The organism is Infirmifilum lucidum (assembly GCF_014876775.1).
Taxonomy (GTDB): domain Archaea; phylum Thermoproteota; class Thermoprotei; order Thermofilales; family Thermofilaceae; genus Thermofilum; species Thermofilum lucidum.
Genome location: NZ_CP062310.1, coordinates 506,930 through 562,715, shown reverse-complemented (window position 1 = coordinate 562,715; position 55,786 = coordinate 506,930). Strand labels below are relative to the sequence as shown.

The following is a 55,786-nucleotide window of genomic DNA, read 5'->3' as shown; positions in this document are numbered from 1 at the left end:
GATCTCGGTGAAAATATAGTTTGTTAGGCTCTCAGCTCAACACGGTTCCGCGAGCCGTGCTCCAGGGAGCAAGGGAAGGGGATCATTCCCGGGGGCCTGGGCGTTTGGGCCAGTCACCTCAGCAAAAAATATTATTCGTTTGACATGTTTTCCTATACTAGTACTAACATGTATAGCTTGCCTAAAGTTCAGGTACGGGATCGTCCCTCACTCAGGGAGGCCCTGTGGTGCCTAGCTAACAACACTCCACTGGAGTGCTCTCCGTGTGACGTCAGGGGGGTGGCACGCATACTGTTCCATGTGCAAGGGTGCAGGGATGGCAGGTTTAGGACAGTCCCCTCGGCGGGGGCCACTTACCCGCTAGAGGTATACCTGTACTCTAGGAATGAGCTCTTGCCCGTTGACTACGGGGTTTACAGGTACAGGCCGTGTAGATCGGTGCTTGAGCCTGTAAAGGGCGCCAGCGTGGGCTTCGAGGGCTTCGCCATAAACAGCGTGAGCGAGAGGACTACGAGCTTCTACGGCTCGAGAGGCTACAGGTACGTGAGGCAGGAGATCGGCCACGCCTTGCAGAACCTACTCCTCTCGCTGGTGAGCCATGGCTTCGCCTATAATGTCCGGGTCGTAAACATAGGACTTGAGGGCGTTGTCGGGGAGGCTAGAGTAGCCGAGGTAGAAGTACGAGAGGCCCGCGACCACTGCAAGGGGTTCCTGGTAGAGCGTGGCGCCCCCCTAGACGCGGTCATAGCTTCAAGGTCTAGCATAAGGACGTTTAAGAAGGAGGGCCTGTCAGAGGAACAGTTACTGACGCTACTCAAGTGGTCTACCGGGGATGTAATTGAGGGCGGGAGACCCTACCCCAAGATCTTCGGGAGCTACCTAGTAGAGACCTACGTGTTCACTAAGAGCGTTAAGGGGCTTGATCCGGGCGTCTACTACTTCGAGACAAGCACCGGTGAGCTTGAGCCAGTGAAACTGGGAGACGTCTCAGAAGACCTGTGGAGGCACTCGCTACGCCAGACGAGCGTGCTTAGAGCGCCAGCCGTTATTATCCTAGCCGGCAGAGGCTACGAGGCCGAGGTAGAGTGCGGAATAGTGGGACAGAACATATACTTAAACGCTACGCACGACGGCCTAGGCACGGTAGCCATAGGGGCGTTTAACGACGAGAACATCGCGAGGGTAACCGGCGTCGAAGACCCCCTGTACCTGATGCCGCTAGGCAGGCCAGCCCCCTGACGCGTATCCGTGCGGAGCCTTAAAATACACGTTCGGACATAGTACTCACGTGGAGTACTGGAAGTTGCCTCCGCGAGTTAAGGTTCTAGAGGCGCTCGGGTGCATAGGGGACGGTAGGATAGAGTTCACGGGCGAGCGAGAGGCGCGCGTAACGGGGTCTGACGGCCAGAGGGTCTACAGGGTTGTCTGGGACGGGGGGCTCGGTATAGCTTCCGACGACAACGGCTCCGTCTACCGCGGTTATCTCGGTTACCCGTCTATAGCGTTTCTCATGCTCAAAGGAGTGCTCCCATTTGACTCCAAGCTTTCCAAGGCCCTTAAAGGAATCCCCTGGCGGGAGTTGAACGAGAAGTTCAAGAGTTACAGGGAAACCGAGAACTATGTGAGGGAGCTGTTAAGCCAGAAGGGTGTAAGCTGGGCGTACGTCGAAGCCTTCATAAGGAAAGTGCTGGGAGAAATCGAGAAGCTCAAGCCGTATAAAATACCTCTGGAACGCTAGTTCTCCAAGCGTATTCTTCTCTCATGCTGTCTCTCCCCGTAATGGCTTAACTCTTTCTGCGCATGCGTTTTGTCGGACAGAAAAGAATATGAAATCTTTAGGCAGTGACATACAGCGTGGCGCGTGAAGCCTTCTACCCGCGCGAGGTTCAGGAGTTGACTCTTGCAACGTTAGCAGTATTTGCAGTTCTAGCCGGCCAGTGCTTCTATGCCTTAAACACTCTAAACATTCTACGGCTACTGACGCTGGCCTTCCTTATCTACGTCCCCCACGAGCTGGCACACAAATTCGTGGCGCAGTACTACGGCTACCCGGCCAGGTACTCTATCCTGTGGGAGTTCTTTCTCATCACGCTCTTATCCGCTATCCCGCTCATACCGATAAAGTTCATCGCGCCCGGAACAGTCTACATTTACACGGGTACGGGTATAACCAGGAGGGAGAACGGGATTATCTCAGCTGCAGGGCCTGCGACGAACATTCTCCTAGGTACAGTCGGCCTGTTTGCGGGAGGATCCTTTGCGAGGATAGTCGTAAACTATAGCGGCTGGATAGCCTTCTTCAACCTGCTCCCCATAGGCCCCCTTGACGGGAAGAAGGTTCTGGACTGGAATGCAGTTATATGGGGGGCGATGATTGTAATGGCACTCTTCATGGTGTTCTACTGACGTGTGCCGCCCGCATAGCGCCCCGCTCTTCCTACGGTGATCTTGGGTTGTCTGTCACTCCAGCTGCAGCTTCAGGAAGAGCCAAAGGGTAGCGAGTATGCGATTCCAGAGGTGGCGGGACAAGTAAAGGTAATGAGGGAAAACTTATATTCTGCGACCCCGTCGAGAGGGTGTGTCGTCTGAGAAAGAGCGCGAGCTCAAGTTACAGGCTCTGAGGAAGGCTCGAGAGCAGGAGGAGCAAGCTAGGAAGAGGCTAAGCCAGATAAAATACAAATTGATTGTACTCAGCGGGAAGGGAGGCGTTGGGAAGAGTTTTATAACAGCTAACCTGGCGGCGGCTCTAGCGAGTAAGGGGTTCGAGGTGGGGGTTCTCGACGCCGACGTCCACGGGCCGTCAATACCCAAAATGTTCGGGGTTCATGGCCAGGCGATGTACGCTGGGCCGGCCGGTCTACTGCCCATTGTGGGTGTTGGGGGTGTTCGGGTTGTATCGGCGGATCTAATGCTACCCGACGAGGAAACAGCCCTCATCTGGCGCGGCCCCCTCAAGACCGGTTTCATACGCGAGCTACTGTCAATGGTTGCTTGGAGCCCGCTCGACTTCCTTCTCGTAGACCTGCCCCCTGGAACAGGCGACGAGCCCCTCACGATTGCCCAGCTGATCAAGGATCTAAGCGGGGCTATCGTCGTAACTACACCAAGCGACCTCACGAGAATAATTGTTAAGAAGGCCATAACCTTCTGCAAACAGCTCAACGTCTCACTACTCGGCATCGTCAATAACATGAGCCACTTCACTTGCCCCGTCTGCGGCACCAGGCACTACATCTTCGGCCAGGCTGGCACGTCGCGCCTAGTAGAGGAAACGGGCGTGAGAGTCCTAGCAGACATCCCGATAGACCCCCGGATAAACGAGTCCGTGGAAAACGGTGTGCCGTTCGTCCTAGCATACCCGGAGAGCGAGGCTTCGCGTAGCCTGCTCGACCTGGCAGACAAAGTAGCCGAGATTCTCAAGGCTAGTCCTAGGCCTAAAGGAGAGACTTCAAGCTTATGACAAGGTCTCTAACTATATTGTATGCCCTTGGGGCCTCGTCGGAACCTAGGACAAATATAAGATCCCTATAGCTTGATACAACTTCCGTCAGATTAATCCCCCTAACTGAGAGAGCCATGGATACCACCGAGACTACACCCGGCGTCGTGAGTATCTCAGGGGAACCGGTCAATATGATCGCGGACTGCCTTCTCAAGAACTGCTTAACGTCTCTCCTCTCCAGGGAGTTATAGATTTCTCCGAGAAACTCCTCATCGCCGATTATAGTCGTAGCACTAACGCCCTGGACGAGCTGGAGGTACCTGTTCTTCGGCAACGTCTCTCGAAGCAAGTTTAGAACGCTGGAGGTTTTCCCAGGGTCTATCGATAGAACGCACAGGTTGTCTACGACCTTAATCTCGCTGCCGACGAGCGCGAGGGCGAGCTTCCTGGCGCCAGCGCCCTCGTCCATGAGCTCCTTCGAGGCCCTGAGCACCGCCATCTTCACTGCTGTCTGCGTGAGTTTTCTACCAGAGAGCCTCTCGACCTCCCCGTGTAGCATCCTTGCCAGCGCAGAGTAGTTCACGATGCCAAGCTTCATCGACTCAAGTATGTAAGGCTTCGAGATCAGAGCTAGCTTGACGTACTTTACCACATTATCTCTAGGCATCTGAGGTTAGCACTGGAAAGGCTTTTTATGCTTTTCTAGGAAAAGCTAAAATATCAATTATTTTAATAGATTGAAAAATAGTTACTAAATGAAAATGTTTTTAAAGGGGGTGTAGCAAAAAATGCTTATGCAGACCCAGGCAAATAAAATAAACAAAATAGCACTTGCCGCCGTCTTCATCATAGGACTTTTACTCGGCATCGGGCTAGGATACCCCCTATGGCATGGGGCTACAACGCAACAGGCAAGCTATATCGACAAGATAAAGGCTCGCGGAAAACTGGTAGTAGGGACATCAGCAGACTGGCCTCCGTTCGAGTACGTAGACAAGAACGGAAACTTCGCTGGGATAGACATCGAGATTGCAAAGAGGATTGCCAAGGCCCTAGGTGTCTCGCTAGAGATCAAAGACATGCAGTTCTCGGCATTGATAGAGGCCGTTAAAAACGGGAACATCGATATGGCCATAGCAGACATTACGCCGACCTCTGAGCGAGAGAAAGTCGTGGACTTCTCCTTCCCGTACTACTTCGCGAGCAAGGGTGTAGTAGTGACGCTGAAGAATGCCCAGATCTCCAAGCTGGAGGATCTCTACGGCAAGAAGGTTGGAGTGCAGCTCGGCACCATCCAGGAGGATTACGCTAACCAGAACCTTAAGGGGAAGGCCGAGATAAAGACTTACGACAAGGTCTACCCGGACATGGTCATGGTTCTTCAGCGGGGCGACGTTGACGCCATAATTATCGGCGAGAAGATAGCGGCTGCTCTCGTCACAAAGTACCCTGAATTTAAGATAGCATTCGTAGTGGGCAAGCCCACTGCCGGGGCGGCTGTAGCCCTACCAAAGGGGGCCGGTGACTTGAAGATTTTAGTAGACAAGGTAATAGAGGATCTCATAAACTCCGGAGAGATGGATCAAATATTCCTGAACGAGACCCTGAAGTGGCTTGGAGGCAGTTAAATCAAAGGGGTTTATTTAACAAGATTTTTAAATTTAGCCTTTCTGTGTGCAGGGGGTACAGAGCGTGGATTTTACAACATTCCTATTGGAATACACACCGTTCATAGCGTCAGGCCTGCTCACGACGCTCGAAATCTCCCTATTATCGTTCTCCATTGGGCTTGTCCTCGGGGCGTTCATGCTTAGCCTATCACTCTCCCCCCTACGACCAGTAGCTAGAGCATACGTCGAGCCTATAAGGGGGACGCCCCTGCTCGTCCAGCTCTTCGTACTATATTTCGGGCTCCCGTCGATTGGCGTCAAGTTGGACGCATTCACGGCCAGCGTGCTGGCGCTGGGACTGAACAGCGGAGCATACCAGGCCGAGATCTTCAGGTCGGCTGTGAAAGGGATCCCGGATAGCCAGATCCTCGCGGCAGAATCACTCGGGTTCTCGGGGTCTCAGGTTTTCCGGTATGTTATCCTGCCGCAGGCCTTGAGGATCTCGATACCCTCCCTTGTTAACGAGTTCGTCACGGTGGTCAAGGAGAGCTCGCTGGCGGCTGTCATAGGAATTGTGGAACTCACTCGGCGCGGGCAGTACGTTGCCGCCTACACGTACAGGGCCTTCGAGGCCTACATTATCGTAGCAGTACTGTACTTCGCGGTCTGCTACGCGTTCTCCCATGCTTCGAGAATTCTCGAGAAGAAGCTCAGAATACCCGGCTATACGGGTGCCTGAAATGGGGGAAGTAGTACTAGAGATGCTCGACGTCTGGGCGGGCTACGAGGGGACAGAGGTTGTAAAGGGGGTCTCCCTGAAAGTGCATAGTGGCGAGAAAGTCGTCATAATGGGTCCCAGCGGGAGTGGCAAAAGCACGCTTCTGAAGACGGCAGTTCTCCTGGTTAAGCCATCCCGCGGCAGGATATACCTCGACGGCGAAGAGATAACCTCGGGCCAGGTCGACGTTAGGGCTGCTAGAGCTAAAACAGGCTTCGTGTTCCAGAGCTATAACCTATTCCCCCACATGAAGGTTATAGATAACATCACCCTCCCCCTTAGAATAGTGAAGGGCTACAGCAGGGAGGATGCGGAGAAGAAGGCCCGGGAAATCCTAGCACAGCTCGGGCTAAGAGGGCTCGAGGAGAAGTACCCGCTCCAGCTAAGCGGCGGCCAGCAACAGCGCGTGGCCATAGCTAGAGCACTAGCCATGGATCCGATACTCTTGCTACTAGACGAGCCCACGTCTGCGCTCGACCCCGAGCTCAAGGCCGAAGTCCTAGACACGCTACGGGAGGTTGCCAAACGGGGCATAGCAATGCTCGTAGTCACGCACGAGCTCGACTTCACGCGGGACATAGCTGACCGCGTTATAATAATGGAGGACGGGAGGATAGTCGAGGAGGGCGACGCCAGAACCGTGTTGGAGAACCCCTCCACAGTGCGAACCCGCCAATTCCTGAAGCTCATAAGGAGAACAGCGTAGAGTACCTGTCGTAGAGCTCGCTACGCGACTCTATGCCCCAGTAGACGAGGAACCTCCTGTAGAACGACCACGAGTGCTCGACGAAGTGGTCGAGCTTTCTCCACATAGCTAATCTGGCCGCTTCAGCACCAGCAGGAGCTGTAACCGTCCTGAGCGCGTCTTCGAGGCTAACACCAACTAGAGCCGACACTGTCAGCGCGAGGATGAACTCTGGGCTTAACCCTACTGGTGCTCGCTCCCTGCAGAACTCCAAGTACTCCTCAACCGAAGCTCTACCCAGGCTAGGGTTCAGCATGCTTAGAACGCTCCTCTCTGCCTCGAAGCCTGCACTGTACAAGTCGAGGGGTATTACCACCTTTTGGGGCTTAATATACTGGAGGTTGTACACGGGGACGCTCGGGTCGTATACTACTGTGAGCGGCGTGACGTCTGTGCAAAAAGAGGGTTTCGTCGGGATGAGCACAAGCGGGCGAGAAGGGCTTGGGTTCTCGAAGAGGGATTGCTTGAGCCCTCCCTTTTTCAAGCGCCTTACTGAGAGCATCTTAGCCGCGTTCACGGCGTTGAACCCTCCCAGACCTACGACGCCCGTGTGTGGCTGATTATCTATCTCGCGGTGGATGCTGTCTAGCTCGAAGATGTTAATGCTCTTAGCCTCGTAGGACTCCCCGGGTAATTTCACGGGGAGATCTGCGTCCTTGACAACCACGTAGGATCCCTCCAACCCCAGCCGAGAAGATTCTACGTACTCTATACACTCCATACACCCCTGGCTACACGGTAGAAGTATTAAATTGTTCTCCTGTAAAACGGGGGAAAGCTTAAATATAGCCGCACAGAGGGAGTACGAATGGGTAAGAGACGCTAGTAGGCGGTGAAGGCGTATTGTGTTACAGGTATACAATACGTTGACTAGGAGCATTGAAGTATTCGAGCCAGTGACGCCTGGAAGAGTTCTCATGTATGTGTGCGGGCCGACGGTTTATGACTTCTCCCATGTTGGGCATGCCCGCACGTACGTCGCGTTCGACGTGATTAAGCGCTACTTGAGGCTTAGGGGGTACGACGTCGTCCACGTCCAGAACATTACTGACATCGACGACAAGATAATTAATAGAGCCAGGGAGGAAGGCAGGGATTGGAGGGAGATAGCGGACGAGTATACTAGGGACTACGTGGATTCCCTGAGGAAACTCCGCGTGTTCGTGGACGTGCACCCACGAGTAACCGAGCACATAGGCGAGATAATAGACTTCATACAGAAACTCATCGATAAGGGGCATGCATACGTAGCCCCGAGCGGCAGCGTGTACTTCGATGTCGGCACGTACGAGGACTACGGCAGGCTCAGCGGAAGGCTGGACAAGAGGATGTGGAGCCAGGAAGAGTTCGCCACAGAGAAGAAGAACCCCTACGACTTCGCGCTGTGGAAGGCCCGGAAGCCCGGAGAGCCTTACTGGGAGTCGCCCTGGGGCCCTGGAAGGCCGGGCTGGCACATAGAGTGTAGCGTTATGTCGTCCCGCTACCTTGGGAGCAGGTTCGACATACACGGTGGAGGATCCGACTTGATATTCCCACACCACGAGAATGAAAGGGCTCAGAGCGAGTCTCTTTTCGGTGAGAGGCCCTGGGTAAAGTACTGGATGCACACAGGGATGCTCCAGGTAGGCGGGGAGAAGATGAGTAAGAGCCTGAAGAACATTGTGCCCCTAAAGGACTTGTTCAACACGTACGACCCCCTGGCCGTCAGGCTGTGGCTTGCAAGTGCACACTACAGGACAGTGCTGAGTTTTAGTGACGAGGCCCTACAGCAGGCTCAAGCTAACCTCCAGAGGCTTCGCGGAGCGGCGCAACTCGTTTACAGGCTATCCCGCGAAGCCGAGCCCACTGGCCGCTTGACAGACAGCGAGTTGATGGTGCTGGAGGAGATGTCGAGGATAAGGAGGGACTTCTACGAGAGCATGGATCAAGACTTTAATGCGAGTGCGGCCTTTGCTTCCGTCATGAGGCTTGTGTCTCTGATCTACTCGCAGATTTCGACGAACCCGTCGTACACTACAGTCCTTAAGGCATATAAGCTCTTGGAGGAGTTTAATGCTGTTCTCGGGGTTCTCGACGACGTCCTCCACGAACCACCACAACAACTCGTGCCGGTAGACGAACTAATCAACCTCCTAGTAGAAGTAAGGAGCATCCTCCGGGGCCAGCGGAACTGGGAGCTCAGCGATTACATTAGGGCGAAGCTCGGCGAGCTCGGTGTAGTACTAATGGATGAGAAAGACAAGACGCGCTGGGTACTCAGGCCCCTCAGGAGTTGAGGCCCCAACTACGCGATTGCCCTCATCGGAGCGGGATCTTTTTTTCGAAGCCGAGCCCGAGGGCCAGAGCCCCCATCAACCCAACGTTGGCTCCGAGCCTCGTGAGTTTTATCCGTGGCACCCTGTTTATAGCGTACTGCCTCACGTCCCCCTCTAATCCGCTAAGAACTATGTCGGCGTTGTTCAAGGCTACAGAGCCACCAACAGTTATGAGCTCTGGGTCATAGTAGTTCGTGATCGCCGCAAACCCGTACGCATTGAACTTCTTCACCTCTAAAATGACGGCCCGGGCGAGCTTGTCGCCAGCCCTATAGGCCTCGAATACGTCGCGCGCCTCGATCCTGCTCTTTCTCGCGAGCTGTGACTCCTCAGCAAGACTGCTGTCTCTCTCTGCGAGGAACTTGGTGAACCTGGGTATCCCGCTCCCCGAACTGTAGGCTTCCCAGTGCCCTCTTCCTCCACAACCGCACACGAGCCTTTCCTGTGAATCGACGACAACGTGTCCTATCTCGTGGGCGTTCCCGTCCTTCCCCAGTAGCAGCGAGCCGTCAACGTACACACCTCCCCCTATACCCGTGCTAATAGTGACGTACACTAGATCCTCAACTCCAGCCCCATCGCCCCAGAACTTCTCGCCAACGGCAGCCGCTACAGCATCGTTTGCAAAGGCGACAGGCATGTCCACGAACTCCTTGAGAAGCCTCACGACCTCGAGCCTCTTGAAGGGCATGTTAGGTGACGCTAAGACCTCTCCTTTGGCCACGTCGAGGGGGCCCGGAGTACCCACGCCTATCCCGTAGATGTCCACTTTGAACTTCTCTCGGAGGCTGGAGATTATGCGGGCTATTTTCTCGATGTACTTGACGGGGTCGGGGAAGTCCCATGTCCTGAAAGTTTCAACCCCGAGGAGCTCTCCCTCGCTATTCCCAAGGGCGACGCGCGTGTTGGTCGCCCCTATGTCCACGGCTATGGCGTACTTCACACCTAGGAGGTTGGGTTAAAACTATTAAAGCGCCACGTCGTAACTACTGTGAATGATGACGGTAAAAAGCTGGGAACGGTGACCGGAAACCGTCGCATCTGACTGGCGTCACAACAGGAGGCGTGAGAGCATCACCACTGCATCGTAGTCTGCCAGGTTAATTTCACCCTCAATAACAAATACCCTGTCACTCGTCTTGAAAATAACTATACTCCTGGAGTCCCGCTTGAGAGCAAGCCAAGGCTCAGTCCCCCCTATTATCGCGAGAGCGGAACTAACAAGCGCCTTAAGATCCGTGACATCGGCGTGTTCGGGGTACCTGTATATAACGGCGTCAGAGTTTAAGATGGCCAGGCGAGTAACCCCGAACCTCTTCAAGGCCTCGAGGATGTCCTTGTCCTCAACTACAAACTCGATTACAGGCTCTCTATCCAAAAACACTCACACCTAAATCTCTTTTGGGGGATTCCTAATGAACTTTTCTCCTACCGATAGGAATAAATACAGGTTACTTGCGGTTGACGGTGACAGACCATGAACCCATACACTATAAACGAAGAAGAGGAGGAGTGGGAGGAAGAGTTCGAGGAAGAAGAGGAGGAGTGGGAGGACTTCGGCGAGGAGGAGGAATTCCTAGAAGAAGAGGAGGAAGAGGAGGGCTGGGAAGAAGAGGAAGAGGAAGAATTTTAAGCGTTTTATCGAGGCCTTTTTGCAGCTCCCTTTAGGCGTTTTTCCTGGAAGGCCTGATCTTTACCACTAGGAGGAGTGCAAGGCCGGCCCCTAGTATTGCGAGAACCCACGGTACGTACTCCGTGTACTCACCTCCACCAGGCTTCAAGTAATAGACGCTGAAGTATGCAACAGCGGGATCGGCATTATCCGAGATCAGAATCAAGGTAACGCTCGCATTCCTGGCGCTGTTCAGCCTGACGAAGAGCACCTGGACGACGTCTTTCCCCTGCGGCACCACCCCAACTTTCACCGTCAAGTTACTCCCCCAGTGAATCCCGTCGGCCGTCATGTTGACGTCCCTGCTTCCGTGGACATAGAGAGTAGAGTTGATAGCGGGCTGATCCCCGTAATTGCGAATCCAGACTCTTACAGTGCCAGTCCCGCCGACTCCCAGATTGAGCTCGGGAGGCACTGGGTATATCATTAGCAGGGGGCCTCTCTGGTGTTCTAGCTTGGTTTGAGGTTGTAGAACCACCATTGCCAAAACAGAAGGCAATACCAGTAATGTTAACAGCACTATCTCTCGACGCACAAGAGGCTAATCCCTACACTTCAAGATTAAAGTTTCTCCAGCGTAGATGGGGTCTAGAGGCGTTGTCATGCGGAAGGACGAGCCGGATATGGCCACTAGAGCCCAATTCCTGCAATCTGGGTATCCGGTTACAGAGACTATAGCCAGGGTGTTGTTCCTGAAGCCCACTGTGACGTCGCTAAACATAGAGACTGCTAGCAGGGCTGGCTCGCCCTCGTATATAGGGGTTGCGTTGAAGCAACTCCTTGAGTACCTGCTCTCCACGCAGAAGTTGATATAGGATATCGCGCCTATCTTTGTATTAATAGTGTCAGCGAGTAGCGCTAGGTCTCTCCTAATATTGTCGAGCTCGCTTTTAATTGAAAACAGTTTAAGGCTTAGCGCTGCTACAATAACTGTAGCGGCAATAGCCCAACTTAGGGCAAACACCGCGAATGCCTCCCCCCGCTTCACGGGGGAATAAAGATGGCTAAACTATAAAAACATGTGTCCTGTATGGGTAGGGAGGGTGTATGAGACTCACGCTCATGGTTCAATACCTCCTGGGGCTTGTACTAATGGTGCTCTTCGCGTATATGAACGCCAACTACCCTGACAAGACCTGGCTATTCTTCATGCTCTACTTCTTAGCTTTCATGGGTATAATATTCTTGGTAACTGGACGCCAAGCGAGGAGCATGCTCAGGGATCTAGAGGAAGTTAAAGGCGGCGAGAAAGTGTTTGAAGCCGACCCCCAAGAGGTTCTGAAGCTGAGGGAGAGAGACATGGAAAGAACCCGGAGCGAGCTCGCCGCTCAGGCAAAGGTAAGCCTAGTTCCCCTCGCCTCTATGATAGTGTTCATACTCATAGTTTCCGTACCGTCCCTGCGTGGCTTTTTCGACAGCGTAGGCCACATGCTGGCACAAGACCAGAAGACAGCCACTTTCTATTCCTTCCTCGCAATGTACGGAACGTTCTACGCCTTCTCGCTGGTAACAGGGCTGTACACGCGGCGCCTTCAGGCAAAGACAGGAGCGCTCAGGATAGCCACCAAGTACCTTGTCACCACCAAGGGGATCGTAGTCGACGACAGCATCCCGGTGAAATTCCCAATCAAGGGGACCGTAGTGACCGACAGCAGGAGGAAGTTCGTGGAAGTGCACCTAGTGCAGACATACATGGGTACAACTGTAAAGCAGAGAATCAGGCTCTACACCGAAGAGCCCTCAAAGCTAGCAGGCATGCTGAAGCAAGGGCTACAGGCGAAGTAGAAGGCCTTTGCCTACAAGGGAAAAATTTAAAGCCCCCGGGGCGAGTATACCTGTAGCGGCCGTAGTCTAGTCTGGTAGGATGGCGGCCTGCCACGCCGCAGATCCCGGGTTCAAATCCCGGCGGCCGCATATTTTTCGGCGGTGAAAACTCTCCGGCGTTTTCCTCCCCTGCGGGAGACTTTTCTAACCAAAAAGTAGTGAGTTCTTACGGAGAGTTTATCTACATGTTTTACCTTATAAGCCGTCGAGATACATGCCCGACAAGGTGCTGACGTTGCGGGAGGCCCTAGAACACCCACTGCGTAGGAGGATAGTGGCCCACCTACTTGAAAAGCCGGGGCTTAGTGTGCGCCAGCTCGCAAGAGAGCTCGGAATAAGCATAGGCTCGCTGACGGGGCACCTCGTCATCCTAGAGCGCGTCGGGTTAGTCGTGGAGGTTAGGCACTCTAGGAAGCTACAGTTATACGTGAACAGTGAAGTACTTGCAAACAAAGCTCTGGATCATTCTCAAGCACGAAAATAACAGGGTCAGGATTGAGGATTCTCTGGGCAGACGCTGAGTCAGGACAGCTCCGAGGAGAAGCTCTTCTTTCCTGGCCCCCGGGCCTGGCTCACGGTGCCGTGGTAGCCAGGAAGGGTTTCCGGCGGTCAGTAGCCAGGCAAGCTCTCTAGCAGGTCTCAAGGAAATGCTTTAATTCTATGAGCGGTCAGTACCTAGAGGTTGGCAACATGGAGAGCTGGGATGAGAGGTTTATTTTCGCCACGTTTGACGAGGTCTCAGCCGGGCTCACGACAGACGTTTACTTCACGCGGACTAGGCGCATCCTGCAGAAGTACGGCCTCATAGACGCCGTAGTACACGCAGAGATAACTGCGAGCAAGCTCCCAGACGGCTACAAGTGGGCAGTTTTCGCGGGCCTCCGCGAAGCCCTAAAGCTCCTGAAGGGCAGGAAAGTCACCGTGCGGTCAATGCCCGAGGGCGAAATCTTCACGCCCTCGGACTTCCACGGGAATAGAGTCCCCGTAATGACCATAGAAGGCCCCTACGGCGAGTTCCTCGAGCTAGAGACGCCGATCCTGGGCTTCCTTGCCTCGGCCTCGGGCATCGCGACGAAAGCCGCCCGAGTGAAGAAAGCTGCCGGGGACAAGATTGTCCTCTCCTTCGGGGCCAGGCGGCAACATCCCGCCCTAGCACCGTTCATAGAGTACTACGCGTACATCGGCGGGGCTGACGGTGTCTCGGCAGTCCTGGGGGCTCAGGCTCTAGGCATAAGAGCAACGGGCACAATGCCCCACAGCTTAATGGTACTCTTCAAGGCGCTTAAGGGGGATCACACGCTCGCCTGGAGAGCTTTCGACGAGACTGTCGAGGAAGATGTACTTCGAATAGTCCTCGCTGACACGTTCCTCGACGAGGTAGAGGAGTCCCTCCTAGCCGCCGAGGTATTGGGCTCTAGGCTGTGGGGCGTCAGGTTGGACACTCCCGGCTCGAGGAGGGGGAGCCTCGAGGAGATAGTGAGAGAGGTCAAGTGGAAGCTCAGGGCTAGGGGCTTTGGAGGCGTGAAGGTCGTTGTGTCTGGGGGCATCGACGAGTACAAGATACCTTCGCTCATAAAGGCCGGTGCAGACGCGTTTGGTGTGGGAGCCGCGATTTCCACGGCGCCGCCAATAGACTTTGCAATGGACATAACCGCGGTCTACAAGGACGGAGAGTGGGTGTCTATAGCGAAGAGGGGGAAGCTCTCCGGGAGAAAGCAGGTCTACAGGTGCAGTAAATGCCTGGTAGACGTCGTGACGCTGCTGGAGGAAGCCCCGCCTAAGTGTCCAGTGTGTGGCGGCGACATGGAGTCACTCCTGGAGACGTACATCGAGGGCGGTGAGTTGCTAAGAAAGCCGCCTGAGCCTAAGGAGGTGCGGCGGAAAGTTCTAGGAATGCTGAGCAGGCTCGAGCTCTAGGCTTAGAGGCTCTAAGCCTGCCTCCCGAAAAACTTCTAGGAGTGCGTCGCTACACTTCCCTACTCCCTCGTACCGCAGGAAGTGGGAAGCACATCCTCTCTTGCAGTCACTCGCACCAAAGCCCTTTATCACGTGGCTAAATCCCGCCTCCTCTAGCAGGGGTACCAGGATGCACTCCGGCTCTGCTGTTTTGGCACACACGGCACCCGAGACGCGTGCATGGGGTGATACCGTGACAAGGTCGACGTGCCACCTGACTTTCTTGTCCTTTCTCCGGTGCCTTGCGACTCTAGCTCTTATGCCCCCAGCCCCCTTGGCGGAACCGACGTAGACGTACAAGCCTGGAGCAAGCACGACTTCTCTTTTCCTAAACTCGAATCTCAGGGGGAACTTAATTTCTATCAACATAGCGTAGATACCCCTCACCCTGCGGCAATGTTTCCCGCTCATGGACACTATTATAAAACATTGCAACAAATTTATAGGGTTTTTTACATAGTTAAACCCTGGTGTGTCGTGAGTAGAGGATGGCCTATCTCGGTGCTCGTCGCAGGACCCGCTGGCGCCGGAGTTTTCGCCACGAGCATGGTTATAGGGAAGACATTACTCCGGCACGGGCACAACGTCTTCATAACGAACGAGTACCCCTCCCTTATTCGCGGCGGCCATCAGTGGGCTCTCGTGAGGAGCTCCCCCGACGAGTACATCTACTCCCACAGGAGGAGCATCGACATAGTAGTAGCCCTTGACAAGAGCTCTGTCGGAGTACATCTGAATGAGCTGAGCGCCCGCGGCCTTGTGATATGCGACGAAGCCGACTGCGGGGCTATTAGTGACCACCGTGTCAAGTCCCTTCCCCTCAGACAAATCCTGAAGGAGCTAGGAGGCCCACCTGTGGCTCTCAACACCCTCGCGTCTGGCGTCGTGTTCGGGATTCTCAGAGCATCCCATGAAGTCTTGGCCGGCGTCATACGCGACCAGTTCGCGGCCAAGGAAGAGATTGCTAGACTCAACATCGACTTAGCCAGGAGGGGATACGATCTCGGCGTAAAGCTCAAGGGGGGAGAGTTCCCACACTTGGAGCGCCGCGAGGATAACAGGGGGAAACTGCTAATTGACGGCAACTCCGCTACGGCTCTGGGCGCGCTCGCTGGAGGCATGACGTTCTTCACGGCGTACCCCATGACTCCCGCCTCCCCAATACTCCACTTCCTGGCAGAGATCCAGCGCGAGTACAACCTAGTAGTTTTCCAGCCCGAGAGCGAGCTGGCGGCGATAAACATGGCTATAGGCGCGGCGTACGCCGGCGCGCGCTCTATGGTGGCGACGAGTGGGGGAGGCTTCTCACTCATGGTGGAGGCGCTGGGGCAAGCCGCTATGACGGAGACACCAATAGTCATTGTCAATGTCCAGAGGCCCGGCCCAAGCACTGGGCTACCCACTCATACTGCGCAGGGCGATCTGAGGTTTGTTATACACGCATCTCAGGGCGAGTTCCCCAGGGTCGTGCTAGCCCCCGGTGACCCCTACGAGGCGTTTCTGCTAAGTTTCAAGGCCATGGAGATAGCGTGGATCTTCCAGATACCTGTCATAATCCTCTCCGACAAGTTCCTCGGGGAGAGCTACTGGACTGTAGAAGAATTTCCGAAGTTAACTCCAAGTAGCGGTTCTGTCATTCTCGGCGAGGTTGATGCAGGATACGCGCGGTACAAGATAACAGAGGATGGTGTCTCGCCGATGGCCCTGCCAGGCACTAGGGGGGCTTTAGTCTATGCAAACACGAGCGAACACGACGAGTACGGGCAGGGCAGTATTGATCCAAGAGTCGTCAAGGCCATGCAGGAGAAGAGGTTCAGGAAGCTCTCCAAGCTTAGAGCCTTGGCAGAGGCTGAAGGCGTTAAAACGTACGGCAGCGGTGACCGGGTAGTTGTGACATGGGGGTCTACCAAGATGCCTGTGCTAGAGGCCTTAAAGAATGTTCGGGACGTGGAGGTTGTGCAGGTACTGTGGCTAGAGCCCTTCCCTGTTGAAAGCCTGCGCCGGGAGCTCTCGGGGAAGCAATTCGTGGTTGTCGAGAACAATATGACAGGACAGCTGGTTTCTCTCATTCGTGAGAAACTCCTGATCGAGCCAGACGGTTTCCTCGGCAAGTACGACGGCAGGCAGTTTGTGGCAGAGGAAATTGAAAACTTCCTTCGGGAGAAGGGGTGGGCTAAGTGAGTATAGAGGTCTATGATACCGGTAGGAGGCCTGTCTGGTGCCCTGGGTGCGGCAACTTCGGGATACTACTCGCTCTGAGGAAGGCCCTGGCAGAGCTGAAACTAAAGCCGGAGGAGGTGGTGATCGTGACTGGGATAGGCTGCCACGGCCGCATGAGCGACTACATGCGTACGAACGCCTTCCACACCATACACGGTAGAGTTCTCCCGCTCGCCACGGGGATAAAGCTCGCAAACCCAGAATTAACTGTGATAGGGCACGCGGGTGACGGAGATGCGTACGCTATAGGCTTGGGACACCTGCCGCACGCGGCTAGGCGGAACGTAGACCTGACATTTATAGTTCACAACAACATGGTCTTCGGCCTGACTACAGGCCAGGTTACCCCTACAACGCCTAGAGGCGTAAAGACAAAGTCAACCCCCTTCGGCAACCCCGAGCAACCGCTGAACCCTGTATTACTAGCCCTCGCCAGCGGGGCGACGTTTGTAGCCAGGGGCTTCAGCGGGGACGTAGAGCACCTGAAGGAGCTGATAAAGGCCGGCATACAGCACAAGGGCTTTGCCTTTATAGACGTCCTACAGCCGTGCGTAACTTTCTTTAACACTTACCAGATGCTACGCGAAAAAGTGTATAAACTCGAGGAAGCCGGGCACGACCCCTCAGATCTGGAGAGTGCGCTCAGGCTTGCCATGCTCCAGGACGGCAGAATACCTATAGGCATCTTCTACAAAACCCAGGCACCCACGTTCGAGGAGGCGTTCAGCCACGCCATGAACCCCCCGCCTGCCCGGAGAACCCCGAAGCCCGTTGACCTGTCAAGAGCGCTCAAGAGGTTCAAGTAGCTTAGCTTGCCCCTCTCCTGAAAAGGCTACACTGGCACAGGCTCGACTACTGGCAGTATCTTCTCAACAATATAATTTCTAAACTCTTCGTCGTCGATCCTCGAAAAGGCGATGACGAGGCCGCCTGCTGAGACCCCGAAGAGCCCCTTCTCATTCCGATAGACGGCATACCTCTCCTGCCCTACTTGCATGTACCTCCTAAGTAGCGAGCTCTGCGAGAGAGGTTTTCCGTAGAGGACGACAGTGTCTACTCCTGCAACCTCCCGTAAACCAGTGAAGACGACCTGCCTTGGCTCGGCGTTTTCGCTATATAACTCGCGGAGCCTCTGGGGAGGGATGTAAACAGGCGATATCATGTCCGGCTTGCCGAAAATGGCCTCAGAGAGCGTAGAGGAGACTCTAAGACTTCTCTTCTTGCCGGAAGCCACGAGCAGAAATATCCCGCGCTTAACCCACACGAAGTGGAAGGCTACCCGCAAGAGCCTCGGAACCCTTATCGTCTCCTCGTTTGTGGTAAGCGTGTAAGGGGTAGCCTCCTCGTATGTCCCACTGACGCATCTCCCAGAGCTCTCAAGGTCGGTTATCCTAACCCCCAAGGCGTAACTGCGCCCCAGGATCTCCAAATTGCCCTTCATTAAGTAGAAGCCACTAAGCCTCTCGAAAACTTCTTCTGCCAAGATATTCTCCCTCACGTCAAAAATAGTGTAAGCTAGAGGCAATTAAACCCCCATATTACCTGCCAACACCTTTTTTATTACAGTAACGTGCAAGAATTAGCAGGATATGTCCCTCACGGCTCAAGACGTCGAGAGGATAGTCTACAGGTCTCTCCGCACGGCATACGAGAAGGACAGGGGCCCGTGGACTGCACCCCCAGACGTAATTTATGTAACTGAGCTCACAGGATGCCTTAGGAGGTCTTGGTATATTCGCGCCATGGGCGGCCCACTACCAGACGAGAAAGTGGTCATACTCCTCCTCGGCGACGACGTCCACTTCCTCATAAACAGCCAGTTCCCGCTCGGGGAGGGCGAGAAGAGCTTCGAGAAAGAATTTCAGGGCGTGAAGATTAGGGGGAGAGTGGACAGGATAGCCGGTGAAACTATTTTTGAATTTAAAACAGCAAGTTCGATACCCAAGGAGCCCAGAGACCACCACGTCGACCAAATGCAGTTATATTTCTGGCTCGCAGATCGCGCAAGGGGTTTCATTGTCTACGTCTCCAAAACGACTGGGCAAGTGAGAGCCTTCCCGGTGTCGAGAGACGAGGACAGGATAAAGCGTCTCCTAGAGCGTGCAATAAGGCTGAGCGGCTCTCTAAAACAGGGTACTCCACCGAATCCAGAGAAAGGGTGGCTCTGTGACTACTGTGAGTTCCGCGACTCGTGCCCTGCCATCAAAGAAAGCCAGTAAGCCCTCCTTTTAAAACTTCGTAGACCTTCCTCATGTTAATACGTCTAAACTCCAAGCCCTCCTTCTCCAATGCTACTGCAGCAGACCTAGTTATGCCCTGGGCTACAAGAATGCCCCGTACTCTGGGATTGATCTCCCTCCGTAGCCTATCGACATACCTTTTGAGCTGATAGACTGCGTCCACGCTTGCAGTCTCCCTCTTAACCTCCACTACAACGTAATTCCCACTACTATCTACTAATATTAAGTCGGCATACCCAGCTGTACTAATGCGCATTTCCTCCTCTAGTGGATTCAAGTCCTCGCCCAGGAGTTCCTTCGGGTTAACCATTATCGCCTTCTTAATATCCTCCTCGTCGCCCCACATCTCGAACTGTGCATTGTCCTCAATTCTGTACGTGTGTAGCCCCAAGATCCGGTACACCTTTATAGTCAGTTCTTCTCCGGGCCTGGGCCTTAGAGATCTTATAACGAGCCTATCTTCCTCGGAGTAGACGTTTACTAGACTGCTTTCAGGCTGATAGTTTACAGGGTTAACGCCTGTAGGCCTGTGAACCAAGAGGGAGCCATCCCTCTTTATAATGACTATCCTTTCACCGCGTCCAAGCTTTGAAGAAGCCCTACCCTTATACTCTATTTCACACTCTCCGACAAGAATTACAGTCTCTCTCCGTTTAATAGACTCGCGTAAAGCTTCTGCTATATCCTCCACAAGACTAGGAGGAAAAAGGGATAAGTTTAAAGTTTCTCGTAGCGCCCAAGCTCCTCTAATCTCCTCAACCTCTCTACGATGTTCGGGTGAGTGGAGAACAGTTCCAGTATTCTGTCGGCAAGGGTCACCTTCCCCTCAGCAATCTTCTTGGCAAGCCGGTAGCCCTCTAGCGCCTCCATGTCCTCCACGGCGCTGTCTGGGTCAGCGATGAAGAGCTCCTTGAATCCCGCGACGCGAACTTCAGCGCCTTCCGCCTTCAGCCTCCCGGTGTAGTTCACGATCTTGGCCAGCGCGGACATGAGCCGAGCAGCCCCGGCGCGCGGCGACGGTGCCGTCTTCACGCTGTGGTAGTCTGCGTAGTACTCCCGTATCCTGCTTAGGTGGAGGTTCGCCAGGCTGAGGATGAAATATATCAACAGGCTCAGGAAGCCCAGCGCGATAGCGCCGCTCCTGTCTCTATCCCCACCATCTTTGGAGTAGAGGAACATCCTGCCAAGGATGTAAAAGAATGCCGGCAAGACAGACACGAGAGTCATTACCTGAACGTCTCTGTGGACAATGTGCCCGACCTCGTGCCCCAGTACGCCCGCTATCTCGTCTTTGTTCAAGGCCTCTAGGAGCCCGCGGGTCACGGCAACCCTGTTGCCCGTCAGCGGAGACCCGTAGGCAAAGGCGTTAGGGTATGGGACTTCTGCGATCATTAGCTTGGGCTTCTCGCGCAAGCCGCTTTTGGACACGACCTCTTCCAGTGCTTGGTGGACGTGAGGCGCCTCGTGGTACGGTAGCTCCCTGACGTGGTAGAAGAACTCAACGAGGTAAGGCGAGACAAGCCACTGCCCGACGTTAAATATTAGTGCCAGAATGAGTGCAACAAGGGGCGAGGCTAGGCCTAGGGCGTCAAGCAGGAACACGAAAGCTAGAGTCGTTAACCCGAAGATGAAGGCTAGAGTCAGTATCATTGAGAGCTTAAGATCCTCGAGCGCCAAGCTCTACCACCAGAGACTTCTGTTATACAGGGGCTTAAAAACAATACTCTTGCTCGGCATAGTTTCCTCTTTTCTGGCTGCCTCTGGGCAGAGCCTTCGTCACTGCCGGTACCGTCCGTCTTCAACGCCACGTGCAGGGGCTACGGGCCCAGGGCGGCCGGCGCCCCTCTTCCCCACTTCTCCCCCTCCTAGGCATACTAGCGAGATCATATCGCAGCACCTATTCCAAGGTTCCGGCCTTGCTATCGACAACCGTGTCGACACCGGACTCCTTTCAGTACCCGGTTTGCCAGGGCCACTGCCAGACTGCAGGCCCTCCTGCTATGGTCTTGAGGCTCCGCTGAAAGTGGGGATCGCTAGGGTAGATTAATAGACTAGCATCCTGTAGCCGTGTTCCTCCATCGCGAAGTCCTGGACTTTCTTCTTCCACTGCTCGTCGAGCTTTTCAACGGTCTTGAACCACTCCTCTCTCATCTTGAGGTTCCTCTCCCAAGCGTCTTCGTCCCTGACGAGTAGGACTACTCGGCTCTTCTCGTCGGTTAGCTTAACCTGGTAGCCCGTCAGCTTCGAGATTTCTCCCGCGAATTTGAGGATCTCTTCTTGCGTCGGCATGGCTGTGATCGGTAGTCTCTTCTGGCTCTCGCCAACCCACGTGTAGCCCTTCAGCTCGACGAACATGGGGTTCCCGAGCTTGACGAGGGAAGCGTACCCCTCTGGGTCGACCATATTCAGCCCTTTAACCATCGTGAACCTTATGACAGTCCTGCTCTCGTTGAACTTATCCAGTAGCTCTAGGCTACGCTGAACCATCTCCCAAGCCCGCGGGACTCTGGGGTCAGCCGTGTAGTTGAAAACCTCCTCGCTGGGGCCATAAACGCTGACGTAAAGGTTCGTGGGTTGGGCGTCCTTCTTGACGAGCTGTTCCAGCCTAACGGGTATGGAGCCATTTGTGACTAGGAATGCTGTCATGTTCCTCTCCTTGACCCTCTTGATGAGCTCGGGGAGCAAGGGGTATAGCGTTGGCTCGCCGTCTAGGCTCATAGTAAAGTGCCTTGGAAACATCGCTTCCAGGAAGCGCTCGCGAGATACCTGGGGATTGCCCTTGAAGCCTACTAACAGGAGCCTCTGGGCAATTATGGAGCCGTCTATGATCTCGTCCGGCCCGTCCCAACGCCAGCCGACAGGGATCTTAAACCTGCCGGGCTGGTGCATCCTCCAGCAGAACCTACAGGAGAAGTCGCAGAAATTTAGGACAGGCGTCATCTGCACGCACCTATGGCTCTGGATGCCGTACCAGCTTTTATAGCAGAGGCGCTCGCCCCTTAAGGCCGCCCTCGTCCACCTACATATCGCGACTGCGCTATGCTTCCCGACGAGCCTGTATCCTGCCCTGAGGTAGCGTTGCACATCAAGCCTCTCCTGGACAGCCACTATTCCACCGGTTTATCCAGCTTTTTCCGAGTTAAAAAAGTTCCCCCGTATATATCTGTGGCCCAAAATAAATAGCTATATAGAACCTAAATAAAAATAATTTTATATAGTTCCCTCTAGGAGTAAGACTAGGTGCTGTTCTTGCGCAAGGAGACCCTCGCCCTCGTGCTAATACTCACTGTGGAAGTGCTCGTTGGTAGCGCCACAGGAGTCCAGCGTACAATACTCACTGTTGCCACGCGCGAAGCCTTGGGTAGCCTGCCGGCACTGCTTCCAATACTTTCTTTCGGCGTCTTCAAGGCAACATTCGACCTGGCCGCCGGCTTTATCTCGCACAGGAGCGGCAGGAGGGCATCTCTAATAGCAGGTACTCTGGCATATTTCTCAGGCACGTTGGTGATACTCCTGCTCAAGCCCCCACTGAATTTTGTCTTGGGGAACGTCCTCGTCGGCGTGGGGGAGGGCATAGTTTTCGCAACGTCGGCGATAGCTATAGGAGACATCCTCGGCCTAGAGAGATCCTCGCTGACGTTCGGTTACATTGAGAGCGCCTGCTACTTTGGCTACGCGCTGGGGGCCTATGTCGGCGGCTGGGTGTGGAACGCTTTTGGGCCCTACGAGACACTAGTATATATAGCCCTGTCCTCAGGCCTAGCCGTGCTCGTGGCTCTCTCGTCTCTCGAAACTAAGGCTTACTCCGAGGCTGACCGCAGGAGGTTCTCTGCGGCTCCAAAGCCGAAGGGTGCCCTCAGAATCATCGTTACGAACCCGAGCACTCTTTCTGCACTCATAGCCGCACACATGTCCAAAGTAGCCGACAGCATAGTGTGGGGTGTGATGCCGCTCTATGTTCTCAGTAGGGGACTCGACGTCTATTACGCGGGCTATGCACAGTCACTCCTGCTTGTCGTGTGGTCTGCAACTATGCCCTTCTGGTCTTCGTACTCTGACAGGGCTGGAAGGAGGCTCGTGTCAACACTAGGTCTCATGGTCATGGCTTTCATGCTGATAGCGCTACCCAGCACCAGGTCATTTCCCGAAATTCTCCTGGTAGCGCTTGCCCTAGGGATAAGCTACGCAATGTACTACCCTGTACTTCCAGCGCCCATCTCGGATATGAGCCCCCCTGCTGTGCGGGATATCGCGGTAGGCTTCTATAGGCTTGCGAGGGACTCCGGATACGCGACTGGAGCTATCCTTGGGAGCCTAATGCTACAACAGTCCCAGGGTAGCTACTCGTCAGTATTTGTAAACACCGGGACGCTACTAGCTGTAACAGCAGCATTCTACTCTGTGTTCTTCAGGGAGACAAGGCCAACATGGCCCTTCTTCGACTTGGTGATTAAACACCTCGAGACGATAGGCGAAATCCTGTCTATCCAAAAAGAACTCATCAAGGACATATTCGAGGGAAGGGTCGAGGAGGTTCAGACTAAGGCGGCCAAGATAAAGGATCTCGAGAGGAAGGCGGACAGAATAAAAAGGGAGCTCATGTGGCGGATATGGTCCGGTTTGCTGCCTGTCTCGAGCAGGATGGACTTTGAACGTCTAGTAGAGGAGATCGATAGGGTTGCCGGGGCTGTGATAGAGTGTAACGAGAGACTGCTGTGGGTCAAGTATGGATCAGAGCTTAGGAGGCTTGAGCCAGTGATAGTAGAGATGGTCGAAGAGACGGAGAGGCTCTCGAAGAAGCTGATAGACAATCTGCACATGCTCCGGCTCTCGCCAGCCTACGCCGTAAACATAACTACGGAGATCGACGCCGGCGAGAGGAGAGTCGATGCGCTAAGGTCTGAGGTCTTACAAGAGGTTAAGAGGCTGGTCGAGGAAGGGAAAGTCGACCTCATGTCCGCGCTCAACGTTATGGAGGCTGTAAACTTGATAGAACTGTCCTCGGACGATTTCCAGGACGCCGCCGACATAATAAGGATTATTGCTTACAAGCATGCCGCAATCCCACCGGAAAGGATTAAGGCGATGTAGCCGTAGTGGAGATGGAATTCGACTAAAGCCAGTAAATGTTCTAGAACTGGGCAGCCGGTCGCTGCCTTGTTAAGAGTTATCCCCGCTCTCCTGACCCTGGGAGCCCTGCTTATGTAAATGACGACGTCGCTATAGAAGAATGCATAACAGACTCTTCTAGTCCCTCTCTTTCTAGTCTCCCGTGCTGTGATAAGAGCCCCGCCCGGAAGGCAGCTAGAAAGGAAGGGGAGTAATATATCTTCCTATATCCTCCGGCTACCGTCCTCTATCGTTCTGTAGTAGACTTCGGAGAAGCCTTTAAGTTCTTCTGCTGCTAGTCTAGCAGCCATAATTACCTGTTCACGTGGGGTCTTTGGCGTTTTTCTGTATTCCGAAGGAACGCCTTCATACGGTATGAACTGCTGGACAACATACACAATACGGGGTGCTGAACCGAGATCCATCCCCCGTATTTCCCGGGCAATCTGAACTATGTCCTCAACCCCCAGAAGGCCGGGAACCATTAGCGTCCTGAGCTCTAGGAAGTCTCTCACGTCAGTCGAAGCTTTTATCCCTTCCTTTACTCTCTCAACGATACTCCTCCCGAACCTCTCCTGTAGCCCTACTACTCTAGCATAGAGTTCGGGCTTCGAGAGGGGAGCCTTTATGTCTACTGCAATGTGGTCAACGTCAACACCACTCGTGATGTATCTGATGGCCTCTGGGATGCTCGCGTTAGTATCAAAGCTGAGCTTTAGACCGGTCTCCTCCCTAACGCGTGATAAGAGTCTCGTCAGGACGCGATACTGCAGTGTCGGCTCGCCACCTGTCACGTGGAAATAGTCTGCGAAGGGTGCTGCCTTCTTCACTTCTTCGATAATGTCGTCGAAGGCAACGGCCCTCTTCTCGAGTCCCCGCGCCAGTCTGGAGTTTGCACACCAAGGGCAGCGGAAGTTGCAGAAGGAGAACCATACTGTGAAGCTCACGTTTTCCAAGACATCCACTAGGCTATTCTCCTTCCAGCCACCAATCCAGACAGTGTCCATCAGAATCCCATTAGGTTAAGTGCCTGATAAACGATTACTGCGGAGACTGTAGCTATTGCAAATTCGTATGCGATTAGCAGTATGGTTAGCTTGTACCTGCGGAACTGCGTGTGGAAAGTAGCCACTGTTGCCAGGCACGGGGTGTAGAGTGTAATGAAAATTATCAAGCTGGCAATCTGTGCCGGCGTTAAAGCTAGTTTCTGAACGGCCTCGACAGGGTCTACCGTCCCGGTAATAACTGTTAGCGTCGAGGCGACGGTCTCCTTTGCGACAAACCCCGTGAGGAGAGCTAGTGCAACCTGCCAGTGGGGGATTCCCATCACTGCAGTTAAGGGGGTCAGGGCCTCGCCTATTGCTTTAGCGATCGAGGAAGAGATGTCCTCGGTGAATCCGTCTGGCCCCAAGTGTAGTAACAGCCACACCACTACGGAGAGCCCTAATATGATGCCCCCCGCTTTTTTAAGGAAGTGGAGCGTGCTGTCCCAGGCGAACCACCATATTACTCTCAGGCTTGGCCTATGGTAAGGAGGTAGCTCCAGCACGAGCTCCGGCTTTTCCCCGTGGGAGAGGAACGTTGAGGCTACTCTGGCGACAACAGCTACTAGGAGGAGCGAGTAGGCGTAGGTGGATACCAGGGCCACTACTTTCGCCATCGGTGTAGCCGGGAGGGCTGAGATAAGTATCAAGAGCACTACGAGTCTAGCCTGGCATGGTATCAGCGGCGCGATGAGCGAGGCTATTAGTTTCTCGCGATCTGTTTCGAGGATTTTCGTACCCATTATTGCGGGTACGTTGCAACCAAAGCCGAGGAGGAGGGGCATTAGGGATTTTCCCGAGAGCCCCACCCTGCGCATAATACTGTGGTTTGCTGTGGCTATGCGCGCCATCACACCAGTGTCTTCTAAGAAGCCGAAAGCCGCGGAGACTATGAAGACTAACGGGAGGAAAGTGAGTACAGCCCCCACCCCTCCTATAACTCCGTCTACTATCAGGGATACGAGAAACGCCGGGAGCCTAATCCCTGAGAGATACTCCGCGAGGACGTTGCTGAGCGAGTCGAATAGGGACGAGAATAGTCCCGAGATCGTGTATTTCTCGAAAACCTGTGCTAGCTCTGAATTACCAGTTAACTCGAGCAGTTGTTTTATAGGGAATCCCGTGTTCACCGTGAGCGTCACTATGAGAACAGACAGTATTATCCCGAGGTTCGTCAGGGGGCCGGCGACAGGGTGCAGTAAGATCTTGTCTAGCCTCTCGGTGACTTCGCGTTTAACAACCCCTGTAGTCGTCACGCTCTCAGCGACGACTCCATCTATGAAGGAGTACCTCACACTCGCGGCTAGTAGTGACGGCGGCGAGCCGAGCCCCTCCTCGACTCTTCTCCGAGTGGCCTCTACAAGCCCTAAGGCATCGGCACAGTAGTGTTGCAGAGTGCGCTCCAGCTCTGCGTCTCCCTCTAGGAGCCTCATCGAGCTCCACTCTAGCGGGTACTCACTTATCTTCGGGCATCCCTTGATGGCATGCTCTATCTCGCGTGCGTAGTAGTCGAGCCCCTTGTAGTCCAGCTTAAGCCTCCTGACAGTCTCTAGCCCCTCGGCTACGCGGATTATTGTGTCGACGAGGTCGTGGAGCCCCTCCCTCCTGAGAGCAGAAATCCCAACGACAGGTACTCCAAGCTTTCTGCTAAGCTTTTCAGTGCTGATATGAATACCTCTCTTCAGCGCGGCATCTATCTTGTTTACTGCAATAACAACTCTGTCGTAAAGCTCCAGCACCTGCACAGCTAAGTAGAGCGTCGTCTCGAGGGAGACAGCATCCACGAGAACAACTACGACGTCCGGCTTCTCAGTTATAATATAGTCGCGTGCTATGGCCTCCTCCTCAGTCTGTGCGTTGAGGCTATAAGTTCCGGGCAGATCAACGACCCTTATACTATACTCCATGTGCTCGAAGAAACCCTCGTACTTGTCTACAGTCTTGCCGGGCCAGTTCCCCACAAATCTGTTAGCTCCCACGAGCATATTGAACAGAGTGCTCTTCCCAACATTAGGAGGTCCCGCCAGCGCGACTCTAATTTCCTTCATCCAACCACCTCTACGAGGATCTTAGCCGCGAGCCCCCTCCCTATGGCGAAGCGAGTACCCCCTCTCTCAACGACAACAGGACCAGCGTCGTTGAACACTACTCTTACTGTCTCGCCAGGTATTATTCCGAGCTCGAAAAGGCGCTTAAAAGCTCCTCTACCGCCCTGTACGTGGATAATCCGGACTAGAGAACCTGGCCTCGCAAGGGATAGAGGTATAATGTTTGACGCCGTCATATCATGACACTGAAGTGAGCACCACGGCGCTGTTTAAATTACTTTCTTGCAGGTTGCAGGCTAGGGGTATGTTCTCGCTACAGTTCGCGGGAATGGGAGGGAATCTACAATGTGCTCAAGCCCAGCAATCCACATCACAAGCCTATCCATTCCGAGCCCAAACCCAGCGTGAGGCACAGTACCATACTTCCTCAAGTCCAGGTACCACCTGTAGTCCTCGGGGTTAAGCCCAAACCTCTTAATCTTGGCTACAAGCTCGTCCAGCCTCTCTATCCTCTCGCCCCCGCCGATTATCTCCCCGTAGCCCTCAGGAGCGAGTAAGTCGGCTGAGAGCGTGACCTCCGGCCGCGAGGGGTCGTTCTTGTGGTAGAACGCCTTGACCTTCTCCGGGAAGCCGTAGAGGAAGAAGGGCTTGTCAAACTCCATCGTCAGGACTCTCTCCTCGTCGGCTCCCAGGTCGTCGCCCCACGAGATGTTCAGGCCTCTACTCTGGAGTATTTCAATCGCCTTGTCATAGCTGATACGCGGAAAGGGGGGCTCGACGAGCTCCAGCTTCTCTGTGTCGCGACCCAGCAGTGCCAGCTCCTCCCGGTTTCTCTCGAGAACCCCCCTGACGATGTGCGAGACGAGCTCCTCCTCTACCCTAAGTATCCCGTCGAGGCCAACCCACGCCGCCTCCGCCTCGGCATGCCAGAACTCCGTCAAGTGCCTCCTCGTCCTCGACTTCTCAGCCCTGAAGGACGGGGCCACAGTGTATACTTTCTCGAGGCTGTAGATAAGCGCCTCCAGGTAGAACTGGGACGACTGGGTCAAGTACACTGTCGACTCGTCAACGTACTTCACTGGGAAGAGGGTGGCCCCTCCCTCAACGGCCGCAGAGACGAACATCGGGCACTGAACCTCATAGTAACCGTTCTCGCGGAACCACTCGTGGAGAGCGCCGAAAGCAGTGTGCCTGATCTTCAGCACGGCTGTCATTTTCCTAGACCTCACCGCGAGGTGGCGCACGTCCAGGAGGAATTCTCTCGAGACATCCCTCCTTATCGGGAAGTTCTCAGCTAGCCCGACGATCACTAATTCCTCTCCCTGGATTTCCTTGCCGCCGGGGGCACGCGGATCCTCCCTGAGCTTACCAGAGACGATAACTGAGCTCTCCACGGTGACGCGTCTGGCCTCGCTGTGGCTCTTTGACTCCGGCGTGAAGACTGACTGTATTATGCCCGTCGAGTCTCTAACGACGACGAAGGCCTTGTCCCCGAGATCCCTCCTGCGGTAGACCCAGCCCCTGACCTTGACCTCCTGGCCGGGCTGAAGCTTTAAAGCCTCTCTTATGGGTATGGGGTTCGTGGCCGTCATGAGCCTTATCAGGGAAAGCCTATTCACTCTAATTACAAAAACTTTGCTAAGACTATACATGACACGCGGAAAGAGCCAAATCTTCGAGGGCCTCAGAGTGCTCGTGCCCCCAGCGTGCTTTCCGCCTTCGGGAACAGTCAGCACTCGGCTCTTGGCAGAAGTACTCAGGAGACAGACTATTGTTGGGCGTGCTGCTGAGATAGGTTGCGGTGCAGGAGCCCTTACACTGTTCCTGGCGCGGATGGGGGTATATGCTGTCGCCACGGACATCTCACTCAACTGCCTCAAGGCAGCCAGGCTCAACGCGCTCGCCAACGGCCTCTATGGGCTCGTAGACTTCGTTAACTGCGACTCCGGGAGCTGCATTAGGGAGGAAGCCGTCGATGTTTGTGTTACGAACCCGCCTTTCCTGCGCTACGGCCCAGGAGACCCTAGAGACCTTGCAATAGCAGGAGGGTCAGGTCTCGAAGTCTTAACGAAAATGGTTAGGGACTGCTACAGGGCGACTCGGAGGGGGCGTGCCGTCCTGTATACAATGAGCGATCTAGCCTCTGGGAGAAGGCCCAATCCACCAGGAGTAGTGCTTGCTAGGGGCAGGGGTCTCGGTGACACTGTATACGTCTTCTCCGTCACACGAGGGGCCTACCGCTCCTCTCTAGGCGAGCGGCTTTGAGTTTTAGAGCCATGACTTCTCCCAGCACTCTTTCGGCTCTCCTTCTCGAGAGGATTTTGTTGTTGTTTCCACAGTACGGGGAGAATATGCACCTCGGACACCCGTCTTCGCATGTGCAACGGGACACGATGTCGAAGGCTTTCCTCAAGGCATGCTCAAGCTTGTAGTAGAGAGCTTTCGTGACTCCAGACCCGCCGGGGAAGCTATCGTATATGAAGATGTGGCCCGACGGGAAACTTATGCCGCCCATGTCTGTTGGCGACGCTCCGAGGACGAGTTGCCCTGCGTATATCAGGGCGTGCTCGACTGCGTGGAATGCCTCGGCGTTTTGCACCTCGCTCCACTCGGCTCTAGGCTGGAATTCCAGGAGCAGGCCCCTAGTCTTGAACTTGTACTGCAACCCTGACTCGAGGAGCCTCTGGTTTATCACCTGCCCCTCGGGGAACGTCTTTGTGACATAGCCGTAGACGACGTCTGTGACCGTCAAGTCGAGATATGAAACTCTGACGCCCATGACCTCTCGCTCGAAGTGGACGCTGCCCTCCTCCGGAACCGTGTAGAACAGCGGAGAGGTGGTTACGGGTGGCGTCCTAGAGGGTAAAGGCTTAACTACAGCTCTCTCCCCCTCAAACCTTAAGGAGAGGTAACTCCTACCTCCATGGAGATAGATTGCTCCCGGGAATAGCTCCTTGATAGCCATCTGCTTCTCTCTGTACCCTATGACTCTACCTCCCTCGTTGACAATCTTGACTTGGTCGCCAACACCCCTTAGGTTATCGTGCTCTCTGAGGAACCTCATGCCGAGCCTTGTCGGCACGAGGAGCCCCGAGCCGGAGACCCTGAGGTAGCCCTGCCGTAGGAGCTCCTCCGCTTGTAGGCGTTCCCACTGAGACAGCTCCGAGAGCCGGAGGGGAGCGTCAGCTGCCATTGCTACCAAGTGGATCTTCACTACCTCGTAGTTCTCTGGCTCCAGGAACACGGGATCCGGGGCCTGCCCAAAGAAGTCTTCCGGGTTTCTCTCGTAGTAAGCGCTTATGGGATCATTTCCCAGAACCAGGAACACGTAGCCAGTCCTGTGCCTCCTGCCGACCCGCCCAGCCCGCTGCAGGTACTTAGAGAAGGTAGGCGGTACCCCGTAGAGTATAGCGGCGTCAAGATCCCCGATGTCTATTCCGAGCTCGAGGGTAGGGGTGGCTATTACGGCGTCGAGCTCGCCAGCTTTAACAGTCCTCTCGATGCGCTTTCTCTCTTCTGGTAGTAGCCCGGCCCTGTGGACTGCAGCCCTCACGCCCACGTTGTAGGCCTGTATGGCCAAGCTCTCAGCTAACCGATGGCTGTCGACAAACACTATGGTCTTTAGACCCCTCTCTGACAGCTTCTTCAAGAGCCAGAGAACCTCGGAGGAGCGCGACCGGGTTCTCGGGGACAGCATGACGTGGAAGACAGGAGCCTTCCTGGTTCTGCCAGCATCGATCACCTCTGCCTCCTCTCCGAAGAGCTTCTCAGCGAACTCCGAGGGATTGCCGACGGTGGCAGAGGCGCCTATAAACAGTGGCTTCTCGCGCAGGAGGCGCTTAAACCTCCTCAGGACGTAGTAGACGTGCGACCCGAAGACCCCACTGTAAACGTGCGCGTCGTCAAGGACGACGTATTTGGCCCTAGCGAATAGATCCTTGTAACCCGTGCTAGAGTGCATAGATAAGTGGAGCATGTCTGGGTTCGTCACCAGTACACGTGGGGGGTAGAGTAGTATCCTCCTGCGCTCCTCCTCAGGCGTATCGCCGTCGAAGACTCCAACTCTGAAGCCAAAAACTCTCCCAATGTACCAGTCTATCCTGTCCAACTGATCCCGGGCGAGTGCCTTGGTAGGGTAGATGAGGACGGCTACCTCCGAAGCGTTCGTCAGGAGTCTCTCGAGTATTGGGAGCATGAATGCCTCTGTTTTCCCGACACCTGTTCCGGCAACAATGAAGACATTTCTCCCGTCCCTCACCTTCCTGATGGCCTCGGCCTGGAACTTGTAGAGCCTAGCTATCCCCCGGCTCTTTAAGGCCTCCACAAGCACTCCTTCCCTGATAACCTCCTCGACGAGAGGGCCTGGCTCCGGCTCGCGCGCCTCCTCGTAGTAGACGTAAACGACCTTGTGGCCGCCGTCGTTACGCACCGCTTCAAGTATCTCGTCCCTATACGCCACAATTGTTTTTAAGGTCTTGAAGTCTGATAAGCTTTAGCGGCGGTCATGTGATAGCCCGCGTACACATAGACGTGCTGGTAGACGATATTCCAGCCGTAGAGGGTGTCTTACCGCTACACGGGCTCTCGATCCTTCTCTCGCTAGAATACGAGGGGGGCGTTACCAAGAAGATCCTCTTCGACACGGGACCATACAGCTCTGTGCTACTGAAGAACTCCGAGACACTGGGGGTCGAGCTAGAACCCGACATCATATTCGGGAGCCTCCACCACTTCCACCATATTGGAGCCCTCCGGAACAGCTTCCCCACAACCCCACGGGTACTCCCCCCGCCTCCCGTAGCGCGCGCAGGTAGGCCAATGTCCCAGCTACAGGGCCTCTCAGACGTTTACGTGCTTGTGGGCGACTCGTACTGGAACGAGCAAGGGCTCGCCTTGAAGACCCCCAAGGGGTGGCTGGTTGTGGTGGGGTGCAGCGTACACGGATTGAAGAGGACTTTCGGCGCTAGACTACTCGGCCTCGGTAGGGTGTGGGGGCTCATCGGGGGCCTCAATATCTCCACTAGAGACGTCTTCAACCTTGCCTTCGTGAGGAGGCTCGCCCAACGCGGCTTAAAACTCGCACTCCCGCTCCACTCCACGAGCATGGAGGCCAGGAAAACAATATTAGAGAGGTTTAATAGCTACGATTTCGGCTACGAGGTAAGCGGCTGTGGAGTACAGGCAGATATCGAGTTTTGACGGCAACTTGCTCCTTATCATGTCAATCCTAGCAGTCTATACCGTTGCCTTACTGGTACAACGGCGGAAGCCGAAAACCGCGGAGAGGCTTGGCCTGAAGCTCGAGGGAGGCGTTCTAATATTCAGAACCGAGAAATTCAATGACACCATTAGAGGCTTCGCCAGCAAGCACCTGAGAGCAGTAAAGCTCTTCGGGGATCTATCGGCCTTCGCGGGCTTCGCTCTAATGGTGTATGGCCTCTACTTCTTCCACGCAAACCTCCTGAGCTTCTTCTCAGAACCTGAGGCCGCTTCCCCCGTGTCTCCAATAGTCCCCGGATTAAACGTTGGAGTAGACGTGCTACCCTACTTCCTCCTTGCCGTCTTCCTCGCAATAGTACCCCACGAGCTCGCGCACGCCCTGACCGCTAGCGCGGAGGGCATACCGCTGAAGTCGACGGGGCTTTTCCTGGCCGTGGTATTTCCGGGTGGGTTTGCGGAGATAGACGAGGAGCATCTCGAGAAGGCTGGGCTGAAGACGAAGCTGAGAGTCCTCTCGTCCGGGAGCGTGGCCAACATACTAACCTTCCTTTTTCTCCTGCTCTTAGCACTCCTCCTCGTCCAGCCGCTAGGGGTACGTGTAACAGGCACACTGCCAGGGTACCCTGCTGAGGGCGTGTTAAAGCCAGGGGACGTTATTCTGAGCGTTAACGGTGTCAGGGCTCCCACACTAGAAGACTTCTCAAGGCTCATGGCGAAGCACCGACCCGGCGATACAGTTACTCTCACTATCCTGCGAAACAGCGTAAAACTGAACGTCTCCATCACCCTGGCTCCCAGGCCTGAAAACAGTTCCAGAGGATTCCTCGGGATCCAAATACAGCAGTCAGTGAGCAACGAGGATGTCTATAACATCGTGTCGTGGGGTCTCATCGTCACATCGAGTGTGGCGGTGATAAACATGCTGCCAATAGTCCCCCTAGACGGCGGGAGGATTTTCAGAGCGATCGTAGAGAAGCTTCTAGGCCAGTCAAAAGCTAGGACTGTGACCGTAGCTACGACAGCCTACACTATTTTCCTAGTAGCGCTGAACATCTTCCTCTCGACAAACATATATGGTTTGCTGCGCTTTCCTTAGGCTGTGAGTACGATGAGAGACTTCCTGAAGGACTTTACCCTAGTAGTAGCACCGGCGCTTATAGCCTCACTGCTGACGGCATTTCCGCTTGAAAACTTTCTCAGCGCCTACCTCGTGCCGCCAGCATTCGTGTGGTACGTGCCGTGGCGGGGGGCTATAGTCTCGATAATACTGTGGCTCCTGAGCGGGGCCTTCTACAGCGACAAGCGGTACTGGCTCAAAGAGGTCTTCCTGGGCTCTGCAGTTTCCTTCATAACCTTTCACTACTGGTTCCTCTATATACTCTCGCTCCGCACTCGCGTATCTCTCATACCCCTGGCCTACACCGTGGGCAACAGCCCGCCAACGCTAGATCTAGGTCAACTCGTAGCTTTGCTGACACTAGCAGCGTTCAGAAAGGAAATCCTGAGCGTTGTTGCCTCCCTGAAACAGAAGGCTACTTGAGCAGTTTTTCCTCGAGTTCTCTCAGGTAGCTTGAGGATTCCTTTGTGCTTATAAAGAGTTGTGAGACCTCTGCTACGTCCTCTTTAGTGACCCTGCTGCGGCTTCTCTGCATTGCCAGGAGCCTGGCCGGAGCCAGCAACTGCGTCGCGTAGCGCAGGCTCTTCTCGCTCCCGAGCTTAACGAGCTCCTCCAAGGCTTCTGGCTCGAGCTCCACGCCTTCTTCATGAGCCCTAATCTTAACGATCTCGCGTATCTCGTCCGGCGTGTACGGCCTAGTCCTAATTATCAGTAGCCTGTCCAGGAGGTCTAGCGGCATTCCATGCGGCGCCTCTACGTCAGTCCCCCTGATCTTCGTGAAGCCTCTGTTTGTGGCGAGGATTATTATAGGGCTCAGCTCGCTCTCCATAGCCCTCGAGAGGAAGCTATACGCCTCTATATCCAGCATGTGCGCATCGTCGATGAAGAGAACCCCGGGGATGAGCTCCGCTCTCTTCGTCTCAACCCACTCCTTAACCGTCTTGTCGACTCTTGCTCTGACATCGGGAGGAATCTCCTTCGCTGAGGGAGCCCCAAAGAATATTGACAGAATGCTCTCGCTCTTGCTCTCCATCTCGTCGAGGTCGTGTAGAGTCAGTGTATAGACGAACTCCTTCTCCTTGTATATCGGCCCCGTCGGGATCTCGACTAGGTCGCGAGGCCTGACGTCGTAATCCCCGTAGCCCTTAGCCCTGCCTGCGCGCGAGACGCGGCCTGTCTCCTCGTCGATCCATATAACGTCCCCCTCGCTAATGCCCTTCGAGAGAATCTGGTATATGATGTTGGAGTCGACCCGTAATGTCCGTGTCTCCCTATCTGTCTTGAGCGTTATCGTACCGCCAACGGGCACTTGTGTGTACGGGTTTAGCGGGTGTCTGTCGTAGCGCACGTCCATCTTCTCCAGAACCCCCTCGTACACCCATCTTCTCTCCCTTATCCTCACGCCTATAGACTTCCTCATGGCCTGCATTAGAACCTCCGTCTTCTTGAGCTCGGCAGAGTAGATCTCGCTACCCGACAGGGCCATGAACGGCGTCTCAGCCCCCAGCTCACGGGCTATAGCGACGGCGATCGCTGTCTTGCCGGTACCAGGTGGCCCGACGAGCAAAATCGCCCGCCCAGCCATCTTCCCGGCTTTTATCAGCTGGACGACAAGCCACGCGGCTTTCCTGGCCTCCACCTGTCCTACGAGCCCGTCCCCTACGGGCAGAACCTCTCCGTTCCTGACGCCCAGCCCCTTTATGTGGCTGTGGGTTCCAACGCGCTCAGTAACCGCGCTCATCGAAAAGTTTTTTTAGAAGCGATAATTTAAGCTTTTCTTCTCATCTTCACGTTCGGCTCCCAGTCGCTCGCGTCATCCGCGCGGACGACCATGTCCTCGCTGAACAAGCCGTCCACCCTCTTGAAGACCCACTTTTGCTCCCTGGAGAACCATACGGCTAGGACAGCCTCCCTCTTCGAGTACTTCTTGAAGGCCTCTAGGAAGCGGTAGAGCTTCGAGACCTGGAACCCCTTAACCTTAATCTTCTTACCCGACGTTACTTTAACCTCGAAGGCTACAATCCTGTCCTCTAGGTTGTTCACCATGAAGACGTCCGGGAAGTTCTCGCCTACGCCGCTGACGGGGACGCGGAAGACGTGGTTTTCTTTGTTCGCCGAGAGTAGCTTCACGAGCCTACGCTCGACGTTAAACGCGTTCCTGCGCCGTGCTACGACACTGCTAGCCATACTCCCTAGTGTTACACCGCGAAACCTTTTAAAAATACCCATGCAGACGTATTCACTGGATGATGAGAGTCATGCAAGCGCGACTGGTGGCCGCTATCCTGGGGTAGCTGACTCTCCTGGCCCCCTCTAGACCTTGTAGTTCCTACCTTTTCCCAAACCTGAACAATTGTTTTTAAGGTGGGTTTTTCTAAGAGGTCTACAGTGTCTGGTAGAGAGGGCTTAGTCTACGCCACTAGGGAGTACACTAAGGAGGAGGTACTCAGGGTACTGAACTCTCTCGTCGCTGAGTGGTTTGACAGGAAGTTCAGAGACCTAACGCCCCCGCAGAGGCTGGCGCTAATCCCCATACACGAGGGGAGGAACGTTCTGGTCTCGAGCCCTACAGGCACGGGGAAGACTCTGACGGCCTTCCTAATAGCCTTGAGCGAACTATTCGACATGGCACAGAGGGGCGAGCTCGAAGACACAGTCTACGTCCTCTACGTCTCCCCTTTGAGGGCGCTCAACAACGATATTTACAGGAACCTGGAGGAGCCGCTCAGTGAGATACGGGAGCTTGCGGAGTCTAAGGGCCTCGAGATCCCGGAGATAAGGCACGTCGTCAGGACTGGAGACACGACAACGACGCAGAGGCAGAACATGCTGAGGAAGCCTCCGCACATCCTCATCACGACGCCGGAGACGCTCGCGATAATCCTGGTCGCACCCAAGTTCAGGGAGAAGCTCAGAACCGTCAGGTGGGTCATAGTAGACGAGGTGCACAGCCTGGCCGAGAGCAAGCGCGGATCCCACCTCTCTCTGTCGCTCGAGAGACTGCGCGAGCTTACAGGTAGGGAGTTCGTGAGGATAGGCCTTTCAGCCACGATCAACCCCCTTGAGGAAGTCGCGCGCTTCCTCGTTGGTTACAATGACGATGGAACGCCCAGGGAGTGCGTGATCGTGGACGCCAGGTACGCCAAGAGGAAGAGCATCAGGGTCGTTTCGCCAGTGTCGGACTTGATACACACCCCCGCGCAGGAAGTGACGCAGGCGATGTACGACCTTCTCTTCGACGTTGTGAAGAAGCACAGGACAACCCTGATATTCACGAACACGCGTAGCGGGACAGAGAGAGTAGTCTTCCACCTTAAAATGCTCGCCAGGAAGAAGGGCGGCATACCTGAGGACTCCATAGCAGCACACCACAGTAGCCTGTCGCGCGGCGTTAGGCTGGACGTGGAGGAGAAGCTGAAGGGAGGCGAGCTCAAGGCCATCGTGAGTAGCACGAGCCTGGAACTGGGCATAGACATTGGCTACATAGACGTCGTAGCACAAGTGGGGTCGCCGAAGTCAGTGACCAGGTGCCTACAGAGGATTGGGCGTAGCGGGCACAGGCTCCACGAGACAAGCAAGGGGGTCATGGTCTGCGTTGATCGCGACGACCTCGTGGAGGTCGCGATAATGGTTAGAGAGGCCTACAGGCACCACTTGGACAAGATTCACATACCGCGCAACCCGCTAGACGTGCTGGCACAGCACGTCGTGGGGATGGCCATTGAGAGCAAGATGAGAGTCGAAGACGCCTACAGGATCATAAGGAGGAGCTACAGCTTCCACGAGCTACCCTACGAGGACTTTATCAACGTGCTGAAGTACCTCTCGGGGGGCTACAGCGAGCTTGAGAGCTACAAGGTGTACGGGAAGATATGGTTCGACCCAGAGGAGGGGGTCTTTGGGAGGAGGGGGAAATACGCGAGGGTTATCTATGCCCTCAACGTCGGAACAATCCCCGATGAAGTCAGCGTTAAGGTGCTCACCCTTGACAGGAAGTACGTGGGCAACATCGAGGAGGAGTTCCTGGAGAGGCTGTTCCCGGGCGACAGGTTCGTACTCGGGGGCAAGGTCTACGAGTTCGTGAAGAGCGACGGGATGGTGGCGTTCGTGAAGCCCGCCTTCGAGCAGAAGCCGACGATACCCGCGTGGTTCAGCGAAATGCTACCCCTCAGCTACGACCTTGCGCTCAAGATAGCAGAGTTCAGGGGGCAGATGTTCCGCTGGATAGAATCGGGAAAGGATCCCGAGGAGATTAGGGAGTACCTGAAGCGCGAGTGCAAAGTCGACGACAACTCGGCCGAGGCGATAATAGGGTACTTCCTGGAGATGTTCTACTTCCTCCGGTCACTGGGGATAAGAGAGTACCCGAGCGACAGGGTTATTCTCGTCGAGAAGTGGCTGGACGAGCAGGGCAGAATACACCACGTGTTCCACACGCTCGTGGGCAGGAGGACTAATGACGCCCTGAGCCACGCTCTCGCCTACCTCGCCACCAAGAAGGCGGGGGCGAACATAGGCATAGCGCTCCACGACAACGGCTTCGCCCTGGTATACCCGCGTGGTGTCGAGCCGCAAGTGACGCTGAAAGACGTGAAGCCCGAAGAGCTCGAAGAGATACTCAAGAAGGCGATCTTCAACACGGAGCTCATGAGGAGGCGCTTCCGCCACGTCGCGACACGGGGCCTCATGGTTCTGAGGAATTACAAGGGCCACGAGATAAGCGTCGAGAAGCAGCAGATGAGTGCCTCAACGCTACTCAAGGTGGTCAAGAGGTGGGAGGACTTCCCGATACTCAAGGAGACGTACAGGGAAATCCTAGAGGACTACATGGACGTACACCATGCCCGCGAGGTGCTCGAGAAAATCCACAGAGGCGAGGTGAGAGTCGTGGAGACACCCCTACTGGACACGCCGAGCCCCTTTGCGTACAATATAGTACTAGAGGGGCTTAGCGACGTTGTACTCATGGAGGACAAGCGCGCTCTCATCGCAAGGTTCCACGAGCAGGTAATGAGACGCGTAGCAGATCTCATGAAGCGCGAGTCGACAAGAGCAGCGACTTAGGAGCCCCTTCTACTTAACCGTCTCAAGGCCCTCAAGGCGGCGGGCACTCCTGTAGAACAGCCTCCACTTAACTCTATACCCGTGGCTCGTTTCGAGCTCCTTAAGAACTCTCTTGAGCTCGCCGAGAGCACGCTTGATGTCTTCCCGCCTGGAGGCGAACTCGCCTACGAGAGGGCATTCTGGGTCGAAGGCCACGCCTCTCTCCTCGTCGAAGACTAGGGGGTAGACACGGCAACCGGAAGGCCTGTAGTTATAGACTGTACACCTGCCAGTGCGCCTGTCGTAAAAGACGCAGTAGCCGTTCACGTTTCTCAAGCGTGGCAGCCTGCCTCTAAGCTCTACGAATGCCTCCCTGCTGAAGCCTAGCCTCTCGAGCCTCTCGATGTCGCCGGCGGTCAAGACCATCTCTGTATTGCGGCAACACAAGCCACAGGAGAGGCACTTGGCATGTTCGAACAAGCTGCCTCCGAAGAGTTTAAACCTCGGGACAAATATATGCATCACGTGTCACTGGCAATACTGGTCATCTTACTCGGAATTGTTGTCCTGATTGTTGGCTTCCTGTTCATACTAGGCTCGGCTATTGCAAGGGGTAAAGGCGAGGTGAGGGGTGGGGTCGTATTACTCATAGGGCCTATCCCCATAATTGTCGGCTCCGACGTCCAGGTAACAAAGTGGCTCATTGTCTTAGCACTAGTACTCACAATCCTCACGTTCGCTCTCTACTTCGTTACAGCGGGGTGGTTTAGGTGAGAGCGGAGGAGATTGGAGCTCTAGTGGTGCTTCTCGGGGTCATGCTTATCATGGCCGGAATAGTCCTGGCAATACTCGGGTCAGCTACACAGCTGGTGGGAATAGGGGGGTGCGTCTTTATAGGCCCGTTTCCTCTGTGCTTCGGGTATGGCCAGAACCCCCTCCTAGTAGTCCTAGCTAGTATCGCAATGGCGCTCGCGATGATTATAGCAACGTACATCCTTTTTTCGGGCTCGGTTAAGAGTGAGAAAAACACTCAAGGTTAATTGTTCCTCTACTCCCCTGACGAGTACTCCCTCTCAAGTATGCTGTTCAAGGCCTCTCCTGCCTCCTCAAGGTAGTATATCGTGTCCTCTAAGGCTGCGGCGAGTCTCTTGTCCTCCCTGGCGGCTTCGCGGAGCAGGCTGATAGCGTCGTCAATGTTATCAAGTGCTGCCCTCAATTTGTCGGCTATGCTCTTCATCAGAGAACAATAGTGAAGGGAGGGATATTAGGTTAGCCTATGAGGCGCTAGAGCCCCAACACGTTTATCACAGATACCTCGCTTCTACCTTTGTGAGCAGCGTCAAAAGAGTAGCACAGCTTGTTTCAGATATACCACTGAACGATGTGGTGGCCGGCTCGCCCGGCGAGAAAATGCTTGCGGAGAGACTCCGCGGCTTTCTTGAGTCGCTCGGCCTGGAGACTGGGGTGTACGAGTTCGAGGCCCTCTCATGGGAGGAGCGCTACGTAGAAGTCAGTTCCGGGAACTTGAAGTTCAGGGGTGTAGCCCTCCCCTACACCCTCTCCGGAGAGGCTGAGGGCGAAGTCGTATACATGGATGAGAAAATCCTCGAGGAGGAATGGGCTCCAAGCAAAGTCTCTGGTAAAATCGTCCTAGCTAGGTTCTACGAGAAAGTCGACGAGGCCGTATGGCAGTACGTACAGGCAGTCAGGTTTGGCGCTGAAGCAGTCATATTCATGGACATCTACCCAAGCCGCGTGCGGAGGATGGTTCTGACTCTAAACACTGACTACCGCTTCGAGGAGGGGACTCCTCCTCCAATCCCGGCAGTGGCCGTGAGCCTCGAAGACGGCATGAGGATCTCGAAGCTGAGCCGGGAGGGCAAGAAGGTATCAGTGAAAGTGGAGACGATCGCTAATCACTTCTCAAAGAGCAGAGTGGTCTATGCAGGCCCCCTAGATGGCCCTGTCTTCTCCGCACACATAGACAAGTGGCTTGCCGGCTTCACAGATGACGTGCTCGGCGTGGGCATAGTCATGCTACTAGCGGAACGGCTCCGCGAGAGTGCAGGTTATATCTTCTTCGGCTCCGAGGAGTCCGGAGCTCCGGGGTACAGCCCCTGGTACTGGATATGGGGGTCGAGGAGCTTTGCAGACTACTTGGAGAGGAGCGGGCTCCTCGAGAGCTTCGGTGCGCTCTTCAACGTTGATACGCTGGGCGGAGCAGAAATACGCGTGTCCGCGTCGACACCCGACGTGCAAGCAGGCATAGCGGAGGTTCTGGGTGGTGAAGCGAGGGTATGCCCCGACCAGGTGATATTCGACAGCTTCAGCTTCACGTTGAAGGGCGTCCCCTCATCAACTACGCATACATTCCCCGAAATACTGCCCGTGTACCACACAGACCTCGACACGCCCTCTATTGTCAACTGGGAGGGAGTTGGGAAAGCCACGAGTGCTCTGGAGAGAGTCGCGCTGGAGTTCAAGGCAAGGAGGTGGCATATGTTCAAGTACAGCGAGCTGACCAGGAGTATAGTGGCAAAGCTCGAGAGAGTCGCCCACCTCCCCTCTGCTCAGCGGGCGATAGACGTAGTCTCGGGCCTCAGGGTGGAGGACGAGGGGGACGCCAGGTTCCTCAGGCGTGCCCTTACGGGCCCAATGTTCTGGGGCAGGTACGACAGAGTATTCAGGGACAGCGAGGTATACTACCCGCTCTTCACGGACGCGATCGACGACATCGTGCTTCTTTCCGAGATCCTGGCTGGGGCTAGGAGCGTTTCAGAGATTCGAAGAATGAAGGGTCTTAGGAGAATAGCGGGGCTCGAGGCAACACTACCGTCGGTGGAACCCGTCTTCTACGGTAGAGTGCTGGACTCGCCTGCTTTCCTAAAAGAACTATACCACACGCTGGAGAGGATAGTAGAAAAGGATATAAACACCCTTTTGGAGAGAATACAAGCTCTAAAGAAATGAGCGTGTAAGCATGGAGGCTCTGGAGGAAGATAGTAGTAGTCTTTTACAAGTTAGAGTACGCCCCGCAACGCTTAACGACAGATCGGCCGTCGTAAAGATACTTAGAGAGTCCTTCACGGGCTCTTACAGGTACTGGGCTATAAGAGACATGGACGAGACGCTAGTCCTCGTAGCCGAGGTGAACGGGAGGATGGCCGGAGTCGCTGAGGTCTACACCACTCGCGTGGACGGCTACGGGAAAGTGGGCGTCGTGTACTTCCTTGCGGTGAAGAAGGAGTACAGGGGCATGGGCATCGGCAAGAGGCTCGTGCTGGAAGCCGAGGAGTTCTTCCGGCGCGAGAGGTGCATGTACAGTGCCGCCAGCACTGTGGAAAGCAACAAGGCTTCACAGGGTCTTTTCAGTAGCTTGGGCTATAGCCTCTTCAGAGAGAGGGACAGGGTCTACTGGGATCTTGTGGAAGCTCTCTCGGCCTACGAGGACGACGTAATTATGGTTAAGAAACTCTAGCCACCAGGCTTGACGTTTTTCTCTACCAAGTAATCCGTTATTTTTTGCTCTAACTCGCTATTTTTCTCAACAGCGCTCTCTAGGCTCTCGCCGGGCAGCGGCGGTGTGAACTTCACGACGTCAAACGGCGATACGAGGCTCAGTACTGCTCTAAACCTCTCGTAGGCCGCCCCGTGCGACACTACTTCGAGTGCACGGGCAACCTTTACGCCGTCAAAGAGTGCGGCTTGGCCCCTGTACACGGCTACCACGAGCTCGCACTTGAGGCCCGCGAAGAGCCAGTCCGAGACCCCCTCTAGCACCTGAGCTACACTTTTCCTCTTGAGATTTTTGAGAGCAAGTTCCACGGAATCCCTCATCGCGCCAACAATAATCCCCCTGAACGTCTCCAGGCTCTCCGTCTCGAGAATCCTCCCTGAGTGGCTGGAAGCTCTTTTAATGAGCCGGTCATTCACGAGCAGAACCCTCCGTTTAAGGGCCCACGCGTTCAACACCACGTCCATCGAGTAGCTCTCGCCAGCGGGTCTGTAAGCCCGCGCCAGGGCAGTCCTCCTCGCCAGATCCTCCTCGTAGGCAAGCAGCGCGGAGGGGACGCTCTCGCGGAAAAACAGGCTTATGTCGAAGGGGGCGGTGAGCAGGAGCAGCGGGTTAACGTCCTCGAGCCTCCACTTGAACCCTGCCTCCCTAGCTACAACCCACTCTCTAGGGTAGAGTGCACCGCTCTCAAGCCAGTCTGGCACTAGCTCGTGGTCGGTTGCCGTGTCCACTATCGCTACGGGCTTCGAGAAAGATGCCGGGACGCCGACGTCGGCTAGCGACTTGGCGAGGAGCATCGCGAGGGAGGTCTTGCCGCGGGAGTCGGGCAGGAGGCCCGTGACGTAGATGGCGGGCATGGCCGGCTAGAGTATACTCTTCCTCATGTTGCCGTTGCTCACGACAACGGCCTCTATCTCGTTGCTGTTGAGCTCTTCTTTCAGGACGGGCAGAACCTTCTCCAACGCGCCCTTGATGCCGAGCGCCCTGAAGGTAGCGCCAGCCGCGTACTTGTGCCCCCCGCCGCCGAGCCTCGAGGCTATGCTCGCGGCGTTGTACTTAGAGGAGGGCCTGGCCCCTACGTACACCCTGTACTTGAAGAAGCCCTTCGGCACCAGTACAAACGTGAACTCAGCTCCAGCTTTTTCTAACAGTATTGTTAGGTACCTGTAGGCTATCCTCTCGTCCCTCGTGAATATCACGATAGCCTCTCTAGGGGGCGGGCTTAGGGCTTTAGCTACTTCCTCCGTCTTGCCCCTGCTCTTGCCGTACCTCTCGATGAAGCCCCTAATTCTCTCATCTTTCAGGGCCTCTAGGCCTCTAGCGGCTAGGAGGGCTATTAGGTAGAGCTTTCCGCGGTAGTCAGCGCCTTTAACCGCTGCTTCTAACTCCATAGCTTCCTGGGATACGATGTTTGCGGTATCAGTCTCGACGGCGAGGCTGGCGAGCTTCGAGGCTGCAGCGTTGCCGTCCAGCTCTAGAGCTTTTAGCGCCAGAACAGCCGACGCGGGGGCGCTAGGGTCGTAGAACTCTCTCTCGGCACAGGGTGGGTTGGTTAGGTGGTGGTCAGCTCGGAGCACTGCTCTCCCGGGGCACGGGAGGTCTGCTACGAAGTCCCACTTAACAGACCTTATTAGCACACTCTTCTGGGCCTCTGTGGGGTAGGCCAGGACGACTACACCGTCTGGGTACTTCATCCTGAAGAGGGCCCCACTCACGATGCCGTCTGGGTCTCCCTCGTCGACGAGGGCGATCCTCCTTCCCTCTAGCTTAGCCCTTGCTATGAGGTAGAGCTTGTAGAGCAGAGTAGCTCTCATTACAAGTGCCCCCTGAAATGGGGAGAGCTTGGAATAAAAAGATTGCCTAGCCTATCACGGCGAGCTCGTGTATTAGCTCCCCGCGCTCAAACCTATCCAGGGTCAGGTTCTTGGCCTCCGGTATCCCGGGCCTGCCTTTCACTATCCAGTCTGCCATGACCTCACCGACTACAGGCCCCATCATGAAACCGTGGCCGCTGAACCCAGACGCGACGTATAGCCCTTGGAAGGCGTCGACGGGTCCCAGTATGGGGTGGTGGTCGGGCGTGACCTCGTAGTAGCCGGGCCAGTACCTGAGTATGTTCACGTCGGGTAGCCAGGGGAGCCACTTGGACCACTCTCTAACCACCTTCCAGAGGAACTCCAGCTTCACATCTAGCGGCGAGAATGGCTCCTCGGGGATCTCAACGCCCATCAGGACGTTTCCGTGGAAAGTCTGAACTGCATAGGCGCCGCTCTCGAAGTCTATTATCAGCGGGTCGAAGAGCCTCCCGAATTCTTCTGTTATAGCAGCGTGGTGGGGGACGGGGGAGACGTGAGGGTTGACGCCTAGAGGCTCTAAGAGCTCGTTGATATATGGCCCAGTAGCTAGGACAACCGTCTCTGCGCTTAGATAGCCTCTATCTGTCTGCACGCCTTCCACTGCACTGTTACTAACTTCTACTCTCACGGCGCTCTCCCCTACCCTGATCTCGACGCCCAGTCTACGCGAGGCCGAGTACAGCTTGTATACGGTGTCGAAGGGGCTCGCCTTGCCTGCTAGAGGGTCGAAGAGAGCCCCCACGAGTCTCTCAGTGCTAACGTATGGCGCTACCTCCCGTATGAAACTCTCGTCTACGAGCCGCGTCGGGACACCATTCTCGTTGTGTATCCTCATGTAGCTCTTGAGCTTCTCGAGACCCTTCTCGGTTGAGGAGAGCCACAAGTATCCGCTCCTCGAGTACTTCACTCCAAGATCCTCCGCGAGCTTGCCCCAAAGCTCTATGCTCCTCCTCATCAGGACTATGTGCTCGCGGCTCGTAAAGCTTGCCCTAATGCCCCCAGCGCACCTGAACGTAGAGCCCGAGCCCAGGTAGTTCCTCTCGATCACGGCTATCCCCTCGACCCCCCTGAGAGCCAGGCTGTAGGCGACCGAGAGCCCTGTTATCCCGCCGCCCACTATTACGACGCTATATTTCACGCCCCCTCACCTGGAGGAAGACCCTAGCAGGGACAGGCTCGAGCGGTGGCCTAACAGTGGGGTAGGCGAGTTTCTCTGGAGGAACGCCGAGCCTCCGGCCCACGTACGATATCAGGATGGGTATGCAGAACCTGCCCTGGCAGGGGCCCATGCCGACGCGTAATTTCCTCTTGAGGGACTCCAGATCCGTTATGCCCTCCTCCAGGGCCCTGTCAACGTCCTCCACGGCCACTTTCTCGCACATGCAGATGTAGGCCTTCACTTCACCCGTATGCTCCTCACCTCCCATAACAGCTCACCCGGAACTCTCACGTACACGACTAAAGTCTTGTTCATCTCGAAGACCCGTAGTACCTCACCCCTGCCCACAGGCTCTCCTCTCCGGTTCAGGAGCTCGACGACGTCACCTCTCCTGGGCCTCGGCAGGAACTCGTAAGGCAAGCCGACAACGTACCCATTGCTATCCCTGCCCACGAGGAACATCGCCTGGCCGGGGCACCCACCGACGCAAACACCACAGCCAATGCACTTCGACCAGTCAATTCTCGGCCTACCCCTAAGCCCCTCGACCTCAATCGCCTTGACTGGGCATAGGGACTGGCAGACGTTACACGGTATTTCCTCGATGCACTCGGTTACCGCCACAACCCTGCCCTCGAAGACTTCTCCCGGAGGCACAAAACCGGCTTTAACCAGTTCCTCGTACTCGACGTACCCCCTAGACCTATACCCCACTAACCACCACCCTCTCTAGCCCCCTTACCACCTTCGCGGAGAACGGCGTACCCCTCGTCTCCTGGAGCATCCTAATAGCTTCCTCGCGTCTCGAAACGATGTCCTCGCGCATGCCCAGTAGCCTGATTGCCGCTGAGTACCCTGCGATCCGGCCAGTGAGGATTGCCGTAGTCGCCTCCTCTATGCCCGATGCGTCGCCAGCCACGTAGACGCCCGGTATGCTCGTCTCCATGTACCTTGTCCTGTACGGCACGTACCCCCCTAACTCGCTCGACCAAATCATCTTCGCACCCATCTCCGCGAGGAGCCTAGCCTCTGGCGTGAGCCCAACAGCTAGGAGTAGTAGGTCAGCGCTAAAGACCTTCTCAGTCCCCTGGATGGGCTGCATCTTGTCGTCGAGCTCGGCGACAACGACTTTCTCCACTCTCTCCCTGCCCTCTGCCCTCACCACAGTATGATGCGTCAGTATCGGGACACCGTACCGCCTAAGCTTCGCGGCGTGTACGAGCCACCCGCCGATCTCCCTCATAATCTCCACTACTGCGAGAACCTCCACCCCGGCCTGGAGCAACTGGTAGGACACTATCAAGCCAACATTCCCGGCGCCCACAACGACAGCTCTCTCCCCCGGCTTCACTCCGTACTCGTTCATGAGAGTCTGGGCCGCGCCAGCCCCCATGACGCCCGGCAGAGTGTTCCCAGGGAATGCTAGAAACCTCTCAACCGCTCCCGTGGAGACTATGACTGCCCTCGGCTTGACTAGGACGAGCCTCCCGTCCTTCACGACGGCAAAAACGCCCTCCCTAAACCACCCGATCACGCTAGCCCGGGTATGGATGTTGACGCCAAGTGACTCGGCGCGGGAGATAAGTCTTTCAGCTATCTGGAAGCCTCTAAGCCCCCCGAAGAGCTCCCCCGACCCGAAGAACTTGTGCGTCTGCTTCAGGAGCTGCCCGCCGGGCTTGAAGTGTCTCTCGAACACGTCGACCTTCAAACCACTCTCAGCAGCAGCTATAGCCGCCGAGAGCCCTGCAGGGCCGCTACCGACGACTATCACGTCAGTGTCTACTCTCTCGGGCCCCTCCTCTACAGCGCTCGCCGGAGCCACGGGGGGAAGGCCCTGCTCCTCCTCCTCCACCACTAACCCGCCTCTGACGGGCTCTAGGCATGTACGCACGTGCGGGCGCCCATCGACCCTAGCCATGCAACCGGAGCAGTAGCCGATCATGCAGTAAGGGCCCTGCAGGGGCGCGCCTCTCTTCACGCTCCTGACGCCGCTAGCCCAGAGAGCCGCGAGGACACTCTCGCCCTCGTAGCCCTCTACAATCCCTCCATTGAACCTGAAGTAGACGGGTCTACCCCGCCTGAACTCCAGTACAGGGTGCTCTTTCAAACGCACATTTAAAGATTCCACCAGAAAAATAAATAATATTCTGTAAACAGATGCGCATAAACCAGCGCCAAGGCAAGGGTCAAGACAAGAACACCAGAGGGCAAGGGTTTAATTTCCTAGAAGGCCACGAGGCATAGTTTATAAAGGATAAGTGGATTTACTGGCCAATGATACCGCTGTACACTGATGAAAAGCATAAGGTCGTTGTTTTCAGAGGCTTCACGCCTAGGGGCTACGTACAGGCCAACCAGCTTGTAATAGCCGACTCGGGTGAAGGCCTGCTGGCAGACCCCTCCGGGCGCGTCGTGTTCCCGAAGCTCGTCTCCGAAATCTCGCTCGTCGTGCCAGCCCCCAAGATAAAGTACGTCTTCTTCTCCCACCAGGATCCTGACATCGTCGGAGCAGCGGCGAGCTGGTACACGGCACTGCCCAACGCTAAAATCGTCCTGCCAGAGGTCTGGGCGCGCTTCATACCACACCTGTTCCCAGCAGAGACAAACCCCTCAGAGAGGTTCTACTCAGTGCCGGACAGCGGCGCCGAGCTAGCCCTAGGAGCCTGCACCCTTAAACTCGTCCCCGCACACTTCCTCCACTCCCCCGGAAACTTCCAGATATACGACCCCTGCTCCAGAGTGCTCTTCTCAGGCGACTTATTTGCCTCCCTGACGCCCGAGAGCCAGGACTATGACTTCGTCGCGGACTTCGAGGCGCACGTCCAGTACATGGAGCCTTTCCACAGGAGGTACATGGCAGGCAACAAGGCAATCCAGGCTTGGCTGAACAGAGTGAGAGGGCTGGACGTAGAGGCTATAGTCCCACAACACGGTGCGATAATCAGAGGGAGGGAAAACGTCCAAAAAGCTCTCAGATGGCTAGAACAGTTAAAATGCGGTATAGATCTACTCTAACCAAACAGAAAAATTAAATTACTCATTACTCCTCGAGAATCTTCTTCAACCTCCTATACTCTTCTTCTGTTATCTCGCCCCTAGCTAACCGCTCTTTAAGGACTTCGAGCGCTGTTGACGAGCTGTGGGACTGCCTGCCGCTCGGATATAACTTGCCCAGAACCCAGAACAGGATTATTAGAATGACCACGAAGAAGACCACTGAGAGCAAAGCCATCGGTACCCACCACCAAGTCATAATCCCCGGCATCATCCCCCAGTCACCGCAAGGACAGTCTAGTTGCGTGATACCCCCGTGCGCACTCCAGATGTATGCCATTGTCATCACAGACACAGAGCTATGAACACTATTAAACCCTTCTGTTTCCAGACTGGAAAGCTGAGGTGAAAAAACTAGGATGGAATACTTCAAGCTGAGAAAAAGCCACCTAGATACCCAGCTTGACTGGAACTTTCAGGGTTACGAACCCAGCCAGTGTGCTACTGATGTTCACAGAGCAGGTGGGCTTCAGCGTCTCGCACGGGTGGGCAAAATTCGAGAAAGCGCCGAGTTGTGGTCATTCTCCCAAGCACCTAATTAGCAAAAAATCCCCGGGCCGGGATTCGAACCCGGGACCTTGGCGCACGGCCCATTGCGGGCCCGCCACTGCCGGTCTCCAGCCGGCTGGCACGGTCTCATACGAGGGGCCTGTTAGCCCCGGTCGCCGTGCGGGGTCGACCTACAGCCGGCCGCGATACCGCTACGCTACCCGGGGTCGTGGAAAATAATTTCGTGGAGGTTTATCAGCTTTTCGCACTTCAAGGCCTGATCCTCTTTATCTTCACGCCTAGCTTGGTGGCCACTTCGAGGGCCCTCTTCGTCGCGGGGGTCTTTCCGTACAGTGCTACTACTGGCTTTGCTCTGAGCAGCTTTGCTTTCTCGGCTACTCTTTGCACGGTATCGGGTTCCAGCGGTTTTGATGAGTAGTACACTTCAACTACTAGTTTCTGCCCGTTTCCATGGGCTATTATGTGTGCAGGGCCGAGCCTGGTCGGGTGGTTTATCCTGACGCTTAACCCTGCCTCGAGGTACCTCGACGCCACGCGCCCGATGACGCCGTACCTCTTCCTGAACTGTCTCGAGAGATAACGTATCCTCGCAAGGCTCATACGTTTTCCTTCTTGGGCCAGGGGGCAAAAACCTTTTCCACCGCCTCCACTTAAACTATTGTCGAAGTATTGTAAGACTCATGGACAAGCATTAATATGGGCTGTTATGAATAAACTGGAGTATGGTGCTTTCGCAGAGCCTCTACGAGCTACTCGTCGCCGTAGTGCAGCTCTACGAGGCTAACAAGAGGCCTGTCACGAGCACTGAGATAGCCGAGCGCCTTGGCAAGAGCGACGGCACTGTAAGGAACTCAATGTCCGCCTTGAAGGCACTAGGCCTGATAGAGGCACGCACGGGGCCTAACGGCGGCTACGTCCCCACAGTGAAGGGGCTGGAGTGCGTGAAAGCCCCTCAAGCACTCGAGCGTCTCTGGGAGCCCCTACAAGTAGTCGTGGACGACCACCCTAGCAGGATATACGCGTTGGAACTAGACCTCATCGGCTTAACAGACCCGGCGGGCGTCAAGGCAACTCTTAGAGTCACGGGCAGCATTCACCAGCTCAGGGAGGGCGTGAGGATAAGGGTGGGCCCTACTCCCAGGACTAGGCTTATGATTGCAGGTATAGTCTCGGGCGTCGACTTTAAGAGGAAGGAGGTTCTCCTGTCCGTAGAGACGTTTGTGGCCGTGCCGAGAATAACAGCGTCCGAGGTCATGACCCCAAACCCGATCGTAGTGCGCGAGGATGAGGCTCTCTCGAGTGTGGCGAGATTACTACTCAAGAACGATATACGGGCGCTCCCGGTAGTCGACAGCCAGGAGAGGCTCTGCGGCATCATAGGCGCTTCACGGATCGTTAGAGCCTACCTCGACGGCAATCACGATGCCAGGGTTAGGGACTACATGGAGAAGAACGTCCCCGTAATAAGGCCGGACACCGACATACTCGACATCATGAAGATACTAGCCTCGAGGAAGACCGGAAGGGCTGTAGTCGTGGACGAGGAAGGGAAGCCTAAGGGGATCGTCACGAGGACAGACGTGCTCAACAAGCTGGTAAGCCTCACTACTCTCGAGCCAAGAAGCTAGGTAACCTTGCCTGCCTCCTAACCCTCCTCAGGAGCTCGCTCTTCTCCTCTACGACGTCTAGAGGCATGAGAAGGTACTTCGAGGCAATCTGTAATGCCTCCTCGAGGCTTGAAGCTCTCTCAGCTCTCCCGCTAAGGGCCCTTCTAACGCTCTCCCTTATCTGCCAGTTCCCAACGGGTGCAAAGTACTCCGGGGTTATCTCCCTTATTGCGAGGACTCCCGCCTGCCTGCCGCGGCCCGCGAGGCTCTCCAGGACTGCTACGCGAATAGCGTAGTAGCCCCCGTCTTCCCTGCTCGGCCTGCCATCCTCCCACTCGTGGATGTCGTAGATCTCAGTTCCTCCGCTTGGCACCCACATGGATCCCGGGAGCCAGGCTTCGATCATCTCCATGCTCCAGGGGCCCGGGATCAGCACCAGTGTGTAGTTGTTCCCGATATAGTTCGAGTGGTAGACCTCGTAGTCCGTGATTTCGGGCCTGTCGCGTATCCTGTCCAGGAGGAAGTCGCCAATCTTTTTGTCAACAGCTGTGATAGCCCACCTCGTCGGGACGAATCTCTTCTCGACTCCTAGCACGCCTGCCGAGAGTAAGCGCTGGAGATAGTAGACGTCAAAGCCAGCACGGTAAAGCTCAATTATCGCCCTCTCTGCTCTCACTCTTTCCAGGGCCAGGCTATCTACACGCCTCGGAACACTGGGGTTCCCGAGCACCCGTATGCTCTCAGCCTCCCCCGAGAACCCCAGCGGCTTTAGTAGCGGGTCGAAGCGCGGCGCAAACACCGGGGGCCTCTTAAAGATGGCCTCAGAGTCCACAGGCTTGTAGGACATGGCGGACTCCCGCACGGCGTTGACTACCCGCCCTCCAAGCCTCTTGACCGGTAACTTCGCGTACGAGTATACGAGGCGCGCCCTCAGCCTCAGGATGTCCAGTAGACCGAGCCTGCCCCACCACTCTCTGGGGTTCTCGAAGAGCTCCGGAGCTTCCTCTCCCACGGGAAGATTGACCCCCACTCTCACACATGGGTAACCATACTCGCCAACTAGGATTGAGGGAGGGGTGTGGGATTCAAGAGACGTGCCGAGGTGCCTGCTAAGGCTTAACTGCTCTCTCAGCTTGACGAGTATGGGGCACTGCGGTAGCCCGCAGAGCCTCCTGGAGCCCTTGCACTGGGTACAGAGCTTGGGGTTAGGCTTCTTATACACTACGAAACACTATAGAGTAGTCCACGTTAATTTACCTACCTCTCAGGCAAACTTCCCCCTATAGGAATGCCTTCATTATTTATGACCGAGAAAGTTTATATACTACTCTTGGACTAGTTGTAAAGCATATGACAGAGCAGAAGGCGCCTGGAAAGGCGTTGTACTTTGCTGCAGTGCTCGTCGGCATTATCATCGCCATTGCGATAATATACGAGTTCTGGCTTGCAGTCGTCACGAACCCCAAGGATCCGTGGAGTGTCTTCCCAATTTCGCGCTTCTTCACACAGTTTACAGATGCCGTATTCTATGTCGGAGCCGTGGTGTGGCTTATAGGCACGGCGGTTTTTCTCCTGGAGCTGGCGGGCTTTACAATAACGGGCAGGGGGCTCAAGAGAACAGGACAAGGCATCGGGGACTGGGGAGTAATCGACATAGCGCTCGCGGCTCTCAGCGCGGCAGTCTACGGGGCTTTACTAGCAGCTACAGCCCCGATAACTATCGTCCCCGGTTTCACGTGGCTTAGACCCGCGAACTCCCTTGCCCCCCTCTTCGGGATGTTCTTCGGCATACCCGGTGCGCTTGGTGCAGCCTTCGGCAACCTCATAGCAGACATTCTAGCAGGATACTTCGGCGTGGGGTCTATTGGAGGTTTTGTCGGAAACTTCCTGATTGCGTACATTCCCTATAAGTTCGTGAAAGACCAAAGCTTCAAGACTACATCCTCGATAGGTGAGTTCTACATCTGGGGCGTTATCGTTCAAGCACTTGTCAGCGCGCTGTATATATGCTGGTGGCTTCACGTGACGCAGGCCTTGATCGGCTTGCCATTATTCGTAATCTGGGGGATAATTGCACCAAGCATACTGAGCAACAACATTGCAGTCAATGCTATTCTCTCGCCAATCCTCGGCGTGCTGCTATTCCCATTCGTTAAAGGCAGAGGCCTCTACTGGAAGGACAGGGTTAAGGCACCGCAATAAAAATATTTTTCTCCCTTTCTTTACTACAAACACCTTACAGAGGTAGCGGTTTATGTTTGCAGGCCTTTATATTGAGAGAAAGTCCTTGATGCACAGTTTAGATCCACGCTCAAAACTTCTGTGGGTCTTACTCGTACTAGTAGCGTCTATAGCCACACAGTTCAACGGCCTTAAGAGCCTGCCAGTTTTCCTTTCGACGATCCTAGCGCTTTCGCTATCAGGTTTAGGTTCAGGCCTAGCAGTGCTCCTCATATTCAACTCCATGGTTTTCTTGCTCGTGACTACGCTGATATGGGCCGGGATCTACAGCTCCCAGGGGAATATCCTCCTAGAGCTAGGCTGGCTAAGACTGACGGACGTCGGGCTGCTCGTGGCACTCGGCAAGTTCTTCCTTATAATTAATCCAATCCTCGCGTTTGTAGTCTTCTTTGCCTCGACTAAACCATACCTCCTAATGTGGACCCTAGAGAAGTTTAAAGTCCCCCACAAACTGGCACTTACGTTCGTGATAGCCCTAAGCCTTATGCCCACAATGGTTCGCGCAGCCGGGGACGTCATAGACGCGCAGAGGGCTAGAGGGCTAGCCTTAGACAGGGGTGGCATACTTGACAGGGTGAGGAAACACATTCCTATAATCGTGCCGCTCTTCTCCAAGATGCTCTCAGACATATGGGATCTAAGCCTAGTACTGGCAACTAGGGGGGCGGGCTACGGGAGGAAAACCTACATCTTCGAGCCCTCGTGGAAACCGCCCGATACCGTATTCTCGGCACTGTCTCTGGTGTTTTACGGGGTGGTCGCGGCATGGGGTCTGGGCCTGATAGGGTAGTGAGCCTGAAGAACGTCTACGCAAGGTACGTAACTTCCGAGAAGTGGATTGTTGAAGACGTCTCGCTAGAGGCGTCTAGGGGTGAAATGATAGTCCTAATGGGCCCCAGCGGGTGCGGTAAGAGCACTCTGCTCAATGTCATAGCCGGCCTCCTGCCGGGCGTCATCCCGGGGGTTGTAGAGGGAGAGGTTATCATCGACGGAATAAACCCTGTTAAGCAGGGCTATAGGGCTCTGAGGGGCAGGGTTGGCATCGTGTACCAGAACCCCGAGATACAGATCATAACACGCTCGGTGTACGAGGAGCTCGCAATGGCCCCTGAGAACCTTGGCCTCCCAAAGGAGGAGGTAATAAGCCGTGTTGAGTGGGCTCTCGACGCCCTCGGGTTGAGGGGGTACGAGAACAAGGATCCCCAGACTCTATCAGGAGGCGAGAAGCAACTAGTCGCTATCGCGAGCGTCTTGACGATGAAGCCCAAGCTACTACTCCTGGACGAGCCGACGTCAATGCTAGACCACACAGGCACTAGGCTCGTTCTAAAGGCGATAACGACTCTCAAGGAGGAGTATGGGCTGACTATTATTGCCGCTGAACACAGAGTAGAGTGGGCTGTGGACGTTGCAGACAGAGTCTATCTAATGGCCGATGGGCGCATAGTCCTAGGTGGCACCCCGGACGATGTTTTCTCGGACATCGCGGCTGTCACAAAGCTAGGAGTCCGCCCGCCCGGAGTAACCGAGGTAGCATATGAGTTGTACAGGAGAGGCATAAACGTTGGCTTCCCGGTGCGCCTAAGAAATTTTGAGAAATTCCTGGGTGTGTCCCATGATTAGGTTTGAAGACGTCGACTTCGTCTACCCTACAGGTGTAAGAGCCATACAGGGTGTCTCTCTCAGCATAGAAAGCGGCGAGTTTGTCGGCGTGATAGGCCACAGCGGTGCCGGCAAGACTACGCTGGCTAAGCTCGCGACGTCACTGCTCAAGCCGACGAGAGGCAGGGTTCTAATAGACGGAAAAGACTCAAAGAGCCTACCGGCGTCCGAGGCCGCCAGGATTGTCTCCTACGTGTTCCAGAACCCGGACATGATGATATTCTCCCAGACTGTGAGAGACGAAGTAGCCTTCGCCCTCAGGAACCTGGGCTTCCCCGAGAGCGAGATCGAGAAAAGGGTGCAGGAGGCTCTTAGAGCAGTAGACCTAAACAAGCCACTAGACACGCCGCCCCAGACACTCAGCTTCGGCGAGAAACACCGCCTGGCAATAGCAAGCGTGTTGGTCATGGGCTCGCGGGCACTGGTGCTAGACGAGCCAACAACGGGCCTAGACTATGGGCGTAGCTTAATGCTCTTCGACACCCTTAATGCCTTAAACGCCTCCGGCAAGACTATAGTGGTGATAACGCACGACCTGGATCTACTTGCCCGCTACGCCTCCCGCATAATCGTGCTCGAGAAGGGCAGGGTGATAAGGGACGGCAGCACGCTCGATGTTCTAGGCGACGCTGACTTCCTGGAGTCGCACGGCTTCATGCTAACTCACGTGCAGCAGGTAGCTAGGCGCCTAGGAGTCAAGGCAATAACTCCTAGCAAGCTGGCAGAGGAACTAGCGGATAGGCTACACGGCTTATCATCACCCAGATAGAAGTTTCTCCAGTTCTTTTATAACCTCTTCTTCGCTTCTACCAGACTCTACGAGCTGGCTCTCGGCGTAACCTGTCTTCCTCTCGCTGAGCCTGCGGGAAACTAGCTCTACAGCCCTCCGTACTGGGTGCGTGGCGACGTCCACGTAGGCCCTCACGATGCCGGTGACGGCAGCCTCTTGCAGAACAATGGCAGTGTCGGGTAGCTCAATCAAGACTCTTACATGCCTGTGCCCTGGCGGTATGAAGGCGATAACCCTCTTAACGTCCTCGTTCCTGTAGACCCGGAGGCTCATACCTCTACACTACGACCCTCCTGTACTTCTCAGATATAAGCCTCCAGTCCTCCTCGCTCAGCCTCCACCCAGCCGCGCCTGCATTCTCCTTAATGTGGCGTTTATCGCTGGCTTTCGGTATCGGCACCACGGGCTTGAACCCCAAGAGCCAGTTGAGCGCGACTTGCGCAGCTGTCTTGCCGTACTTAGCTCCAATGCTTGCTAGAAAGGGGTCTCTAGCCAGCTGACCCTTCTCGAGGGGCGTGTACGCCAGGTAGAGCATGCCCTCCCTCTCGGCATAGGGTATAACAGAGCTCTCGTCTCTGCGGTCGAGCAGGCTAAACTTGTTCTCCACGGCCACGACGTCGACGTGGCTTAGACAGCTCCTGGCTTCCTCTATTAGCTCTACGCCGAAGTTGCTTACCCCGATGAACCTCGCATAGCCCCTCTCCACAGCCTCCTCCAAGCCCCTCATTGTCTCGCACAGCTCTACGCCCTCTGGGGGCCAGTGGATGAGGTAGAGGTCAACATACGTCCCAAGCCTCTTGACGCTAGCCTCAGCGGCCTTGACGACCTCATCCCTGGCGGCGTGGGTCTGCCAGACCTTCGAGACTATGAAGAGCTCCTCCCGGCTAAAACCCCTGATAGCCCTGCCCACGAGCTCCTCGGCGTGGCCACCGCCATACATCTCGGCTGTGTCGATGAGTGTGAGGCCCAACTCCAGCCCGTACCTTAAGGCCTCGACCCACTCGTCGTCGC

62 protein-coding genes and 2 tRNA genes (1 of these 64 only partly in view) are annotated in these 55,786 nt (G+C 55.3%); 32 read left to right on the top strand and 32 right to left on the bottom strand.

What is annotated here, in order from left to right; translation table 11 throughout:
- The first annotated feature begins 168 nt into the window (after positions 1-168).
- The 4 genes from IG193_RS03105 (at position 169) to IG193_RS03090 (ending at position 3,460) form a co-directional block, all read left to right on the top strand.
- Positions 169-1,239, top strand: a complete 1,071-nt coding sequence (locus IG193_RS03105; RefSeq protein ID WP_192819435.1) for a SagB/ThcOx family dehydrogenase — start codon at positions 169-171, stop codon at positions 1,237-1,239.
- A gap of 49 nt (positions 1,240-1,288) precedes the next feature.
- Positions 1,289-1,738: a hypothetical protein gene (locus IG193_RS03100; RefSeq protein ID WP_192819434.1), complete on the top strand. Its 450-nt coding sequence runs from the start codon at positions 1,289-1,291 to the stop codon at positions 1,736-1,738.
- 116 nt (positions 1,739-1,854) lie between these two features.
- On the top strand, positions 1,855-2,406 hold the full coding sequence (locus IG193_RS03095; RefSeq protein ID WP_192819433.1) for a zinc metalloprotease: 552 nt from the start codon (positions 1,855-1,857) through the stop codon (positions 2,404-2,406).
- Positions 2,407-2,578: 172 nt separating this feature from the next.
- On the top strand, positions 2,579-3,460 hold the full coding sequence (locus IG193_RS03090) for an Mrp/NBP35 family ATP-binding protein (RefSeq protein ID WP_192819432.1): 882 nt from the start codon (positions 2,579-2,581) through the stop codon (positions 3,458-3,460).
- Here IG193_RS03090 and IG193_RS03085 read toward each other — a convergent pair.
- Positions 3,435-4,109, bottom strand: coding sequence for an ACT domain-containing protein (locus IG193_RS03085; protein WP_192819431.1), 675 nt, complete (start codon positions 4,107-4,109; stop codon positions 3,435-3,437). The two genes, IG193_RS03090 and IG193_RS03085, sit on opposite strands and share 26 nt — an antisense overlap.
- Before the next feature lie 127 nt (positions 4,110-4,236).
- Between IG193_RS03085 and IG193_RS03080 the strand changes: the two genes are divergently transcribed.
- Genes IG193_RS03080 through IG193_RS03070 form a run of 3 tightly spaced genes read left to right on the top strand, consistent with a single transcriptional unit; the run spans position 4,237 to position 6,536 of the window.
- Positions 4,237-5,070 carry a transporter substrate-binding domain-containing protein gene (locus IG193_RS03080; protein ID WP_192819430.1) on the top strand — a complete coding sequence of 278 codons (834 nt, stop codon included), beginning with the start codon at positions 4,237-4,239 and terminating at the stop codon, positions 5,068-5,070.
- 46 nt (positions 5,071-5,116) lie between these two features.
- Positions 5,117-5,791, top strand: coding sequence for an amino acid ABC transporter permease (locus tag IG193_RS03075; RefSeq protein WP_225876114.1), 675 nt, complete (start codon positions 5,117-5,119; stop codon positions 5,789-5,791).
- Between the two features lies 1 nt (position 5,792).
- Positions 5,793-6,536 carry an amino acid ABC transporter ATP-binding protein gene (locus IG193_RS03070; RefSeq protein ID WP_192819429.1) on the top strand — a complete coding sequence of 248 codons (744 nt, stop codon included), beginning with the start codon at positions 5,793-5,795 and terminating at the stop codon, positions 6,534-6,536.
- Here IG193_RS03070 and IG193_RS03065 read toward each other — a convergent pair.
- Positions 6,517-7,296, bottom strand: a complete 780-nt coding sequence (locus IG193_RS03065; protein ID WP_192819428.1) for an iron-containing alcohol dehydrogenase — start codon at positions 7,294-7,296, stop codon at positions 6,517-6,519. The two genes, IG193_RS03070 and IG193_RS03065, sit on opposite strands and share 20 nt — an antisense overlap.
- 124 nt (positions 7,297-7,420) lie before the next feature.
- On the opposite strand from IG193_RS03065, the gene cysS reads away from it, so the two are divergent.
- Positions 7,421-8,851, top strand: coding sequence for a cysteine--tRNA ligase (cysS, locus tag IG193_RS03060; protein ID WP_192819427.1), 1,431 nt, complete (start codon positions 7,421-7,423; stop codon positions 8,849-8,851).
- A 22-nt stretch (positions 8,852-8,873) separates the two neighbouring features.
- On the opposite strand, the gene IG193_RS03055 is transcribed toward cysS, so the two are convergent.
- Both IG193_RS03055 and IG193_RS03050 read right to left on the bottom strand, forming a co-directional pair.
- Positions 8,874-9,833: an ROK family protein gene (locus IG193_RS03055; RefSeq protein ID WP_192819426.1), complete on the bottom strand. Its 960-nt coding sequence runs from the start codon at positions 9,831-9,833 to the stop codon at positions 8,874-8,876.
- Between the two features lie 108 nt (positions 9,834-9,941).
- Positions 9,942-10,268: a hypothetical protein gene (locus IG193_RS03050; protein ID WP_192819425.1), complete on the bottom strand. Its 327-nt coding sequence runs from the start codon at positions 10,266-10,268 to the stop codon at positions 9,942-9,944.
- Positions 10,269-10,367: 99 nt separating this feature from the next.
- Here IG193_RS03050 and IG193_RS03045 point away from each other — a divergent pair, with 99 nt between their 5' ends.
- On the top strand, positions 10,368-10,523 hold the full coding sequence (locus IG193_RS03045) for a hypothetical protein (RefSeq protein ID WP_192819424.1): 156 nt from the start codon (positions 10,368-10,370) through the stop codon (positions 10,521-10,523).
- 31 nt (positions 10,524-10,554) lie between these two features.
- Here IG193_RS03045 and IG193_RS03040 read toward each other — a convergent pair whose 3' ends face one another.
- Together IG193_RS03040 and IG193_RS03035 are read right to left on the bottom strand one after the other, a co-directional pair.
- Entirely contained in the window at positions 10,555-11,043 is a 489-nt protein-coding gene (locus IG193_RS03040) for a hypothetical protein (protein ID WP_192819423.1), read from the bottom strand.
- Positions 11,044-11,103: 60 nt separating this feature from the next.
- Positions 11,104-11,550: a hypothetical protein gene (locus IG193_RS03035; RefSeq protein WP_192819422.1), complete on the bottom strand. Its 447-nt coding sequence runs from the start codon at positions 11,548-11,550 to the stop codon at positions 11,104-11,106.
- A gap of 59 nt (positions 11,551-11,609) precedes the next feature.
- Between IG193_RS03035 and IG193_RS03030 the strand changes: the two genes are divergently transcribed.
- The 4 genes from IG193_RS03030 to IG193_RS03015 all read left to right on the top strand — a co-directional run bounded on the left by IG193_RS03030 (position 11,610) and on the right by IG193_RS03015 (position 14,303).
- Positions 11,610-12,347, top strand: coding sequence for a DUF2208 domain-containing protein (locus tag IG193_RS03030; protein WP_192819421.1), 738 nt, complete (start codon positions 11,610-11,612; stop codon positions 12,345-12,347).
- Positions 12,348-12,402: 55 nt separating this feature from the next.
- Positions 12,403-12,476: transfer RNA gene (locus IG193_RS03025), tRNA-Gly, on the top strand.
- Positions 12,477-12,600: 124 nt separating this feature from the next.
- The gene (locus tag IG193_RS03020) at positions 12,601-12,870 is read left to right on the top strand and encodes a winged helix-turn-helix domain-containing protein (RefSeq protein ID WP_192819420.1); all 270 of its coding nucleotides are present in this window, start codon (positions 12,601-12,603) and stop codon (positions 12,868-12,870) included.
- Between the two features lie 206 nt (positions 12,871-13,076).
- Positions 13,077-14,303: a nicotinate phosphoribosyltransferase gene (locus IG193_RS03015; protein WP_192819419.1), complete on the top strand. Its 1,227-nt coding sequence runs from the start codon at positions 13,077-13,079 to the stop codon at positions 14,301-14,303.
- Here IG193_RS03015 and IG193_RS03010 read toward each other — a convergent pair.
- Complete coding sequence (locus IG193_RS03010; protein ID WP_218042169.1) at positions 14,274-14,729, bottom strand: GIY-YIG nuclease family protein; 456 nt, start codon at positions 14,727-14,729, stop codon at positions 14,274-14,276. The two genes, IG193_RS03015 and IG193_RS03010, sit on opposite strands and share 30 nt — an antisense overlap.
- Positions 14,730-14,819: 90 nt before the next feature.
- Between IG193_RS03010 and IG193_RS03005 the strand changes: the two genes are divergently transcribed.
- Together IG193_RS03005 and IG193_RS03000 are read left to right on the top strand one after the other, a co-directional pair.
- Positions 14,820-16,523 (top strand): 2-oxoacid:acceptor oxidoreductase subunit alpha, encoded by a 1,704-nt coding sequence (locus IG193_RS03005; protein WP_192819417.1) that lies wholly within the window; start codon positions 14,820-14,822, stop codon positions 16,521-16,523.
- Entirely contained in the window at positions 16,520-17,368 is an 849-nt protein-coding gene (locus tag IG193_RS03000) for a thiamine pyrophosphate-dependent enzyme (RefSeq protein WP_192819416.1), read from the top strand. Before IG193_RS03005 ends, IG193_RS03000 begins: the two co-directional genes overlap by 4 nt.
- A 26-nt stretch (positions 17,369-17,394) precedes the next feature.
- Here IG193_RS03000 and IG193_RS02995 read toward each other — a convergent pair whose 3' ends face one another.
- Positions 17,395-18,060, bottom strand: coding sequence for a hypothetical protein (locus tag IG193_RS02995; protein WP_192819415.1), 666 nt, complete (start codon positions 18,058-18,060; stop codon positions 17,395-17,397).
- Between the two features lie 91 nt (positions 18,061-18,151).
- Between IG193_RS02995 and IG193_RS02990 the strand changes: the two genes are divergently transcribed.
- On the top strand, positions 18,152-18,781 hold the full coding sequence (locus IG193_RS02990) for a PD-(D/E)XK nuclease family protein (protein WP_192819414.1): 630 nt from the start codon (positions 18,152-18,154) through the stop codon (positions 18,779-18,781).
- Here IG193_RS02990 and nucS read toward each other — a convergent pair.
- The 3 genes from nucS to twy1 form a co-directional block, all read right to left on the bottom strand.
- A complete protein-coding gene (nucS, locus tag IG193_RS02985) occupies positions 18,765-19,493 on the bottom strand; it encodes an endonuclease NucS (RefSeq protein ID WP_192819413.1) in 729 nt (242 codons plus the stop codon). The two genes, IG193_RS02990 and nucS, sit on opposite strands and share 17 nt — an antisense overlap.
- Before the next feature lie 26 nt (positions 19,494-19,519).
- Positions 19,520-20,479 (bottom strand): zinc metalloprotease HtpX, encoded by a 960-nt coding sequence (locus IG193_RS02980; RefSeq protein WP_192819412.1) that lies wholly within the window; start codon positions 20,477-20,479, stop codon positions 19,520-19,522.
- A 366-nt stretch (positions 20,480-20,845) separates the two neighbouring features.
- Complete coding sequence (twy1, locus tag IG193_RS02975) at positions 20,846-21,910, bottom strand: 4-demethylwyosine synthase TYW1 (protein WP_225876113.1); 1,065 nt, start codon at positions 21,908-21,910, stop codon at positions 20,846-20,848.
- 141 nt (positions 21,911-22,051) lie between these two features.
- On the opposite strand from twy1, the gene IG193_RS02970 reads away from it, so the two are divergent.
- Entirely contained in the window at positions 22,052-23,893 is a 1,842-nt protein-coding gene (locus tag IG193_RS02970; protein ID WP_192819411.1) for an MFS transporter, read from the top strand.
- A gap of 242 nt (positions 23,894-24,135) precedes the next feature.
- Here IG193_RS02970 and IG193_RS02965 read toward each other — a convergent pair whose 3' ends face one another.
- The 4 genes from IG193_RS02965 to asnS are packed head-to-tail and all read right to left on the bottom strand — an operon-like array spanning position 24,136 to position 28,594.
- Positions 24,136-24,918 (bottom strand): anaerobic ribonucleoside-triphosphate reductase activating protein, encoded by a 783-nt coding sequence (locus IG193_RS02965; protein WP_192819410.1) that lies wholly within the window; start codon positions 24,916-24,918, stop codon positions 24,136-24,138.
- Positions 24,918-27,002: a ferrous iron transport protein B gene (feoB, locus tag IG193_RS02960; protein ID WP_192819409.1), complete on the bottom strand. Its 2,085-nt coding sequence runs from the start codon at positions 27,000-27,002 to the stop codon at positions 24,918-24,920. The genes IG193_RS02965 and feoB overlap by 1 nt, the downstream gene beginning before the upstream one ends.
- Positions 26,999-27,238, bottom strand: a complete 240-nt coding sequence (locus IG193_RS02955; protein WP_192819408.1) for a FeoA family protein — start codon at positions 27,236-27,238, stop codon at positions 26,999-27,001. The genes feoB and IG193_RS02955 overlap by 4 nt, the downstream gene beginning before the upstream one ends.
- Positions 27,239-27,298: 60 nt before the next feature.
- On the bottom strand, positions 27,299-28,594 hold the full coding sequence (gene asnS, locus IG193_RS02950; RefSeq protein ID WP_192819407.1) for an asparagine--tRNA ligase: 1,296 nt from the start codon (positions 28,592-28,594) through the stop codon (positions 27,299-27,301).
- Here asnS and IG193_RS02945 point away from each other — a divergent pair.
- A complete protein-coding gene (locus tag IG193_RS02945; RefSeq protein WP_192819406.1) occupies positions 28,593-29,267 on the top strand; it encodes a methyltransferase in 675 nt (224 codons plus the stop codon). The two genes, asnS and IG193_RS02945, sit on opposite strands and share 2 nt — an antisense overlap.
- Here the strand turns inward: IG193_RS02945 and IG193_RS02940 are convergent.
- Positions 29,224-31,461, bottom strand: coding sequence for a DEAD/DEAH box helicase (locus IG193_RS02940; RefSeq protein ID WP_192819405.1), 2,238 nt, complete (start codon positions 31,459-31,461; stop codon positions 29,224-29,226). The genes IG193_RS02945 and IG193_RS02940 overlap by 44 nt on opposite strands.
- Before the next feature lie 47 nt (positions 31,462-31,508).
- Here IG193_RS02940 and IG193_RS02935 point away from each other — a divergent pair, with 47 nt between their 5' ends.
- Genes IG193_RS02935 through IG193_RS02925 form a run of 3 tightly spaced genes read left to right on the top strand, consistent with a single transcriptional unit; the run spans position 31,509 to position 33,762 of the window.
- Entirely contained in the window at positions 31,509-32,201 is a 693-nt protein-coding gene (locus IG193_RS02935) for an MBL fold metallo-hydrolase (protein ID WP_192819404.1), read from the top strand.
- Positions 32,173-33,318 (top strand): site-2 protease family protein, encoded by a 1,146-nt coding sequence (locus IG193_RS02930; protein WP_192819403.1) that lies wholly within the window; start codon positions 32,173-32,175, stop codon positions 33,316-33,318. The genes IG193_RS02935 and IG193_RS02930 overlap by 29 nt, the downstream gene beginning before the upstream one ends.
- A gap of 3 nt (positions 33,319-33,321) precedes the next feature.
- A complete protein-coding gene (locus tag IG193_RS02925) occupies positions 33,322-33,762 on the top strand; it encodes a hypothetical protein (RefSeq protein WP_192819402.1) in 441 nt (146 codons plus the stop codon).
- Here the strand turns inward: IG193_RS02925 and IG193_RS02920 are convergent.
- Both IG193_RS02920 and IG193_RS02915 read right to left on the bottom strand, forming a co-directional pair.
- The gene (locus IG193_RS02920) at positions 33,755-35,080 is read right to left on the bottom strand and encodes a RuvB-like domain-containing protein (RefSeq protein ID WP_192819401.1); all 1,326 of its coding nucleotides are present in this window, start codon (positions 35,078-35,080) and stop codon (positions 33,755-33,757) included. The two genes, IG193_RS02925 and IG193_RS02920, sit on opposite strands and share 8 nt — an antisense overlap.
- A gap of 26 nt (positions 35,081-35,106) precedes the next feature.
- Positions 35,107-35,526: a PDDEXK family nuclease gene (locus IG193_RS02915; RefSeq protein WP_192819400.1), complete on the bottom strand. Its 420-nt coding sequence runs from the start codon at positions 35,524-35,526 to the stop codon at positions 35,107-35,109.
- A gap of 201 nt (positions 35,527-35,727) precedes the next feature.
- Here IG193_RS02915 and IG193_RS02910 point away from each other — a divergent pair, with 201 nt between their 5' ends.
- On the top strand, positions 35,728-38,403 hold the full coding sequence (locus tag IG193_RS02910; protein ID WP_192819399.1) for an ATP-dependent helicase: 2,676 nt from the start codon (positions 35,728-35,730) through the stop codon (positions 38,401-38,403).
- A gap of 9 nt (positions 38,404-38,412) precedes the next feature.
- Here IG193_RS02910 and IG193_RS02905 read toward each other — a convergent pair whose 3' ends face one another.
- Positions 38,413-38,904 (bottom strand): YkgJ family cysteine cluster protein, encoded by a 492-nt coding sequence (locus IG193_RS02905; RefSeq protein ID WP_192819398.1) that lies wholly within the window; start codon positions 38,902-38,904, stop codon positions 38,413-38,415.
- 3 nt (positions 38,905-38,907) lie between these two features.
- On the opposite strand from IG193_RS02905, the gene IG193_RS02900 reads away from it, so the two are divergent.
- Complete coding sequence (locus IG193_RS02900) at positions 38,908-39,156, top strand: TIGR00304 family membrane protein (RefSeq protein WP_192819397.1); 249 nt, start codon at positions 38,908-38,910, stop codon at positions 39,154-39,156.
- Positions 39,153-39,422 (top strand): TIGR00304 family membrane protein, encoded by a 270-nt coding sequence (locus IG193_RS02895; RefSeq protein ID WP_192819396.1) that lies wholly within the window; start codon positions 39,153-39,155, stop codon positions 39,420-39,422. The genes IG193_RS02900 and IG193_RS02895 overlap by 4 nt, the downstream gene beginning before the upstream one ends.
- Before the next feature lie 8 nt (positions 39,423-39,430).
- On the opposite strand, the gene IG193_RS02890 is transcribed toward IG193_RS02895, so the two are convergent.
- Positions 39,431-39,619, bottom strand: coding sequence for a hypothetical protein (locus tag IG193_RS02890; RefSeq protein WP_192819395.1), 189 nt, complete (start codon positions 39,617-39,619; stop codon positions 39,431-39,433).
- 92 nt (positions 39,620-39,711) lie between these two features.
- Between IG193_RS02890 and IG193_RS02885 the strand changes: the two genes are divergently transcribed.
- Together IG193_RS02885 and IG193_RS02880 are read left to right on the top strand one after the other, a co-directional pair.
- On the top strand, positions 39,712-41,352 hold the full coding sequence (locus IG193_RS02885; RefSeq protein WP_192819394.1) for a M28 family peptidase: 1,641 nt from the start codon (positions 39,712-39,714) through the stop codon (positions 41,350-41,352).
- A 10-nt stretch (positions 41,353-41,362) separates the two neighbouring features.
- Complete coding sequence (locus IG193_RS02880; RefSeq protein ID WP_192819393.1) at positions 41,363-41,860, top strand: GNAT family N-acetyltransferase; 498 nt, start codon at positions 41,363-41,365, stop codon at positions 41,858-41,860.
- On the opposite strand, the gene IG193_RS02875 is transcribed toward IG193_RS02880, so the two are convergent.
- The 6 genes from IG193_RS02875 to IG193_RS02850 are packed head-to-tail and all read right to left on the bottom strand — an operon-like array spanning position 41,857 to position 47,024.
- Positions 41,857-42,753, bottom strand: a complete 897-nt coding sequence (locus tag IG193_RS02875; RefSeq protein WP_192819392.1) for a hypothetical protein — start codon at positions 42,751-42,753, stop codon at positions 41,857-41,859. The two genes, IG193_RS02880 and IG193_RS02875, sit on opposite strands and share 4 nt — an antisense overlap.
- Positions 42,754-42,759: 6 nt before the next feature.
- On the bottom strand, positions 42,760-43,710 hold the full coding sequence (locus tag IG193_RS02870) for a DHH family phosphoesterase (protein WP_192819391.1): 951 nt from the start codon (positions 43,708-43,710) through the stop codon (positions 42,760-42,762).
- Positions 43,711-43,756: 46 nt separating this feature from the next.
- Positions 43,757-44,890, bottom strand: a complete 1,134-nt coding sequence (locus tag IG193_RS02865; protein ID WP_192819390.1) for an NAD(P)/FAD-dependent oxidoreductase — start codon at positions 44,888-44,890, stop codon at positions 43,757-43,759.
- Entirely contained in the window at positions 44,880-45,179 is a 300-nt protein-coding gene (locus IG193_RS02860; protein WP_192819389.1) for a (2Fe-2S)-binding protein, read from the bottom strand. The genes IG193_RS02865 and IG193_RS02860 overlap by 11 nt, the downstream gene beginning before the upstream one ends.
- Positions 45,149-45,625, bottom strand: coding sequence for a 4Fe-4S binding protein (locus tag IG193_RS02855; RefSeq protein ID WP_225876112.1), 477 nt, complete (start codon positions 45,623-45,625; stop codon positions 45,149-45,151). Before IG193_RS02855 ends, IG193_RS02860 begins: the two co-directional genes overlap by 31 nt.
- Positions 45,615-47,024 (bottom strand): FAD-dependent oxidoreductase, encoded by a 1,410-nt coding sequence (locus IG193_RS02850; RefSeq protein WP_192819388.1) that lies wholly within the window; start codon positions 47,022-47,024, stop codon positions 45,615-45,617. Before IG193_RS02850 ends, IG193_RS02855 begins: the two co-directional genes overlap by 11 nt.
- 161 nt (positions 47,025-47,185) lie before the next feature.
- On the opposite strand from IG193_RS02850, the gene IG193_RS02845 reads away from it, so the two are divergent.
- Entirely contained in the window at positions 47,186-47,926 is a 741-nt protein-coding gene (locus IG193_RS02845; protein ID WP_192819387.1) for an oxygen-binding di-iron domain-containing protein, read from the top strand.
- A 25-nt stretch (positions 47,927-47,951) separates the two neighbouring features.
- Here IG193_RS02845 and IG193_RS02840 read toward each other — a convergent pair whose 3' ends face one another.
- The 3 genes from IG193_RS02840 to IG193_RS02830 all read right to left on the bottom strand — a co-directional run bounded on the left by IG193_RS02840 (position 47,952) and on the right by IG193_RS02830 (position 49,075).
- Complete coding sequence (locus IG193_RS02840) at positions 47,952-48,251, bottom strand: SHOCT domain-containing protein (RefSeq protein WP_218042168.1); 300 nt, start codon at positions 48,249-48,251, stop codon at positions 47,952-47,954.
- Between the two features lie 263 nt (positions 48,252-48,514).
- A tRNA-Tyr gene (locus IG193_RS02835) sits at positions 48,515-48,681 on the bottom strand.
- Between the two features lie 43 nt (positions 48,682-48,724).
- On the bottom strand, positions 48,725-49,075 hold the full coding sequence (locus tag IG193_RS02830; protein WP_192819386.1) for a hypothetical protein: 351 nt from the start codon (positions 49,073-49,075) through the stop codon (positions 48,725-48,727).
- A gap of 122 nt (positions 49,076-49,197) precedes the next feature.
- Between IG193_RS02830 and IG193_RS02825 the strand changes: the two genes are divergently transcribed.
- Positions 49,198-50,103, top strand: coding sequence for a CBS domain-containing protein (locus tag IG193_RS02825; RefSeq protein WP_192819385.1), 906 nt, complete (start codon positions 49,198-49,200; stop codon positions 50,101-50,103).
- Here IG193_RS02825 and IG193_RS02820 read toward each other — a convergent pair.
- The gene (locus tag IG193_RS02820) at positions 50,081-51,304 is read right to left on the bottom strand and encodes an Nre family DNA repair protein (RefSeq protein ID WP_192819384.1); all 1,224 of its coding nucleotides are present in this window, start codon (positions 51,302-51,304) and stop codon (positions 50,081-50,083) included. The two genes, IG193_RS02825 and IG193_RS02820, sit on opposite strands and share 23 nt — an antisense overlap.
- A gap of 128 nt (positions 51,305-51,432) precedes the next feature.
- Between IG193_RS02820 and IG193_RS02815 the strand changes: the two genes are divergently transcribed.
- Genes IG193_RS02815 through IG193_RS02800 form a run of 4 tightly spaced genes read left to right on the top strand, consistent with a single transcriptional unit; the run spans position 51,433 to position 54,754 of the window.
- On the top strand, positions 51,433-52,284 hold the full coding sequence (locus IG193_RS02815) for a QueT transporter family protein (protein ID WP_192819383.1): 852 nt from the start codon (positions 51,433-51,435) through the stop codon (positions 52,282-52,284).
- Positions 52,285-52,336: 52 nt separating this feature from the next.
- Complete coding sequence (locus IG193_RS02810) at positions 52,337-53,113, top strand: energy-coupling factor transporter transmembrane component T family protein (protein WP_192819382.1); 777 nt, start codon at positions 52,337-52,339, stop codon at positions 53,111-53,113.
- Positions 53,089-53,946: an energy-coupling factor ABC transporter ATP-binding protein gene (locus IG193_RS02805; protein ID WP_192819381.1), complete on the top strand. Its 858-nt coding sequence runs from the start codon at positions 53,089-53,091 to the stop codon at positions 53,944-53,946. Before IG193_RS02810 ends, IG193_RS02805 begins: the two co-directional genes overlap by 25 nt.
- Positions 53,939-54,754, top strand: coding sequence for an energy-coupling factor ABC transporter ATP-binding protein (locus tag IG193_RS02800; RefSeq protein WP_192819380.1), 816 nt, complete (start codon positions 53,939-53,941; stop codon positions 54,752-54,754). The genes IG193_RS02805 and IG193_RS02800 overlap by 8 nt, the downstream gene beginning before the upstream one ends.
- Here IG193_RS02800 and IG193_RS02795 read toward each other — a convergent pair.
- Positions 54,743-55,048, bottom strand: a complete 306-nt coding sequence (locus IG193_RS02795; protein WP_192819379.1) for a hypothetical protein — start codon at positions 55,046-55,048, stop codon at positions 54,743-54,745. The genes IG193_RS02800 and IG193_RS02795 overlap by 12 nt on opposite strands.
- Positions 55,049-55,052: 4 nt before the next feature.
- On the bottom strand, positions 55,053-55,786 hold the 3' portion of the coding sequence (locus IG193_RS02790) for an aldo/keto reductase (protein WP_192819378.1). It continues 100 nt past the right edge of the window; the window shows 734 of its 834 coding nt (coding positions 101-834); its start codon lies beyond the right edge, outside the window; the stop codon is at positions 55,053-55,055.

Excerpts from the sequence above, each read along its gene's own strand:
- IG193_RS03040 (WP_192819423.1), bottom strand. The coding sequence starts at position 11,043 with ATGGTGGTTCTACAACCTCAAACCAAGCTAGAACACCAGAGAGGCCCC.
- IG193_RS02860 (WP_192819389.1), bottom strand. The coding sequence starts at position 45,179 with ATGGGAGGTGAGGAGCATACGGGTGAAGTGAAGGCCTACATCTGCATG.
- IG193_RS03105 (WP_192819435.1), top strand. The coding sequence starts at position 169 with ATGTATAGCTTGCCTAAAGTTCAGGTACGGGATCGTCCCTCACTCAGG.
- IG193_RS02840 (WP_218042168.1), bottom strand. The coding sequence starts at position 48,251 with ATGACAATGGCATACATCTGGAGTGCGCACGGGGGTATCACGCAACTA.
- IG193_RS02990 (WP_192819414.1), top strand. The coding sequence starts at position 18,152 with ATGTCCCTCACGGCTCAAGACGTCGAGAGGATAGTCTACAGGTCTCTC.
- IG193_RS02800 (WP_192819380.1), top strand. The coding sequence starts at position 53,939 with ATGATTAGGTTTGAAGACGTCGACTTCGTCTACCCTACAGGTGTAAGA.
- IG193_RS02890 (WP_192819395.1), bottom strand. The coding sequence starts at position 39,619 with ATGAAGAGCATAGCCGACAAATTGAGGGCAGCACTTGATAACATTGAC.
- IG193_RS02965 (WP_192819410.1), bottom strand. The coding sequence starts at position 24,918 with ATGGACACTGTCTGGATTGGTGGCTGGAAGGAGAATAGCCTAGTGGAT.
- IG193_RS02815 (WP_192819383.1), top strand. The coding sequence starts at position 51,433 with ATGACAGAGCAGAAGGCGCCTGGAAAGGCGTTGTACTTTGCTGCAGTG.
- IG193_RS02810 (WP_192819382.1), top strand. The coding sequence starts at position 52,337 with ATGTTTGCAGGCCTTTATATTGAGAGAAAGTCCTTGATGCACAGTTTA.
- IG193_RS02920 (WP_192819401.1), bottom strand. The coding sequence starts at position 35,080 with ATGAGCGCGGTTACTGAGCGCGTTGGAACCCACAGCCACATAAAGGGG.
- IG193_RS02830 (WP_192819386.1), bottom strand. The coding sequence starts at position 49,075 with ATGAGCCTTGCGAGGATACGTTATCTCTCGAGACAGTTCAGGAAGAGG.
- IG193_RS03020 (WP_192819420.1), top strand. The coding sequence starts at position 12,601 with ATGCCCGACAAGGTGCTGACGTTGCGGGAGGCCCTAGAACACCCACTG.
- IG193_RS03045 (WP_192819424.1), top strand. The coding sequence starts at position 10,368 with ATGAACCCATACACTATAAACGAAGAAGAGGAGGAGTGGGAGGAAGAG.
- IG193_RS02880 (WP_192819393.1), top strand. The coding sequence starts at position 41,363 with ATGGAGGCTCTGGAGGAAGATAGTAGTAGTCTTTTACAAGTTAGAGTA.
- IG193_RS02915 (WP_192819400.1), bottom strand. The coding sequence starts at position 35,526 with ATGGCTAGCAGTGTCGTAGCACGGCGCAGGAACGCGTTTAACGTCGAG.
- IG193_RS03015 (WP_192819419.1), top strand. The coding sequence starts at position 13,077 with ATGGAGAGCTGGGATGAGAGGTTTATTTTCGCCACGTTTGACGAGGTC.
- IG193_RS03030 (WP_192819421.1), top strand. The coding sequence starts at position 11,610 with ATGAGACTCACGCTCATGGTTCAATACCTCCTGGGGCTTGTACTAATG.
- IG193_RS03065 (WP_192819428.1), bottom strand. The coding sequence starts at position 7,296 with ATGGAGTGTATAGAGTACGTAGAATCTTCTCGGCTGGGGTTGGAGGGA.
- IG193_RS02805 (WP_192819381.1), top strand. The coding sequence starts at position 53,089 with ATGGGGTCTGGGCCTGATAGGGTAGTGAGCCTGAAGAACGTCTACGCA.
- IG193_RS02945 (WP_192819406.1), top strand. The coding sequence starts at position 28,593 with ATGAGCCTTATCAGGGAAAGCCTATTCACTCTAATTACAAAAACTTTG.
- IG193_RS03085 (WP_192819431.1), bottom strand. The coding sequence starts at position 4,109 with ATGCCTAGAGATAATGTGGTAAAGTACGTCAAGCTAGCTCTGATCTCG.
- IG193_RS02825 (WP_192819385.1), top strand. The coding sequence starts at position 49,198 with ATGGTGCTTTCGCAGAGCCTCTACGAGCTACTCGTCGCCGTAGTGCAG.
- IG193_RS02870 (WP_192819391.1), bottom strand. The coding sequence starts at position 43,710 with ATGAGAGCTACTCTGCTCTACAAGCTCTACCTCATAGCAAGGGCTAAG.
- IG193_RS03070 (WP_192819429.1), top strand. The coding sequence starts at position 5,793 with ATGGGGGAAGTAGTACTAGAGATGCTCGACGTCTGGGCGGGCTACGAG.
- IG193_RS02845 (WP_192819387.1), top strand. The coding sequence starts at position 47,186 with ATGATACCGCTGTACACTGATGAAAAGCATAAGGTCGTTGTTTTCAGA.
- IG193_RS02955 (WP_192819408.1), bottom strand. The coding sequence starts at position 27,238 with ATGACGGCGTCAAACATTATACCTCTATCCCTTGCGAGGCCAGGTTCT.
- asnS (WP_192819407.1), bottom strand. The coding sequence starts at position 28,594 with ATGACGGCCACGAACCCCATACCCATAAGAGAGGCTTTAAAGCTTCAG.
- IG193_RS02875 (WP_192819392.1), bottom strand. The coding sequence starts at position 42,753 with ATGCCCGCCATCTACGTCACGGGCCTCCTGCCCGACTCCCGCGGCAAG.
- IG193_RS02905 (WP_192819398.1), bottom strand. The coding sequence starts at position 38,904 with ATGCATATATTTGTCCCGAGGTTTAAACTCTTCGGAGGCAGCTTGTTC.
- feoB (WP_192819409.1), bottom strand. The coding sequence starts at position 27,002 with ATGAAGGAAATTAGAGTCGCGCTGGCGGGACCTCCTAATGTTGGGAAG.
- IG193_RS02795 (WP_192819379.1), bottom strand. The coding sequence starts at position 55,048 with ATGAGCCTCCGGGTCTACAGGAACGAGGACGTTAAGAGGGTTATCGCC.
- IG193_RS03080 (WP_192819430.1), top strand. The coding sequence starts at position 4,237 with ATGCAGACCCAGGCAAATAAAATAAACAAAATAGCACTTGCCGCCGTC.